The sequence below is a fragment of the Aeromicrobium sp. WCS2018Hpa-31 genome (assembly GCF_031843905.1).
GTDB lineage: Bacteria > Actinomycetota > Actinomycetes > Propionibacteriales > Nocardioidaceae > Aeromicrobium.
Window position 1 is genome coordinate 272,816 of the sequence record NZ_JAVTJF010000002.1, and the last position, 55,467, is coordinate 328,282.

The following is a 55,467-nucleotide window of genomic DNA, read 5'->3' on the forward strand; positions in this document are numbered from 1 at the left end:
CTCACGCAGGGCAACGAGGTCGGGGTGTACGGCGCGGTCGCCGGGACCCCGCTCGCCCCGCCGGAGGACACCGGGGAGGCGTTGGGTCTGCCCGCGTCGGGTCTGACCCTCACGATCGGCTTCGGCCCCAGCCTCTTCGAGCGCGACGGGAAGGCCCGGTTCGGTCTCGACGGTCGACGGCCCGCCGAGCTCGTCGACCTGCCGGCCTTCTCCGGCGACCGGCTCGACCCGGCGCTCACCGGTGGCGACATCGCCATCCAGGCGTGCGCCAACGACCCGCAGGTGGCCGTGCACGCGGTCCGCAACCTCGTGCGCATCGCCTTCGGTCGCGCGTCGGTCCGCTACACCCAGCTGGGCTTCGGACGCACGTCGTCCACCTCGGCCGCCCAGGTGACGCCGCGCAACCTCTTCGGGTTCAAGGACGGGACGGCCAACGTCAAGTCCGAGGACCGCGACGTCGACGACGTCGTGTGGGTGCAGCGCTCCGACGGCCCGGACTGGCTGGTGGGCGGGTCCTACCTGGTGGCCCGACGCATCGACATGCGCATCGAGACGTGGGACCGCGAGCCGCTGGCCGGCCAGGAGGCGATCATCGGCCGGGCCAAGGGGTCGGGCGGACCGCTGTCGGGCGGCGACGAGCACGCCGCGATCGACCTGGCCGCCAAGGGCGCCGACGGCGAGCCGGCCATCCCCACCCTCTCGCACGTGCGGATGGCGCACCCCGACTCCAACGGCGGCGCCAAGATCCTGCGCCGCGGCTACAACTTCGTGAACGGGACCGACGGTCTGGGCCAGCTGGCGGCGGGGCTGTTCTTCATCAGCTTCCAGCGCTCGCCCGAGCAGTTCGTGCGCATCCAGCGCACCCTCGCGGGCAGCACCAACGACGCGCTCAACGAGTACATCGTGCACCGCAGCTCCGGGGTGTTCGCGTGCCCGCCCGGACTCGGGGCGAAGGGGTTCTGGGGCGAGGGCCTGCTCGGCTGACGTGTGACGTCCCCGATGTGACACAAGCCCTGTCGCGTTCCACATACCGGCGGTATCCTGAGCAGCATGTCCGCCGCCAGCGTCGTCCCCGCCTCCCGCGTCACGAGCCTCACCGCCCTCATCCGCAGCACGAGCGGCGAGACCCGCACCACCCGCACGCCGCTCACGGGCGAGGCCGTCGCGGAGATCCCCGTCTCCTCGATCGACGACGTCGAGGCCGCGTTCGACGCCGCCCGCACCGCCCAGGAGCGCTGGGCCCGCACGCCGCTCGAGGCCAGGTCGGCCGCGCTGCTGCGCCTGCACGACCTGGTGCTCGCCCACCAGGACGAGCTGCTCGACCTCATCCAGCTGGAGTCCGGCAAGGCGCGTGCGCACGCCTTCGACGAGGTGGCCCACCTGGCGCTCACCGCCCGGTTCTACGCCCGGCGCCTGCGCAGCCAGCTGCGCACGCGTCGGCGCAACGGCGCCCTCCCCGGGCTCACGAGCGTGCACGTGAACCAGGTGCCGAAGGGGGTCGTGGGCATCATCAGCCCCTGGAACTACCCCCTGACCATGGCCATCGCCGACGGTCTGCCCGCCGTCGCCGCCGGCAACGCCGTGGTGCACAAGCCCGACAGCCAGAGCCCGCTCATCGCGCTCGCCGGCGTGGAGCTGCTGCGCCGCGCCGGCATCCCCACCGACGTCTGGCAGGTCGTCAGCGGGGCCGGCTCCGTCGTCGGGACCGCGATCATCGAGCGCGCCGACTACATCTGCTTCACGGGCTCCACCGCCACCGGCACCCTCGTGGCCAAGCAGGCCGCCGAGCGGCTGGTCAGCTGCTCGCTCGAGCTCGGCGGCAAGAACCCGATGATCGTCCTCCCGGGCGCCGATGTCGAGCGCGCCGCGGCCGGCGCCGTCAACGCCGCCTTCTCCTCGGCGGGCCAGCTGTGCGTGTCCATCGAGCGCATCTACGTGCCCGAGGCGCTCTACGACTCCTTCCGCGACGCGTTCGTGCGGCGCGTGCGCGCGCTCAGCCTCGGCGCCAGCTTCGACTGGGACGCCGACATGGGCTCGCTCATCTCCCAGAGCCAGGTCGAGACCGTCACCAAGCACGTCGACGACGCCGTCGCCAACGGCGCGACCGTCCTCGCCGGTGGGCGGGCCCGGCCCGACCTCGGCCCCTACTTCTACGAGCCCACCGTCCTGGAGGGCGTCACCGAGGCGGCCGCCTGCTTCGCCGAGGAGACGTTCGGCCCGCTCGTCTCGCTGTACCGCTACCGCACCGTCGAGGACGCGATCGCGCTCGCCAACGCCGGCGAGTACGGCCTGAACGCGAGCATCTTCGGCCCGGTCCGCCAGGCGCGCCTCGTCGCGCCGCGCATCAAGGCCGGCACGGTCAACATCAACGAGGGCTTCGCCGCCACGTTCGGCAGCATCGACGCCCCCATGGGCGGCATGCGCAGCTCGGGCGTGGGCCGCCGCCAGGGCGCCGAGGGCATCCTGCGCTACACCGAGCCGCAGTCGGTGGCCGTCCAGAGGGCGGTCCCGATGGCCGGCCCTGCGTTCGTCCCCGCCAAGACCTACGCTCGGGCCCTCACGCTCGGCCTCAAGGTGCTGCGACGCACCCGGCGCGCCTGACCCCGCAGCACGACCACGCAGCGCGACGCACCAGCACGACCCCACCCAGCACGACCCCGCAGCACGACGAGAGGTATCCCATGGCATTCGACCACGACGTCATCGTCATCGGCTCAGGCTTCGGCGGCAGCGTGTCCGCGCTCCGCCTGACCGAGAAGGGCTACAAGGTCGCGGTGCTCGAGGCCGGCAAGCGGTTCCGCGACGAGGACTTCGCCAAGACGTCCTGGCGGCTGCGCAAGTTCCTCTGGATGCCACAGCTCGGCTGCTACGGGATCCAGCGCATCGACAAGCTCAAGGACGTCCTCATCCTCTCCGGTGCCGGCGTGGGTGGCGGGTCGCTCGTGTACGCCAACACGCTCTACGAGCCGCTCGACCCGTTCTACAAGGACCCCGCCTGGGGCCACATCGCCGACTGGAAGGCCGAGCTGGCGCCGTACTACGACCAGGCCAAGCGGATGCTCGGCGTGGCCACCTACCCCTTCGAGACCCCGGCCGACCGGATCATCAAGAAGGTCGCGGCCGACATGGGCGTGGAGGGCACGTTCCACCACACCCCCGTCGGCGTGCTGTTCGGCGACGAGCCCGGTGCGAAGGTCGCCGACCCGTACTTCGGCGGCGCCGGACCCGACCGCAACGCCTGCATCAACTGCGGTGAGTGCATGACGGGGTGCCGGCACAACGCCAAGAACACGCTCGTCAAGAACTACCTGCACCTGGCCGAGCAGAACGGCGCCGAGATCCACGCCCTGACGACCGTCGTGTCGGTCACGCCGCTGCCCGGCGGGGGCTACGCCGTCGAGACCCGTGGCACCAACAAGCGCTTCCGCAAGCACAAGGTCATCACCGCCGAGCAGGTGATCTTCGCCGCCAGCTCGATGGGCACCCAGAAGCTCCTGCACCGCATGAAGGACCGCGGCGTCCTGCCGAAGGTCTCCGACCGCCTGGGCCTGCTCACGCGCACCAACTCCGAGGCGCTCCTGGGCTCGATCTCCGACGGCAAGGACATCGACTACTCCGAGGGCGTGGCGATCACCTCCTCGTTCCACCCCGACGAGTACACCCACATCGAGCCGTGCCGCTACGGCCGCGGCTCCAACGCGATGTCGCTGCTGCAGACCGTCCTCACCGACGGCAGCCTGCCGGCCAAGCGCTGGAAGACGTGGCTCAAGGAGATGTGGACCCAGAAGCGCAACCTGTTCAAGCTGTACGACCTGCGGCACTGGTCCGAGCGCACGATCATCGCGCTCGTGATGCAGACGCACGACAACTCGATCACCACGTACACGAAGCGCAACCTGCTCGGTCGCAAGGTGCTCACGTCGCGCCAGGGCCACGGCGCCCCCAACCCGGCGTTCATCGAGCCCGGGCACGTGGCGGTGCAGCGCATGGCCGAGCACATGGGCGGCACCCCGGGCGGCACCATCGGCGAGCCGTTCAACGTGCCGCTCACGGCGCACTTCATGGGCGGCGCCTGCATCGGCGACTCGCCCGACACGGGTGTCATCGACCCGTACCACCGCCTGTACGGGTACGAGGGCCTGCACGTGGTCGACGGCTCCGCCATCAGCGCGAACCTGGGCGTCAACCCGTCGCTGACCATCACGGCCCAGGCCGAGCGGGCCATGGCGTACTGGCCCAACCGCGGCGAGACCGACGTCCGTCCCGCCGTGGGCGAGGGCTTCCGGTCCATGGAGCCGATCGCACCCAAGAGCCCCGTGGTCCCCGACGACGCCCCCGGCGCCCTCCGGCTTCCCATCGTCGGGGTCAGCTGAGCGTCCGGCCGGCGGCTCACGATTCCCATCACCTGATGGGAGTCGTGAGCCCACCATGGTTTCCCCTCACTCACCTGCGGATGCATCCGCAGGTGGGTGGGGGATTCCCATCAGGTGATGGGAATCGTGGGACGGACCTGGCCGGCCAACGGCCTCAGGGCGTGGACGAGGCGCGCCGCGGCACCGCGGTCCGCGTCTCGTCGGATCGGCCGCGGAGCACGGTGCTGCCGTGCGGCGCCCAGTGCGCCGACTCCTCGGACCCGGCCGCCTCGACGGCCTGCAGGTCGGCCAGCACCCCGCCGTCGACGTCCTTCGCCAGCTCGGTGAGGCGCGACGCCGCGTTGACCGCGTCGCCGATGACCGTGAACTCGTAGCGGGACTCGTCACCGACGTAGCCCGCGACGGCGCGGCCGGTGGCCACCCCGATCCCGGCGCGGACGCCGACGAGCTCGGTCTCGAGCCGCTCCCCGATGCGACGAGCGGCCGCGAGGGCCTGCCCGGGGTGGTCGTCGAGCGGGCGCGGTGCGCCGAAGACCGCCAGCACCGCGTCGCCCATGAACTTGTTGACCAGCCCGCCGTGGGCGTCGACCTCGGCGATGATCACGCCGAAGTAGTCGTTGAGCATGCCCACGACCTCGTCGGGGTCGCGCTGCTCGGCGTAGGTGGTGGAGCCGACGAGGTCGGTGAACAGCACCGAGACCTCGCGGGTCTCGCCGCCCAGCCGGATCTCCCCGAGAGCAGCCTCGGCCACGTCGCGTCCCACGTGCCGGCCGAAGGCGTCGCGCAGCCGCTCCCGCTCGAGCAGGCCGGTGGACATCTGGTTGAAGCCGGACTGCAGCATGCCGAGCTCGGAGCCGTCGAACACCTCGATGGTGGTGCCGAACTCGCCGCGCTCCACCTCGCGCATGGCCGCGGTGACTCCCGTGATGGGCTGCACGACGGCGCGCGCCGTCAACCACATGACGAAGAAGCCGAAGCAGAGCACGACGCTGCCGAGCACCAGGGTGACGACGGCCAGCTCGCTGAGGGTCAGCTGGTCGGTGGAGAGCGCGAGGATGCCGACCACGACCAGGCCCACGACGGGTGCGCCCGTGCCGAGCCACCAGAACATGAGGACCCGGGTGGCGGCGCCGAGCCCGCGAGGCTTCTTCATGACCGCGCCGCTGAGGGCGCGTGCCGCCACGGGCCGCATCGCGAACTCCGCGAGCAGGTAGGCGATGGTCGTGACGACGATGGAGGCGATGCCGACCGTGAGACCGGTCGACAGGGCGCGCTCCTCCTGGACGACCAGCGAGAGCACCGTGAACAGGATGGTCGCGAGGATCCAGAGCGCGGCCTGCAGCAGGGTCAGCATGCGGGGGGCGCGCAGCGCGCGACGTCGGTCCTTGGGCCCGGGCTCGCGACCCTCGATGGCCCACCGCTGCGCCTTGAGCGTGGCCGACGTGCCCCACGTGGCGCCGACGAGGACCGCGAGCCCGACGTAGCAGGGCACGGCCACGGCGAGCGCGTACGCCATGTCCCGCGTGGGCGCGGGGCTGGGCACCACGAAGACCGAGAGCACGAAGACGATGCCGGCACCGATGACGTTGGTGCTCACCAGGAAGAGGGTGAGCAGCAGCTGGATGCGGAACCTCAGCCGACTGGGGTCCTGCTCGGCCGGACCGAGCAGCACCGACCCGAAAGCACGCCGGGACCGCGTGGCCGAGCGGGAGGGACGATCGTCCACGTCGGACCTTCCAGGGCTGGCGGTGGGGACGTGCGGCAGCGTACCGTCAGCATGCCGCGGCGTGTCCTCACTCCGCTCGAGTCGTTGGACGAGTTGCGGCGCCCTCCCACCCCGGTGTCGCACGACCGAGAGGAAGCCATGGCACGCAAGGCAGACCGCGAGACCATCGACGCGCTCACCCGCGTCACCGACTTCGACGCCGAGACCGTCGAGAAGCTCGCCGGCGTCGGTCGTCCGGTCAACATCCCCGAGGGCTGGGCGGTGATGATCGAGAACACCCCCGCGGACAAGGCGTACATCATCCTCGAGGGGACGATGGAGGTGCGGCGTCAGAAGCAGCCGATCGCCGAGCTGGAGGCCGGCGACGTGATCGGTGAGATGGCCCTGGTCAACGGCAAGCTGCGCAACGCGACCGTCGTGGCGAAGACGCCCGTCAAGGCGCTGCACCTGACCGACTCCGACGTGGCCGAGCTGCTCGACCACGACCCGAACTTCGCCTCGAAGCTGCAGCAGAAGGCCACCGAGCGCCTCGACTGACCCCCCCCGAGCGGTGAGTTCTCCACCGCATCGGGCGGCCATGCCCCGCGCGGTGCGGATTCCACCGTCTCAGCGCTGAGATGGTGGGATCCGCACCGGCCGAGCGGGTGGCCGAGCGCTCGCGCTCAGACCTTCCAGTCGATGGCGTGGACGACCTGCGTGCCCGGGATCCCCTTGAGGTCGACCTCGCGGCTCTCCAGCACGGCAGGCTTGTCCTCGCCATGGGTCTCCTCCAGCGACTCGAGCGCACCGTCGCTCACGAGCACCTCGCCGCCCTCGGCCTGCGCCGCCACGCGTGCTGCGTAGGCGACGTTGCGGCCGAACAGGTCGCCGTCGCGGTGCACCGCCGAGCCCTGGTGAACGCCGATCCGTACCGCCACCCCGCTCAGGCGTGACCCGGGCCGCGCGCGGGTGATCCGACGCTGCACCTCGGCCGCGGCGGCCACCGCCTGGGCGGCGTCGGTGAACGCCACCATGAAGCCGTCGCCCTGGGTCTTGATGACGTAGCCGCCGTTGCGGCTGACGGCCCGGTTGACGACCGCGTCGTGCCGCGAGAGCAGCTGCACCCAGCCGCGGTCGCCCAGGGCGTGGTTGAGGGCCGTCGAGCCCTCGATGTCGGAGAACAGGATCGCCACGGTCCCGTCGCGCGAGGCCATGCGGGCGAGGTCGGGACGCTCCACGTCGGCCCAGCGGGCGAGGTCGTCGATCGAGCTGCGCAGTGTTCCGCTGAAGCCCTTGTCCTTCAGGCTGATCGCGGTGCCGACGACGGTGCGGACGGCGTCGGACGGCGTGGGCACCAGCCGGATGCGCGGCCGTTCGGTCCGGATCGCCCGCTTCAGCTGCGCGATGCGACGGCGTGCGCCGAGCAACAGGCCCCAGGCCACGACGAGCGACACGGCCAGCGCGGCGCAGGTGACGGAGAGGACGATCTCGAGGACGGACATCGCAGCCAATCTACGGCGCTGGGGCGGGGGAGTGCCGGACAGCACAGGACCCGGCCTGGAGGGAGCTCACGGGCCGGGTCCTGTATGTGCCACGAGGAGCGGGCACGGTGGATCTCACGGGAGGGAGTGTAGTGAGATCCGTCCTGATCAACGACGCTCCCCAGAGGGGGTTACGAGGGTCTGGAGAAATATTTCGACCGATACGATGACGGGGTGACTCCAGACCACGACCTCGTCCTCGTCGTCGACTACGGCGCCCAGTACGCGCAGCTGATCGCGAGGCGGGTCCGCGAGGCGCGCGTCTACTCCGAGATCGTGCCGCACACGATGCCCGTCGAGGAGATCCTCGCCCGCAAGCCGGCCGCGATCATCCTCTCGGGCGGCCCGTCGTCGGTGTACGAGCCGGGCGCCCCCCAGCTCGACCCGACCATGGTCGAGTCCGACGTGCCGGTCTTCGGCATCTGCTACGGCTTCATGGCCATGGCGGCCGCGCTCGGCGGCGACGTCGCCCGCACCGGCCAACGGGAGTACGGACGCACCTCGGTGGAGGTGCTCGACCCCGGGACCCTGCTCCAGGGACTGCCCGGCCCCATCACCTCGTGGATGTCGCACGGCGACGAGGTCGTCGGCGCACCCGACGGCTTCACCGTCAACGCGCGCTCCCCGCGGGCGACGGTGGCGGCGTTCGAGAACACCGACCGCCGACTGGCCGGGGTGCAGTGGCACCCCGAGGTCCTGCACTCCGAGCACGGCCAGCAGGTGCTGGAGCGGTTCCTCGTCGACATCGCCGGCTGCCGTCAGACGTGGACCAGCGTCAACATCGTCGAGGAGCAGGTCGAGAAGATCCGCGCCGAGGTCGGCGACGCCCGGGTCATCTCGGCACTGTCCGGCGGCGTCGACTCGGCCGTCTCGACCGCTCTGGTCCAGCGCGCGGTGGGCGACCGGCTCACCGCCGTCTTCGTCGACCACGGGCTGCTGCGCGAGGGCGAGGCCGAGCAGGTCGAGCGCGACTACGTCGAGGCCACGGGGGTCGACCTCAAGGTCGTCGACGCGCGGGAGCGGTTCCTCGGCCACCTGGCCGGGGTGAGCGACCCCGAGACCAAGCGCAAGATCATCGGCCGCGAGTTCATCCGCGTGTTCGAGGAGGCCGAGCGCGAGGTGCTGGCCACCCCGGGCCCGCCGGTCAAGTTCCTGGTGCAGGGCACGCTCTACCCCGACGTCGTCGAGTCCGGCGGCGGCGAGGGTGCGGCCAACATCAAGAGCCACCACAACGTGGGCGGCCTGCCCGAGGACCTCGAGTTCTCGCTCGTCGAGCCGCTGCGCACCCTGTTCAAGGACGAGGTGCGCGAGGTCGGCCGCCAGCTCGGCATCCCGGAGGCCATCGTCGGCCGGCACCCGTTCCCAGGTCCCGGCCTCGCGATCCGCATCGTCGGCGCGGTCGACGCCGAGCGGCTCGCGATCCTGCGTCGGGCCGACGCGATCGTGCGCGAGGAGACCTCGGCGGCCGGGCTCGACGGTGACATCTGGCAGTTCCCGGTGGTGCTGCTCGCCGACGTCCGCTCGGTGGGCGTGCAGGGCGACGGCCGCACCTACGGCCACCCGATCGTGCTGCGCCCCGTCTCCAGCGAGGACGCGATGACCGCCGACTGGAGCCGCCTGCCCTACGAGGTGCTCGAGCGGATCTCGACCCGCATCACCAACGAGGTGGAGGACGTCAACCGCGTCGTCCTCGACATCACCAGCAAGCCGCCGGGCACCATCGAGTGGGAGTGAGTCGGGCGGGCTGACCTGCGAGCACCCGGCTCGGGGACGGTCGTCCCGTGCGAGAGGCTTGGGGGCATGTCACTCGAGTCCGTCCGCGGTTCGTACGGAGCGAGAGCGGACGAGTACGTCGAGGCGGTCGGCCGGATCGAGCACGTGGCCGCCCCCGACCTGGCACTCGTCGAGAGATGGGCCCGTCGTATCGAGGGGCCTGTGCTCGACGTCGGCTGCGGACCCGGGCAGTGGACGCACCATCTCGCCGGACTCGGCACGGATGTCGAGGGCGTCGATCCGGTGCCTGAGCTCGTCGAGAGGGCGCAGGCCACCTACCCCGTCCAGCGCTACCGGGTCGGGCGAGCCGAGGCCCTGGGCGTCGACGACGGCTCACTCGGCGGGGTGCTCGCGTGGTACTCACTGATCCACACCGCCCCCGAGCAGATCGGCGCAGCCCTGACCGAGCTCGCCCGTTGCATCCGGCCCGGCTGCGGTCTCGCGCTGGGGTTCTTCACCGGCCCGACGCTGGAACCGTTCGAGCACGCGATCACCACGGCCCACTACTGGCCCGTCGACCTCTTGTCGTCCGAGGTCGAGGCGGCCGGCTTCGCCGTCACGCACACCGAGTCGCGAACCGATCGCCCCGCCCGGTCGCACGGAGCGATCCTCGCGACCCGCGCGTGACGTGACCGGGAAGCTCGCGCTGCTCAGGCCGGTCCGGCGCCGCGCTGACGGTCGAAGGCCGCGCGGATCGGGGCGGTGTCGTACACGATGTGCAGCCGCGTGATCCGACCGTCCGCGTCGAGCTCCGCCACGTCGACCACGGTGAAGGGTGCGGGCTCGCCGCTGGCCAGGGTCCAGTCGAAGTCGAACCACAGGCTCACGACGGTGCGGCCGTCGACCTCGCCGGTCATCGTCGTCCGCAGCGTCAGCCGCGACTGGCCGGTGTCCGCGAGCAGGAGCGGGTAGAACTCCGTCGCCGGGAGGGTTCCGTACAGGGGCGAGACCACCGTCGCGTCAGGGGCGAACAGCGCCAGGACGCCGGCGAGGTCGCCGGCCTCGAGCGCCTCGAGGTAGCGGTGGGACAGCTGCGCCGGTTGCATGCCCTGATCCCACCACGGACGCGTCCGACCCCACGTCGCCGGGACGTCTTGCTAGTGTCGAGGGCTGTGCTGGTCGTCGATCACCGACCGGCTGTCGATCCCGGGAGGTGCCGCGCGTGAACCCCAAGCTGAGGCTGGTCCTCGTCGGCCTGGTCCTCGTGGTGCTCGCCGGCCTCGGGGGCTGGGCCCTCATCGGCGGTGGAGGCGACGACGCCGAGCCGCTCGCATCCCCCAGCTCGGAGCCGGAGAGCACGCAGAGCCCCTCGGCCTCGCCGTCGCCGTCGCCGACCGGGACCCCGAGCCCCGCCGAGTCCGCCACCACGAGCTGCGAGGACGCCGACACGCAGGTCAACGTCGAGGGCGTCGAGCAGGACAGCCTGCTGCCCGACTGCGGGACCCGCGTGGTCAACGCGCGCCAGCAGGAGGCGTCGGGACTCGACCTCGGCTGCGGAGGCACCTACCCGGTGATCCTCTACAAGACCACCACCACCGACGGCTCCAAGGCGTCCGTGTGCGGGCGGAACTCCTCGGGCGAGCGGTTCCGTGTGGTCGTGAAGCCCGCGGGCGACGACGTCATCGACATGGCCGGCGACTACGACGCAGGCAACGATGCGTTCGTCGGCGAGAAGGGCTCCACGCTCTACGAGATCGTCGGCCGCAACGGCTCGATCGTCGTGTCCACCGAGAGCGGCAGCCGCACGCTCGAGTCCGACGGTGACTGGAGCTCGCTCGACAACGAGCCCGACGGGGACTGACCACGGTGCTCCTGCCGGTGCGTGCCGCTGACGTGCCGGACCTCGCTCGCTTCCTCCGCGACGCCGACCTGACGGTCGCCGGGCTCGACGCCCCGGGCCTGCGCTGCTGGATCGAGCGCGACGTCGACGGCGCCGTGGTCGGCAGCACCGGCTACGAGGCAGGCGACGACGGGGCGCACGTGCTGGTCCGCAGCGTCGCCGTGGCCCCCGATCGTCGTGCTCGCGGCCACGGGGCCCGACTGGCGCGGTTCGCCCTCGACCGAGCCGCCGAGTCCGGCGCCACCACGGCCTGGCTGTTCAGCCGCCGGTCCGGTCCGTTCTGGCAGGGCCTCGGCTTCGCGCCGGCCGACCTCGCGGACCTGGCCGGGGCACTCGCCACCACGCAGCAGGTGCAGCTGTTCGCCCGCACCGGCCAGCTCGACGTCGAGCGTGCGTGGTCGCGGCCCCTCGTGCCGACGTGCTGACGCCCGCGTCTCAGCCCTGGTAGACGTCGGGGATGCCGTCGGCGTCGTCGTCGCGGGTCTCCCGCTCGTGGATGAGCCGGTACGTGCGGTTGCGCAGGCGCAGCACCACCACGGCGAGCAGGGCCGACGTGAGTGAGCCGAGCAGCACGCCGACCTTCACGTGCTCGTCGGACTCGCTGCCGACACCGAACGCCAGCTCGCCCACGAGCAGCGCGACGGTGAACCCGATGCCCGCGAGCAGCCCGACGCCGACGAGGTCGATCCACTCCAGGTCGTCGTCCAGCTCGGCCTTCGTGAACCGGGCCATGAGCCAGGTGAAGAGGAGGACGCCGAGCGGCTTGCCGATCACGAGCCCGGCGATGATGCCCAGGGTCACCGGGTCCCGCAACGCCTCGACGAACCCGGAGGCGCCCTCGATCGCCACGCCTGCGGAGAAGAACGCGAAGACCGGGACGGCCACGGTCGAGGACAGCGGCCGCACGATCTCCTCGAGGTGCTCGGCGAGGCCCGGGCCCTCCTGGCCGTCGCGACGCAGGACCGGGACGGTGAAGCCGAGCAGCACGCCGGCGACGGTGGCGTGGACCCCGGAGGCGTGGACGAGGGCCCAGGCGGTGACCGCGAGCGGGATCAGCAGCCAGGGCGATCGGATGCGCTGCTGCACGAGGGCGCCGAACGCCGCGATGGGCAGCAGGGCGAGCAGCAGCCAGATCGCGTCGAGGTCGGAGGTGTAGAAGATCGCGATGATCGTGATGGCCAGGAGGTCGTCGACGATCGCCAGCGTGAGCAGGAACAGGCGCAGGCCGGTGGGCAGGAACGAGCCGACGACGGCGAGCACGGCGATGGCGAAGGCGATGTCGGTGGCGGCCGGGATGGCCCAGCCGACCGGTCGCCCGGCGTCGCTGATGCTGTTGATCGCCACGTAGATCAGTGCGGGCATGGCCATGCCGCCGATGGCGGCCACGATGGGGACTGCCGCACGGGAGGGATCGCGCAGGTCGCCCGCGACGAACTCGCGCTTGAGCTCGAGCCCGACCACGAAGAAGAAGATCGCCAGCAGGCCGTCGGCGGCCCACGCACCGATGGACAGGTCCAGGTGCAGCGACGCGGGGCCGATCACCGTGTCGCGGACCTGCTCGTAGGTGTCGGTCGTGTTGGCCGCGATCAGCGCCAGGATCGCCGCGATCATCAGCAGCGCACCACCGAAGGTCTCGGCGCGGACCAGCTCGCCGATGCGTTGCGCCTCCGGCCAGGAGCCGCGGCTGAACAGGCGACGGCGGGGGGTGGTCATGGGGTCACGATCTCCAATGGGGTCGATGAACTGACGCCGACCAGACTTCCCGGCACACCGCCGTCCACTCTACCGGCGACCGCCCCCACGACGCGATTCGACGGAATCGTGACGTCCTCCTCGCCCCCGATCCTCACCGACCCGTCGGATCGCGGGGTCGGGGCGCGGGAGACTAGCCTGCGTCCATGCCTGACGTCGCGCTCGCCGCACCCAACGAGGCGGCGGCCGACGCGGGGGAGCAGGTGGCCCTGGCCGGCGGGAACGCGGTCGACGCCGCCCTCGCCGCCGCGCTCGTGACCATGGTCAACGAGGTCGGCATCGTCTCGCTCAGCTCGGGCGGGTTCGTCACGGTCCAGCCGGCCGACGGGTCCGCGCCGGTCACCGTCGACGGGTGGATGGACATGCCGGGCCGCGGTTCACGCTCCGGCCCCTCGACGCCGGCACGGCCCGACATCGACGCCGATCCCGACACCGGGACCTGGGACGTCCGCACGGACTACGGCGGCGGCGTGACGGTCACGATCGGGCCGGGGTCGGTGGCCGCGCACGGTGCCGTGGCGGCGTTCGAGGAGACGCACGCGCGCTGGGGAACGGTGCCGTGGCGCGAGATCGTGGCGCCGGCCGTCGACGTCGCGCGCGGCGGGTTCCGGCTGGGGTCCGCCTCGCGGTACTACCTGGAGTACGTGCACGACGACATCTTCGGGTGGGACGAGCAGAGCCGGGCCTGCGTGCACGACGCCTCAGGTGCCGTCACGACCGATCTGGTGGTGGTGCCCGACCTGGCCGCGACGCTCGAGGTCATCGCGGCCGACGGTGCCGCAGCGCTGCACACGGGCGACCTGGCCCGACTCGTCTGCGACGACGTGCAGGCCCGCGGTGGACTGCTGGGTGTCGAGGACCTCGCGGCCTACCGACCGGTCGTGCGCCCGGCGCTCCGGGTCGAGCTGGGGGACTGGACGCTCGGCACCAACCCCACGCCGGCGGTGGGTGGCGTGTGCGTCGCGGCGATGCTGCGACTGCTCGACGGCACACCGCACGCCGTGGTCGACGGCCGCTGGTCCGAGGCCGACGTGGCACGCCTCGTCGAGGTGCAGCGCGCCGTGCTGGGCCACCGGCTCGACGTGCTCGACCACAGCCACGACCTGGTGGCCGACGCGCTGGCCTACCTGGCGTCCGTGGACGACGAGGTGCGGTCGGCGGGCTCGACCGCGCACGTCTCGGCGACGGACGGTGACGGTGGCGCCTGCTCGGTGACGGTCTCCTCGGGCTACGGCTCGGGGATGATCGCGCGGGGCACCGGCATCTGGCTCAACAACTGCCTGGGGGAGCAGGAGCTCAACCCCCGCGGCCTGCACGGGCTGGAGCCGGGCACGCGTCTGCTGTCGAACATGGCGCCCACGGTCGCGCACCACCGCGACGGTGCGGCGCTGGCGATCGGCTCGCCCGGCGCGGACAGGATCTCCACGGCCGTCGCCCAGGTGGTCGCGGGCTTCACGAACGGCGGCATGAGTCTGCAGCAGGCGGTGAACCATCCGCGGGTCCACGTGCACCGCGCCGGACGACCGGACGAGGTCGTCAAGGTCGAGACCGACCTGACGATGTACTACGGCGGGGTGGGTGCGACCCTGCTGCGCCGTGACGCGGCCGGCGAGCTGCACCTGGAGGCGGCCGCCGATCCCCGCCGGGACGGGGCCGTCCGGCTCGTGCGGTCCTGACGGACCCTCGCGACGTTGGAGCACGGGTCGGACAACCACGTGACACCGCCACTGTCACGGTCCTACGCTGCGAGCATGAACCTCGTCGGTCTGGCCACCCTGCCCCTGCGCGTGACCATCTCGGCCACGCGCACGACGTTGGCGCTGGGACAGCTGGCCGCACCGGACGGTCCGATCCTGCGCGAGGGCGGCTACGGGACCCGTATCGCGGTGCTGATCGGCGAGGACGGCCTGCTGGAGCAGCTCGCCAAGCTGCTGGCCGACGAGCGCGGGATCATCGCGCTCGGCAACCTCGTCGCCGACATCACGGCCGAGGACCGACCCGTCGGCAAGGCGCTGCAGCGGGACGGGCTCGTGGACCGGATGGCGTCCGAGGAGGGCCCGTTCGTGCGGCTGCTCGAGGCCGACGGCCCGCTCGACCGCGCCCTGGCCGAGGACGGACCGCTCTACCGGTTCCTCGCGCCCGGAGGCTCGCTCGACCGCCTGCTGGCACCGGACGGGCCGCTCGAGCGGCTGACGGCGCCGGGCGGCCCGATCGAGCGGATGCTGGTGCCCGGCGGGCCGCTGGACCGCATCCTCGAGCAGGACGGCACGCTCGAGAACGTGCTGAAGCCCGGCGGCCTGCTCGAGAAGCTGCTCGAGGAGGAGGGCATCCTCGAGAACCTGCTGATGCCGGGCGGGACGCTCGACCAGCTGGTGTCGCTGGGGGCGACGTTCGACGCGATCGTGCCGCGGCTCGAAGCGCTGGGCAACGCCATCCCCAACCTCAACCAGGCGGTCGCGGTGCTGAGCGGGGCCGTGGAGCCCCTGGGCACGCTGGCGCAGCGGCTTCCCGGTGGACGTCGGCGAGGGGTGCTCGCCTCCGCGGCGCCGTCGTCGCCGACGACGGCGACCTCCGACGACCTCTACGGCAGCGAGTGAGCACGCCGGCACGGACCGACGTCGTCGGGCGGTGGCTGCCCGAGGGCGGCCCGCCACGCGCGTTCCTCGAGCTGCGCGACAACGGCGACCTCGCCGGGCACGACGGCTGCAACCGCTTCGGCGGCCAGCAGTGGTCGCTCGACGGCAAGAAGGTCGTCACGAGCGGCGCACGCGTCTCGACGCTGATGGCCTGCCCCGACGTCGACACCTGGCTCGGCCAGGCGACCACCTTCGTGTGGGACGACGGCCACCTGCGTGCCGTCGGACCCGACGGCACCGACCTCGGCGTCCTGCTCACCGACCCGGACTGAGCCCATGGGCCGAGACGATCGCGCCGGTCGCGACAGAACAGACACATGACACCTCGACGCCGTCCAGCCGTGCTGGTGCTCGCGACCGCCCTGGTCCTCGCAGGGTGCACCGGTGCACCCGGACCTGATCGCCGACCCCCGCCCGCGAAGGTCGCGCCGTCGGAACAGGCCGCCGCGATCGAGGGTCGGTGGACGAGCGAGTCGGCCGGTGTCGACGAGCGGCCGTGGATCGAGCTGCACCCGGACGGCACGCTCACCGGGTACGACGGGTGCAACGGCTTCAGTGGGCTGACCTGGGCCGCCGACGGTGACCAGGTCGTCGTGGAGGGCGATGCACTCCGCTCGCTACGCGGGTGCTCGGGGATCGATCAGCGCCTGGCCGACGTCGCCTCGCTCCGACCCGACGCCGGAACCTTGGTCGCAGTCGCCGCGGACGGATCGACGGTCGGTGTCCTGCGCACGGGCGAGGCTGCCCCGAAGGCGCCTACTGGGTGAACGTGGCCGCACCCTTGCGGAGACGCTCGACGGTGTCGCGGGCGAGGCGCTGCGCGAGCTGCTCCGCGGCGTCGGCGTCGCGGCCCGGTGCGGACATGCTGACGAACACGCCGACCACCACGCGGCCCTCGCCCACCAGCAGGCTCACGACGCGCTGGGCCGGGTCGCCGGTCTCGGCCGAGTCGAGCCGGTAGGAGCTCAGGTAGCCGTCGAGCCCCTGCACGGTGACGTCGTCGAGCGACCCCTCGCCCGAGCTCGCCGGGACCACACCGCCGCCGTCCACGGGCTGGTCGGGGATCTCGAACGTGCCGTCGTAGGGCTCCTGGTCCTTGCGCAGACCGGCCATGAAGGTGCGGGCCGCCTCGGCGTCGTCGAGCAGGTTGAGGTTGACGACCGCGACGTCGTTGGGAGCACTCGTGGTGCCGTTGCGCTCGATGTCCACGGGGTTGCCGACGGAGTCGAGGCGTGCGGAGAACGCCCAGAACGGGTGGCCGGCGTCGGACCCGGCGCACTTCTCCTCGTCCTTCGGGCACTGGAAGTCGACCTCCGAGGCGCCCGGCACCTGGTCCAGGGTGGGCAGGGCGCCCTCGATCGTGGCCTCCTCGGTGGGCAGCGGTGCCGGGCTGGACGCGGACGCCGTCGGCTCCGGGTCGGATCCCCCCTGGCCGCATCCGGCGAGGACGGCGAGGACGGCGAGAGCCGTCGTGGCGAGTCGAACCGAGCGGCGCATGAGTCGTTCCCCCCTGGGTGGCGTAGGGGCATCGTGGCACGCCGTGACCCGGGTTGCCGCGGAGACCATCCGTGGCAGGCTCGAAGCATGGACATCGTCATCATCGGGGGCGGCCTCGCCGCGGCCAAGGCGGCCGCCGCCCTGCGCGAGAACGGGCACGACGGAGCACTCACGATCGTGGGCGACGAGGACCGGCTGCCCTACGAACGGCCGCCCCTGTCGAAGGACGTCCTGCTCGGCGAGGCGCCGCTCGACGACGCCACGGTGCAGCCCCAGGAGTGGTACGACGAGCACGACGTCCGCCTGGTCACCGGGGTGGCGGCCGAGCGCCTCGACGTCGAGGCGCACCGCGTGCACCTCGCCGACGGTCAGGTGGTGCCGTACGACAAGGCGGTCCTCGCCACGGGCGCGCGGCCCGCCGTCCCGGACTCCATCGCCGGCGGGGCCGACGCGTACTTCCTGCGCAACGCGGCCGACGTCGAGAGGCTGACGGCCGCGTTCGCGGACGCGTCGTCGGTGATCGTCGTCGGCGGCGGCTGGATCGGTCTCGAGGTCGCCGCCGCCGCGCGGCACCACGACCTGAGCACCACCGTCGTGCTCCGCGGCGACGTGCCGCTGGCGTCGGTCATGGGCGAACGCCTGGGCCGCTACTTCGCGGACGTCCACACGTCGCACGGGGTCACGCTGCGCACCGGAGAGCGGGTCGACGCCGTGACCGCGCGCACCGTCCGCCTCGGCGGTGGTGAGGTGCTCGAGGCCGACGTGGTCGTGCTGGGTGTGGGCGCCACGCCCAACGTCGAGCTGGCGGAGGCGGCCGGCCTGCTCGTCGACGACGGCGTGGTGACCGACGAGCACTTCGCGACCAGCCATCCCGACGTGTATGCCATCGGCGACGTCGCCTCGACGCTCCACACGGGTCGCGGCGAGGCGGTCCGGGTCGAGCACTGGGACGACGCGGTGCGCCAGGGCGAGGCCGTGGCGTCGGTGCTGCTCGGCCAGGACGCGGCGTACGACTGGGAGCCGTACTTCTTCACCGACCAGTACGACCTGGGCATGGAGTACGTCGGCCACGGGTCGGGCGACGACGACGTGGTGGTTCGCGGCGAGCTGGACGACGGCGCCGGGGACGGCGAGTTCATCGTCTTCTGGCAGCGCGACGGCGTCGTGACCGCGGCCATGAACGTCAACATCTGGGACGTCCAGGACGACCTGCGCGCCCTCGTCGGCCAGGAGGTGTCGGCCGAGCGCCTCGCCGACCCGAACGTCGAGCTCGCCGACCTCGCCTGACCCGTCCCCGAGATTCCCAGGTCGACCTGGGAATCTCTCACCAGGCACGGGAATCTCATCGGCGCACGGGTTGCTATCCGTGCGCCGATGAGATTCCTGTGCGCCGCGAAGACGGGCGCGGAGGGTTCCCGGGCCCCTGGCACGGCCCCGCCGCTCTGGCGGCGGAGCGCCAGGCCCCCGCCAGGTGGCTCAGACCTCGGCGACGTGCACGACGGCGTCGCCGCTGTTGACCACGGGGGCCTCGGTGCGGCCGATGACGACGCCGGACCGCTCGGCGTGGACGAGGCGCACCCGCTTGCCGAAGGAGTCGAACAGGCCACCGATGCGCTGGCCCTCGGTCACGTGCTCGCCGAGGGCGACCTCCAGGTGCAGCATGCCGGTGCCGCGAGCCCGCACCCAGCTGCTCCGGTACGACGCCTGGCTGGGGGCGGGCGGATCCTCGTCCGCCGGCTCGGTCATGCCGAGCGCGGCGAGCACCCGACGGACGCCGCGAACGCCGGCGTCGATCGCCCAGGCGTCCATGCGCCACGCCTCGCCCGCCTCGTAGAGCAGCACGGTGGCACCGGCCTCGCGCGCGGCCGCCCGCAGCGACCCGTCACGGATCTTGGCGTGCAGCATCACCGGTGCGGCGAACGCCTCGGCCAGCTCACGGGTGCGGTCGTCCTCCAGGTCGGCGCGGATCTGCGGCAGGTTGGTCCGCCGGTCCGACCCCGTGTGCAGGTCGATGCCGACGTCACACTTGGCCACCACCTCGGTCATCATCAGGTGCGCGATGCGGGAGGCGAGCGACCCGCGGGCCGAGCCCGGGAACGAGCGGTTCAGGTCGCGGCGGTCGGGCAGGTAGCGGTCACCGGTCATGAAGCCGAGCACGTTGACGATGGGGATCGCGATGAGCGTGCCCCGCATCGACTTGGGGTCGAGGTCGGCGAGCACCTGGCGGATCACCTCGACGCCGACCGCCTCGTCGCCGTGGATCGCGGCGTCGACCCACACCGTGGGACCGTCCTCGCGGCCGTGCACCACCCGCACCGGCAGGTCGACGTCGGCGCCGGTCACGAGCCGGGTGATGGGCAGCGACACCGCCTTGGCCTGTCCCGGGCGCACCCGGATCGGCCCGATCTCGAAGGACGGACGCGCCATCATCGACCTCGGTTCCGGCGGCGGACCCGCACGGGTGGTCGGCCACCGAGGTAGGACTCGCTGGAGTCGACGAGGTACCCCTGCGCCAGGGCCTCGCGGCCGACCAGCATGCGGAAGCCCATCTCGTCGCGGCGCGACAGCGTCACCTCGGACGGCACCACCCGGCCGGCGAGCGTGAGGTCGAGGACCACCACGTAGCGCTCCTCCACGTGACCCGACGACGAGCGGACCTCGCGCAGGTCGAGCACGTCGAGCTCCACCTGCACGGGATCCTCGTCGGTGCCCTGCCAGGGGTGGATGCTGAACCGCACCCGGCCGTGGTCGTCGGGCTCGATGTCGAAGGCGTGCAGCGACGACGTCCGGGCGCCGGTGTCGATCTTGGCCTTGATCCACGGGACGCCGAGGTCGGGGAGACGGACCCACTCCCGCCAGCCGACCAGGGTCTGGTCGAGCAGGCCGCCGTCCGGCCCTGCGGCTGGGGCGGGGGTGTAGGAAGGTGGGTGCGTCAATCGTCCGTCCTTCCAGCTCGGGGAGTCCATGAAACTCGCGATCCTGTCACGTGCGCCTCGCTCGTACAGTACGCAGCGCCTGCGCACCGCGGCGCTCGACCGGGGCCACACGGTCAAGGTCCTCAACACGCTGCGCTTCGCGATCGATCTCTCCGGGCCCGAGCCCGACCTGCAGTACCGCGGCAAGCCGCTGTCGCACTACGACGCGGCGCTGCCCCGGATCGGCAACTCCATCACGTACTACGGCACGGCCGTGGTGCGCCAGCTCGAGCAGATGGACGTCTTCACGCCCAACACGTCGTGGGGGATCCAGAACTCGCGCGACAAGCTGCGCGCCAGCCAGATCCTGTCGCGCCACGACATCGGCATGCCGGCCACGACCTTCGTGCGCGACCGGGCCGACGTGATCGCGGCCATCGAGCGGGTCGGTGGGGCGCCGGTCGTCATCAAGCTGCTGGAGGGCACCCAGGGCATCGGCGTGATCCTGGCGCCCGAGATCAAGGTCGCCGAGGCGATCATCGAGACGCTCCAGAGCACGCGGCAGAACGTGCTCATCCAGCGCTTCGTCGCCGAGAGCAAGGGCCGCGACATCCGCGCCCTCGTGGTCGGCGACCGGGTCGTCGCGGCGATGCGCCGCGTGGCCAAGGGCGACGAGTTCCGCTCCAACGTGCACCGGGGTGGCTCGGTGGAGGCGGTCTCGCTCGACCCGGAGTACGAGCGGGTCGCCGTGCGCGCCGCCCAGATCATGGGCCTGCGGGTGGCGGGCGTCGACATGCTCGAGGGCGACGACGGCCCCCTGGTCATGGAGGTCAACTCCTCGCCGGGCCTCGAGGGCATCGAGTCGGCCACGAACCTCGACGTCGCGGGCGCGATCATCGACCACATCGACAACCAGGTCGCGTTCCCCGAGATCGACGTGCGCCAGCGGCTCACCGTCTCCACGGGGTACGGCGTGGCCGAGCTGCTTGTCCAGGCGGCCTCCGACATGGTGGGCAAGCCGCTCGGCGAGAGCGGCCTGCGCGACCGCGACATCTCGGTGCTCACCCTGCAGCGGGGCACCCAGGTGATCCCGAACCCGCGGCGTTCGCACGTCCTGGAGGCGGGCGACCGGCTGCTGTGCTTCGGCAAGCTCGAGGAGATGCGCTCGATGATCCCCAGCCGACGCCGGCGCACCCGCAAGGTCAAGCGTCTGCCCAAGGACCCGATCCACGAGCCCTGGCCGACCGTCGAGCCCTGAGCCCTGAGCCCTGAGCCCTGAGCCCTGAGCCGTGGGGTGCGGGGCGGGGAACATCGGCCGCCCGCGCCGCGTTGGCCACCTGACGTGAGCGCTCTCCTCGAACCCGTCACCCTGCGCGGCGTCACCGCCCGCAACCGCATCTGGCTCGCACCGATGTGCCAGTACTCGTGCTTCGCCCGCGACGGCGTGCCGACCGACTGGCACCTCGTGCACCTGGGCGCCCGCGCGACCGGCGGCTTCGGCCTGCTGGTCACCGAGGCGACCGCCGTGGTGCCCGAGGGTCGGATCAGCCCGGAGGACACGGGGCTGTGGAACGTCGAGCAGCAGGAGGCCTGGGCGCGCATCGTCGAGGCGGTGCACGCGGAGGGCACGCCGATCGGGGTGCAGCTCGCGCACGCCGGCCGCAAGGCCTCCACGTTCGCCCCGTTCGCGCACCCGCGCGCCGCGACCACGGGCGAGGGCAGCGTCGGGCTCGACGAGGGCGGCTGGGAGACGGTCGCCCCGTCCGCGCTCGCCTTCCCCGGCTACGCCACCCCGCGGGCCCTCGACCTCGAGGAGGTGCGGGCGATCCCGGGTCACTTCGCCGACGCGGCCCGTCGGGCCGATGCCGCCGGCTTCGACCTGGTGGAGGTCCACGCCGCCCACGGGTACCTGCTGCACCAGTTCCTGTCGCCGCTGTCGAACCAGCGCGACGACGAGTACGGCGGCTCGTTCGAGGGCCGCACCCGCCTGGTGGTCGAGGTCGTCGACGCCGTGCGCGCCGTGTGGCCCGACGAGAAGGTGCTGACCGTCCGGTTCTCGGCCACCGACTGGCTCGACGACGGCTGGACGGTCGACGAGACGGCTCGGCTGTCGCGGCTGCTGGCCGACCACGGCGTCGACGTCGTGGACGTCTCGAGCGGCGGTCTGCTCCCGGCCGAGATCCCCGTGGGTCCCGGCTACCAGGTGCCGCTGGCCCGCGAGGTGCGCGAGGGCTCCGGGCTGCCCACGGGCGCCGTCGGTCTCATCACCGACCCGCAGCAGGCCGACGACGTGCTCACCCGTGGCGACGCCGACCTCGTCCTGCTGGCCCGCGCGGCGCTGCGCGAGCCCGCCTGGCCGCAGCGCGCCGCCCACGAGCTCGGCGACGCGCCCGACGGCCTCTACCCGCTGCAGTACGAGCGCGGCACCTGGCGCTGACGCCCGTTCCTCGTCCGGTCCTCGGGCGACAGCGCACCGCCGGACGGGTCAGGATGGGGGCGTGGACGACGCGACCTGGACCTTCGAACGCGCACTGTGGCGCGACGGCGCCTGGCACTTCGTCACCGTCCCCGAGGACGTCTCCGACGAGGTCGAGGAGCGCTTCGGCGCCACGGCCGCCGGGTTCGGGTCGGTCCGGGTCGAGGTGACGATCGGCGGCTCCACGTGGCGCACGTCGGTGTTCCCGTCGAAGCAGCACCGCGCCTACGTGCTGCCGGTCAAGAAGGCCGTGCGCATGGCGGAGGACGTGCACGAGGGCGCCGTGGCGTCGCTGACCCTGCGCGTCGTCACGGGCTAGGTTCCCTCCATGGAGAACGAGCACGGCGCGGCGCGGAGCCTGGCCTGGGGCGGGTCGCTGGGCGGTCTGTGCGCCTCGCTGCTGGTCGTGGTCGTCTCCGGCGGTCTGGTGGCCTACGTCTCGCCGCGGTTCGAAGGCGATCCCGCCGCGGTCGTGACGGCCCTCCAGGCCGACGGGCTCACGACCTTCGCCCTCTGGCTCCTGCTGCTGAGCGGGGCCGTGCTGGTCGGGTGCTCCGCGGGGTCGTGGTGGCTGCGTCCGCAGGGCCTCGACGGGGGGCGCGCGGGTGCATCGGTCCTCGGTGCGCTCGTCGGCTTCGCGGCCGTGGTGCTCTTCCCCTTCGCCTTGGCGCTCTACCTGGCGGGCGTTCGCTGAGCCGGTCGCACGGACATGCCCGACGACCGGGGCAGCCCCGCCGATAGGATTCAGTCCGTGACCGACGCCTCGCCCGACAGCACGCGCCAGCTCGACACCGTCGCCCACGCGCAGGAGACGCCCGAGCGTGAGCTCCCGTGGGCCGAGCTGGGGCTCAAGCCCGACGAGTACGACCGCATCGTCGAGATCCTCGGGCGACGTCCCACGGGCGCCGAGCTGGCGATGTACTCGGTCATGTGGAGCGAGCACTGCTCGTACAAGTCCTCCAAGGTGCACCTGAAGAAGTTCGGCGAGCTGCCGCAGGAGACCCCGCTGGGCAAGACGCTCGCCGGCATCGGTGAGAACGCGGGCGTCATCGACATCGGACAGGGCTACGCCGTCACCTTCAAGGTCGAGTCGCACAACCACCCCAGCTACGTCGAGCCGTACCAGGGTGCGGCCACGGGCGTCGGCGGCATCGTCCGCGACATCCTCGCCATGGGCGCGCGCCCCGTCGCGGTCATGGACCCGCTGCGCTTCGGCCCGCTCGACGCCCCCGACACCGCCCGTGTGCTGCCCGGCATCGTGGCCGGCGTCGGTGGCTACGGCAACTGCCTCGGCCTGCCCAACATCGGTGGCGAGGTGGTCTTCGACGAGACCTACCTCGGCAACCCGCTCGTCAACGCGCTCTGCGTGGGGGTGCTGCGCCACGAGGACCTCCACCTCGCGTTCGCCTCCGGCGTCGGCAACAAGGTGGTCCTCTACGGCGCCCGCACCGGTGGCGACGGCATCGGCGGGGTGTCGGTCCTCGCGTCCGAGACGTTCGACGCGGATGGTCCGGCCAAGCGGCCCAGCGTGCAGGTCGGCGACCCGTTCATGGAGAAGCTGCTCATCGAGTGCACCCTCGAGCTGTTCGCGGCCAAGGTCGTCAACGGCATCCAGGACCTCGGCGGGGCCGGTCTGTCGTGCGCCACGAGCGAGCTGGCCAGCGCCGGTGACGGCGGCATGCACGTCGAGCTCGACACCGTGCCCCTGCGCGACCCGTCGCTCTCGCCCGAGGAGATCCTCATGAGCGAGAGCCAGGAGCGCATGATGGCCGTCGTCGAGCCCGAGCACCTCGACGCGTTCATGGCCATCTGCGAGAAGTGGGACGTCGAGGCCGTCGTCGTCGGCGAGGTCACCGACGGCGAGCACCTGGTCATCGACTGGCACGGCGAGACGATCGTCGACGTGCCCCCGCGCTCCGTCGCGCACGACGGACCCACCTACGAGCGCCCGTACGCGCGGCCCGACTGGCAGGACGCCCTGCAGGCCGACACCGCCGAGGCGCTGCCGCGTCCGGCCACCGGCGAGGAGATCGGCGAGCAGCTGGTGCGGGTCGTCACGAGCCCCAACCTGGCCGACCCGTCGTGGGTCACCGACCAGTACGACCGCTACGTGCAGGGCAACACGGTCCTGGCTCAGCCCGAGGACGCCGGCATGGTCCGCGTCGACGAGCGGAGCAACCTCGGCGTGGCCGTCTCGACCGACTGCAACGGCCGCTTCGCCAAGCTCGACCCGTACGCGGGCGCCCAGCTGGCCCTCGCGGAGTCGTTCCGCAACGTCGCGGTCACCGGCGCCCTGCCGCTGGCCGTCACGGACTGCCTGAACTTCGGCTCCCCCGAGGACCCGGCGGTCATGTGGCAGTTCGAGCAGGCCACGCACGGGCTGAAGGACGGCTGCGCCGAGCTGGGGATCCCCGTCACGGGCGGCAACGTGAGCTTCTACAACCAGACCGGCGAGACGGCCATCCTGCCGACCCCCGTCGTGGGCGTGCTGGGTGTCATCGAGGACGTGCGCCAGCGCGTCCGCCAGGGCTTCACCCGCGACGACGACCACCTGCTGGTGCTCGGCGAGACGCGGGAGGAGCTGTCCGGCTCGTCGTGGGCCGACGTCGTGCACGGTCACCTCGGCGGGCTGCCCCCCACGGTCGACCTCGCCGCCGAGCAGGCGCTCGCCGCCGTCGTGCGCGAGGCCGGTCGGCGCGGGCTGCTCACGTCGGCGCACGACCTGTCCGACGGCGGTCTCGCCATGGCGCTGGCCGAGGGTGCGTTCGCGCACGGTGTCGGCGTGCGGGTCGTGCTCGACGACGATCCGTTCGTGCAGCTGTTCAGCGAGTCCGCCGCGCGTGCCCTGCTGGCCGTCCCCGAGCACCACCACGACGAGGTCGCGGAGATCGCGGCCGAGCACGGGGTCGAGCTCACGTCGATCGGTCGCACGGGCGGCTCGGCCTACGAGGTGGCCGGTCAGTTCACGATCGACCTCGCGGACCTGCGCGACGCGTGGAGCGCCACGCTGCCCGCGGTGCTCGGTCCCGTCCTCGGCGGCTGAGCCGCGTGGCGCGCCCGTCCACCCTGCTCACGCCGGAGGTCGTCGACGGCCTGCTGGCCCGGCTCGACGACGGTGACGACGCCCGCGACGTGGTCAAGCCCCTGGTCAAGCACTACCTGGGTGCGCTGGCCCAGCGGGCGCCCGGTCGCAGCGTGGAGGTGCGCGTCCCGCCCTTCGCGGCAGTCCAGTGCATCGAGGGCTCCACGCACACCCGCGGCACGCCGCCGGCCGTCGTGGAGATGGACGCAGCCACCTGGATCGCCCTGGCCCGCGGGTCACTGGCCTGGAGCGAGGCGTCGGCCGACCGGACGCGGGTGCGGGCCTCGGGGCAGCGCTCGGACCTCTCGCCCCACCTGCCGCTCGACGACGCGTAGCCGCCCCGTCGGAGGGTCGGGGTCGGACGGGCCGGCGCGGACCGGGACCCGACCCGCTGCCGTCAGAGGTTGCCGCGGCGCAGCAGCGACCACTGCGACGAGGTCACCGTCTGCAGTGCGGCCTGCTTGTTGTCGCGGCGCAGCTGCTGGGCGGCCCTGACCGTGGCGGTGTCGAGCACGCCCTTCACCGACGGCGCGTAGCCGGCGGCGCGCAGCGAGCGCTGCAGCCTCCAGACGGCCGAGCCCGTCGAGCCGTACTTCAGGACCTTCGGGGTCGAGCCCTCGGCGAGGAGTGCGGTCCACACCGGACGACTGACGACGCCGTTGCGGCTCCAGCCCTTGCTCGCGCGGTACGCGTTGATGCCCGAGACGGTGCCGGACCCGACCTCGCCCGTCACGGACTTCTTGAGGCCGCGCTCCTGGAGCAGGCACTGCAGGGCCTCGACGGCCTTGCCCTTCGAGCCCGCGCGCAGCGTCGGGTAGGACGCGAGCGTGAGGTCGACACCGCAGGACCGCGGTTCCGTGGTGGCCACGGACCCCGTGCCCACGCGCATCAGGTTGCGGTCGATGGTGAGGCGGTGCCCGCCGTACGTCTCGTTCACGTTGTTGTGGAACTGGTGGATGCGGGCGTTCTTCCAGCCGGTGTCGGACAGGTACGGACCGCCGTCCACGTTCGCCTTCTTGTTCGTCCACGCGAACCACACCTGGTCGAACTGCGTGAAGCCCGAGAACTTCTTGGCGCCGGAGCGGACGTCGTCGACGAGCTTGATGGCGGCCGAGCCGCTGGAGTAGATCCCGGAGCGGAACTTCGACGCCTTCAGGGTCTCGGTCCAGGCGTCGGAGAACGCGAGCACGGCGTTGTCGCACGTGGTGGTGCGGGCGTACCACTCGATGTCGAGGTAGGCGACCGAACCCGCGCCGAAGCCGTACTTCTTGAGCGCGGCGATGGCCTCGCGCGCGTCGGCGGCACCCTGCTTGCGGGCCGTCGTCTGCGACGTCGACATCCTCTTCTTCTGCACGCGGCTCTGCGGGTTGTTCTTGAAGCAGGGCGACTGGTAGCCCACGTGGATCGGCATGAAGCCCCACCCGGCGTCGGCGTTGTGCTGGACCCACGACTTGGAGAGGTTCGGCTGGTAGCGGTCCCCGCAGTAGCGGGAGTTGCCGGACACGTAGATGCCGACGGCCGAGTAGGGCGAGTCGCGCATCCACGCGTCCATGACCTTGGTGCTCGGCGCGACGCACGCGTCGAAGGCGTAGGCGGTCCGGTCACCGGGCGCCGCCGGGGTGGCCGCCGAGGCGGGCCCGGGCAGAGCGAGCGTGACGAGGACGGACGCGAGGAGCGCGCAGGCGAGGGTGAAGGCCTGCCGCCCTGCGCCGAGGTGAGACGGGGGGGAAGTCACCGTAGGCATGGTCCGAAGGCTACGGAACGTGTGGCGTCCTGTCAGGTGCACGAGGGATTCTCGCCGCGGCGTCCGAGCGGCAGGTTCGTGGCGTAAAACATTCGTAACCAGAGTTCATCCGACCGCGAGGGAGACGAAAGCCGCTCGGGCATGTATCCTTGAGGTACACGGTCCCGGCCCACACCCCTGGAGGGTCGGGACCGTCTTAATGTCCTCTCCCGTGTGGTGTCCGGGATCGTGTCAGACCTGGCGGCCGTCGCTCGGCCAGTAGCCCTTGCGCAGGTCCCGCTTGAGGATCTTGCCCGAGGGGTTGCGGGGCAGGGCCTCGACGACGTCGACCGTGCGAGGGGCCTTGTAGTGGGCCAGCCGCTCACGGGCGAAGTCGATGAGCTCCTGCGGGTCCACGGTGTGCTCGGGCCGGAACGCCACGACGGCCTTGACCGTCTCGCCCCACCGGTCGTCCGGGACGCCGATGACCGCGGTCTCCAGCACGGCCGGGTGCTCGGCGAGCACGCGCTCGACCTCGGGGGAGTACACGTTCTCCCCGCCCGTGATGATCATGTCCTTCACGCGGTCCTCGATGAACACGAACCCGCCGTCGTCGACCCGACCGATGTCACCCGAGCGCAGCCAGGGGCCGCCTCCGTCGTCGGCCGCGACGAGCAGCTCGGCGGTGGCCTCGGGGCGGCCGAGGTAGCCCACGGTGTTCTGCTCGGTCCGCCACCACAGCTCACCCGATCCGCCCGGCTCGACGTCCTGGAGGGTGGTGACGTCGACGACGCGCAGCTCGACCCCGGGGATGGGTCGACCGGCCGAGACGAGGCGCTCCGGGTGCTCGGCGTCGCGGTGTGCCGCGTCGTCGAGGATCGTGACGACGCCGCCCATCTCCGTCATCCCGTAGACCTGCATGAACGCGGTGTCGGGCCAGTGCTCGATGGCACCGCGCAGCACCGGCAGGGGCATGGGGGCCGCGCCGTAGGAGAACGCCTTCAGCCGGCTGAACAACGCCATGGCCTGGGGCCCGGCCTGCAGCAGCGCCGCCACGACGGCGGGAACGAGGAACGCGTGGGTGGCCCCGGCCATCATCGCGCCGGCCAGCAGCTGAGGATCGACCTCGCGGATGATGTAGCCGTGGGTGCCGGTCGCGGGACCGAACAGGGCGTACGACGAACCGCCCACGTGGAACATCGGCATCGCGACCAGCATGGTGTCGTCGGGTCCGTACTCGATGTCGCCCATGGCGCTGAGCGTGTGCACGACCATGTTGTGCTGGGTGAGCATGACGCCCTTGGGCCGGCCCGTGGTGCCCGAGCTGTACATGACCAGGCACACGTCGTCGGGGTCGACTCCGGGCTGGCGCTCGACGGGGGTCGCCGCTGCGAGCCACGCCTCGAGCTCGTCGTCGTCGCCCCCGACCACGACGATGCGCTCGACGCCGACCAGGCGGTCGCGGATCAGGTCGATCGACGGTGCCAGCTCGTGGCCGACGAAGAGGATGCGGGCCCCGGCGTCGTTGATGACGTAGTCGAGCTCGTCGCCGGCCAGCCGCCAGTTGACGATCGCGTTGGCCGAGCCGAGCAGGCAGCACGCCTGGGTCGCCGTGAGGATGGCCGGGTTGTTCTTGTCGAGGAAGGCGATCCGGTCGCCGCGCACGATGCCCTCGGCCTGCAGCGCCCCGGCGAAGCGTCGGACGTCGTCCCAGGCCTCGCCCCAGGTCCACGTGCGCTCGAGGTAGGTCCAGCAACGGCCGTCCGGGTCGTGCTCGGCGCGGTACGCGTGGAAGTCGGTCAGGTACGTGGCGTCGGGCAGGTCGGGCACGGCGTCTCCTCTGTGGCGTGGGTCACGCCAGCCTAGGGGCTCCCGGCCCCACGGTGAAGCAGCTTCCCGGTACCGGATTCGGCTCGTCGTGAGTACTGGGACAGCCGTTCAGGAGCCTTCGACGACCGTGGCGATCCGCTCGAGCGTGCGCTCGATGTTGCGCTTCGTGGAGCGTGGCATGTTGCCGCGCCGCAGGGCGACGCGCTGGCGGTCGCGGCTGATGTCCCACGTCTCGCGGACGATCGTGCTGCTGCCCTGGTCGACGAGCTCGTAGCGCCAGACCCGGCCGCCGATGAGGCCGAACAGGCCGGTGGTGCGCCACGCGATGCGTCGGTTCGGCTCGTACTCGACGACCTCGTTCTTCGTCGAGTACGGCAGACCCATCTTCATCGACATGCCGAACACCGAGCCCATGTGCAGCGGCTCGCTCTCGTTGCTCGTGCCCTGGACCGTTCCGGAGCCGTCGATCTCACGGTGCCGTGCGGCGTCGGACAGCAGGGCGAAGATGCGCTCGGCGGGGGCGGCGACGAGGCGCTCGGCCGTGACCTGGTCGGTGGACATGGGCTCATCGTGGCGGAGGTGGGGCGTGCCCGCACGCCAAGCAGGGGTGCGCGGGTCAGCCGAGCACGAACGCGAGCCAGAAGCCGAGGGCGGTGGCGATCCCGACCCACCACCCGCCCTCGCGGTAGGCCTCGGGGAGGAGCGTGTCGGAGAGCACGGCCAGCGTCGCGCCGCCGGCCACGGCCTGGGCCACCGCGACGGCGGCCGGGGAGACCGCGCCGCCTGCGGCGTGCGCACCGACGGTGACGAGGGTCAGCAGCACGCCGACGGCCGCCCACAGCGCCAGTCCGCGGCGAGGGCCGAGTCGCTCGTCGTCGCGCAGGGCCGCAGCACTCGCGATGGCCTCAGGCGTGTTGCCGACGGCGATCGCGACCAGCAGGGCCAGACCGCCCTCGCCCAGGGAGACCCCGAGCGCGGTGTTCTCCGGCACGCCGTCGAGGAACGCCCCGAGCAGCAGGCCCATGCCGACGGCCGAGGTGCCCGCCCGACGGTCCAGGAGGTGGCTGAGGACCACGTAGAGCCCGGCGCCGCCGAGGAGGGCGATCCCGGCCCGGACGGCGTCGAGGGCCTCGAAGGCCGGCCCGAACAGCTCCTGGGAGGCTGCGGCGATCATGGTGCCCGCCCCGAACGCCATGAGGGCGGCGAGGGCTGCCTGGGGGATCCGCCACCGCAGGCCCGCCGCGGCGCCGACGACCAGGGGCACGGCCGTGGCGGCGCCGTACAGAGCAGCGGTGAGCACTCGTCCACGCTAGGACCGGTGGCGCGGTCGTGCCCGTCGGTGGCCCGGTCCTGACGTTCCGCGGGTGCGCTGGTGTGGGAGGTCCGAACCCGCTGCGGCGCTGTCTCGGCTCGCGCCGGGGGTGGCCTCCGAAAGGCCTCGACCGAGCGGCTGGAGGCGTCCTCGGGTCGGGTTCTCGGGCTGCGGCTCGGCTGGGGGTAGGGCTCGTACCTCATCTCGACGCTTTGAGGTTCGCCATCTACCTCTGACGGCCTGGTTCGGTGCGCCACCTACCTCCCACTGCCGACCACGTCACGCCCAGGACGGTTCCGGGGCCTCGCGCAGGCCCCTACACTGGAGCGGTGGCACGCGGAGACGGTCGGCTGACGCACGACATCGATCCCCAGGACGTCGGACCCCAGGACGCCTGTGGCGTGTTCGGGGTGTGGGCCCCCGGTGAGGAGGTCGCCAAGCTCAGCTACTTCGGCCTCTACGCCTTGCAGCACCGCGGCCAGGAGTCCGCCGGCATCGCGGTCAGCAACCAGCGCCAGATCCTGGTCTACAAGGACATGGGCCTGGTCTCCCAGGTGTTCGACGAGTCGACGCTCGAGTCCCTCAAGGGGTCGGTCGCGATCGGCCACGCGCGCTACAGCACCACGGGCGCCAGCGTCTGGCAGAACGCCCAGCCGACGTTCCGCCCCACGGCGCAGGGATCGGTCGCCCTCGCCCACAACGGCAACCTCACCAACACCGCCGAGCTCGTGACGATGCTCGAGGAGCGGACCGCCCAGCAGGCTCCGGACCGCCGCGGCAAGGGCGAGACCGCCACCACCGACACGTCGGTCATGGCCAGCCTGCTCGCCTCCTACCGCGACCGCTCGGTCGAGGAGGCGGCCATCGAGGTGCTGCCGAAGCTGCGCGGCGCGTTCTCGCTGGTGTTCATGGACGAGACCACGCTGTACGCCGCACGCGACCCGCAGGGGATCCGACCGCTCGTGCTGGGACGTCTCGAGCGCGGCTGGGTGGTCGCCAGCGAGACGGCGGCCCTCGACATCGTCGGCGCGTCCTTCATCCGCGAGATCGAGCCCGGCGAGTTCATCGCGATCGACGAGAACGGGCTGCGCACCGAGCGGTTCTCGCCCGCCGCACCCAAGGGCTGCATCTTCGAGTACGTCTACCTCGCGCGTCCGGACACGACGATCTCCGACCAGCGGGTCTTCTCCGTCCGCGCCGAGATCGGACGCCGCCTCGCCCGCGAGCACCCCGTCGACGCCGACCTGGTCATCCCCGTGCCGGAGTCGGGCACCCCTGCGGCCATCGGCTTCGCCGAGGAGAGCGGCATCCCCTTCGGCCACGGGCTGGTCAAGAACTCCTACGTGGGCCGCACGTTCATCCAGCCGTCGCAGACGATCCGCCAGCTCGGCATCCGGCTCAAGCTGAACCCGCTGCGCGACGTCATCGCCGGCAAGCGCCTCGTGGTGGTCGACGACTCGATCGTGCGTGGCAACACGCAGCGCGCCCTCGTGCGGATGCTGCGCGAGTCCGGCGCCGCCGAGGTGCACGTGCGCATCTCGAGCCCGCCGGTCAAGTGGCCGTGCTTCTACGGCATCGACTTCGCCTCGCGCGCCGAGCTCATCGCCAACGGCATCAGCGTCGACGAGATCTGCCGCTCCATCGACGCCGACTCGCTCGCCTACGTCGAGCTCGACCAGTTGGTCGAGGCGACGAACGTCCCCAAGGACAAGCTGTGCCGGGCCTGCTTCGACGGGATCTACCCCGTGCCGCTGCCCGAGGACGACCTGATCGGCAAGCACCTGCTCGAGTCCGACGTCACGCCGTTGAAGGTGATCCAGTGACCAGTGCCGCCGATCCCACGACCACGGAGCCGAGCGCGTACGCCGCGTCCGGAGTCTCGATCGAGGCGGGCGACCGCGCCGTCGAGCTGATGAAGGAGTGGGTCGACAAGGCCCGACGCCCCGAGGTGGTCGGCGGCATCGGCGGGTTCGCGGGCCTGTTCGACGCCTCGGCCCTGAAGGACTACCGCCGGCCGCTCCTCGCGACGTCGGCCGACGGCGTGGGCACGAAGGTGCAGATCGCCCAGCGCATGGACGTGCACGACACCATCGGCTTCGACCTGGTCGGGATGCTCGTCGACGACCTCGTGGTCTGCGGTGCCGAGCCGCTGTTCATGACCGACTACATCGCGTGCGGCAAGGTCGTGCCCGAGCGCATCGCCGACATCGTGAAGGGCATCGCCCAGGCGTGCGCCGAGTCCGGCACCGCGCTGCTCGGTGGCGAGACCGCCGAGCACCCCGGACTGCTGCACCCCGACGAGTACGACGTGGCGGGCTCCACCACCGGTGTGGTCGAGGCGGACGCGCTGATCGGCGCCGAGCTCGTCCGCCCGGGCGACGTCGTCGTCGCGATGGCGTCCTCCGGCCTGCACTCCAACGGGTACTCGCTCGCGCGCCACGTGTTCTTCGGGACGGCGCAGTGGTCCCTCGACCGCGACGTGCCCGAGCTGGGTGCCACGCTCGGCGAGGCCCTGCTGACGCCCACGCGCCTGTACACGCTGCCGTGCCTCGACCTCGTGCGGCGCACGCAGACGCACGCCATGTCGCACGTGACCGGCGGTGGGCTCGCGGCCAACCTCGAGCGAGTGGTCCCCGAGGCCGTCTCGGTGCGCGTCGACCGGGGCACCTGGGCGCGGCCGGCGATCTTCGACCTGGTGGCCGACCTGGGTGGCGTCTCGCAGGGCGACCTCGAGGAGGCGCTCAACATCGGCGTGGGGATGGTCGCCCTGGTCGCGCCCGACGACGCTGACGCGGCCGTGCGCCTGCTGGGCGAGCACGGCGTGGAGGCCTGGATCGCCGGCGACGTCGCCGAGGCGGGCGTGCACGGACCGGGCGGCAGCGTCACGCTGGCCGGGACACACGCCTGACTCTTCGACCCGGTGCCAGCGACGTTGGCAGGGTTTGGGTAGGGTGGACCCCACGACATACTGACGATTTCTTTCTGCGAGGGGGTCGGACCCATGGGGCGCGGCCGTGCAAAGGCAAAGCAGACCAAGGTCGCACGCGACCTGAAGTACCGGACCTTTGATCCGGACTTCGACGATCTGCAACAGGAACTCCACCACGACTCCGGTGACCCGATCCCGGACCAGTACGCCGATCTCGCCCAGAAGTACGGGGACGAAGCCGCCAGCTGACGCGGTTCGGCCGTGGTTCGGCGGCCGTCGCAGTGGGGTGGCCGTGGGCTGACGTCTGCCCGCTGGGCGGGTCGAGAGGTGCACCCCGTCGACCCGACGTGTACTGCGGATGTGTCTGCGCGGCTGGGTCCTGTCCTGAGGCTGCGCTGCCTCGGCTCCGCGTCGACCTGCGCTCCGAGAGGAGCCTCGACCGGCAGCCGGGTGCACGTTCGGTCCTGGCTCTCGGACCACCGGCGCGCAGGTTGGATGCGTCCTGGCTGTCCTGCCGCATCGTCGGCTGTCCATCGGGCAGTCAGAGGTAGGTGACGCACCTGAAACGCGTCGTTTCAGGTACGAGGCCTACCCCCAGCGGCCTGGTCCGGTGCGACACCTACCTCTGACGGCCAGGTCGGGTGCGAGAACTACCTCCCACCCACGTGGCTAGTGGGTGGGGGAGCCGGCGCCCCGCGGGGTCAGGCCGGGCGCGACAGCCGGCTCGGCCACCAGAAGCGGCGGCCGCACCAGGCGACCAGGGCCGGCGTGACCAGGCCACGCACCACCACGGTGTCGAGCAGCACGCCGAAGCCGACCAGCACGCCCAGCTGGGCCAGCAGCACCAGCGGCAGGACCCCGAGGACGGCGAACACGGCAGCCAGCAGGATCCCGGCACTCGTGATCACGCCACCGGTGACGGCCAGGGCCGTGACGATCGACCCGGTCGCGTCCCCCGTCCGACGCATCTCCTCCCGTGCCCGCGCGGTGAGGAAGATGTTGTAGTCCACGCCGAGCGCCACCAGGAAGACGAACGCCAGCAGCGGGGTGCCCACGTCCATCGCCGACCAGCCGAGCACGTGGTCGAACACGAGCCACCCCACGCCGAGGGCCGACAGGTAGGACAGCACCGTCGTCGACGCCAGCAGCAGGGCCGCGACCACGGAGCGCAGCAGCAGGAGCAGCATGCCGAGCACGACGGCCAGGACGACCGGGATGATGACGCCGCGGTCACGGGCTGCGGTGTCGGCCTCGTCGAGGGCCTCGGCGTCCTGGCCACCGACCAGGGCGTCGGGGTCGACGTCCTGCACGGCGGTGCGCAGCAGCCCGACCGTCCGCAGGGCCGCTTCGCTGGACGGCTCGTCGCTCAGCACCACGCTGACCTCGGCGATCCCGTCGCCCTCGCGGCCCACCTCGGCCGAGCGGACGTCGGGCACGCCGCCCGCGGCACGGGCCACCTGCTCGGCCCGCTCGGGTGTGGTGACGATGCTCGTCGGCGCCGACGAGCCGGCCGGGAAGGCCGACGACAGCGTCTTCTGCGCGGTGATCGACTCCGGGGTGTCGAGGAACTGCTCGTCCTGGCCGAGGCCGGTGCGCAGCCCGAGCGTGCCGAGGGCCATCAGGACCAGGATCACGAGGCCGCTGACGGTCACGACGACGGGTCGACTGGTCACGGTCGTGCCGACCCGACGCCAGAGCCCACGCTCGGACGGGTCGGGATCGCCGACGCGGGGCACGAACGGCCAGAACAGCCAGCGCCCGGGCAGCGTCATGGCGGCGGGGAGGACGACCAGCGCGAAGAAGACGGCCACGACGATGCCCGCGGCACCGGACAGGCCGATCCGGCTGACGAACGGTGCGTCGGCCAGGAGGAGCGCCAGCAGACCGATCACGACCGTGCCGGAGCTCGACAGGATGGCCGGTGCGGCCGCGCCGACGGCCTGACGCATGGCCTCGCGGCGGTCCTCGTGGCGGCGCAGCTCCTCGCGGTAGCGCGCGATGAGCAGGAGTGCGTAGTTGGTGCCGGCGCCGAACACGAGCACCGACGTGATGCCGGTGGTCGAGCCGTCGATCGGGATGTCGGTCAGGCCCGAGATGGCCTCGACGACCTTCGCAGCCACGCGGTCGCCGAGCCCGATGACGATCAACGGGACGAGCCAGAGCCACGGACTCCTGTACGTGACGATGAGCAGCAGGGCCACCACGATCGCGGTCGCGGCGAGCAGGCGGAAGTCGGCGCCCTCGAAGACGGCGCCGAGGTCGGCCTGGACGGCCGGGGCGCCCGTCACCTCCGCGGTCAGGCCGTCGGGCAGGGCCTCGCGGACGTCGGCCCGCAGGTCCTCGATCCGCTCGGAGTTCTCGTCGGTGCCGACGCCGCCGGGCAGGGGGACGGTGAGCAGGGCGACCGTGCCGTCCTGCGACGGGACGGGTCCGGCGACCTCGCTGTCGAACGACGATCCCAGGTCCTGCGAGAGCCGGCCCAGCGCGGCCAGCTGCGTGCGGTCGATGCGCTCGCCGCCGTTGGAGACCACGACGATCGCGGGAGCGTCCTGGCCTCCGGGCAGGTCGGCGAGCCGGTCGCGCGCGATCGCGGACTCGGCGTTGTCGGGCAGGTTCACGGAGGCGTCGGTGCTCTCCGTGGGCCCGGGGGCCAGAATGAGAACGGCTGCCGAGAGCACGAGCCCGAGCAGCAGGACGACGACGGACCGCCTCGGACCGACGAGTCGGGCGAGGGGGAAGGTTCGATGATCGAAAGTTTCCACGATGGAAGGATAGGATGGGCCGCATGAGTGCGCAACACGGACCCCCCGAGGGCGATCGGGCCGACGTCGTGCGCCAGCTCCGCGACCTGTCCGAGCGGTCCACGCGCTACGCCGAGCGCGCCGGCGCCGCCCACGGACTGCACCGGTCCGACCTCACGGCGCTGTCGGTGCTGGCTCGCGCGCACGAGGACGGGCAGGCGCCGCTGACCCCCGGCGTGCTCGCCCGCGCCCTCGCGCTGAGCCCGTCGGCCACGACCACGCTGCTCGACCGCCTGGAGCGTTCCGGCCACGTGGAGCGCTCCCACGACGCGGTCGACCGCCGTCGGGTCAGCCTGGCCATGACGCGTTCGGCCGGCGAGGCGGCCCGCGCGATGTTCGGACCCATGGCCGCGTCGATGGACGCGGCCATGGACCAGTTCGACGACGAGGAGCTCGCCGTCGTGCGCCGGTTCCTGGGCGCGATGATCGACGTCATCGACGCCCAGGAACCGCGCGCGCAGGACCCCTGATCGACGGCGCTGAGGGTCAGCGCGGCAGGTGGATCTGGCCGAGACGGCCCACGTCGCGCATGCGCTGCTCCGCCTGGCGGTCCGCGGCCTCGGCGGTCGTGATGCTCTCGGAGGAGGCCCGGTCGAGCACGGCGAGGGTCGTGTCGAAGATGCCCGTGGCGCGGGCCTTCGCGCGCTCGAAGCTGAACCCCTGCGGGTCGAGCTCGTCGGCCACCTGGATGACGCCGCCGGCGTTCACGCAGTAGTCGGGGGCGTAGACGACGCCCTTCTCGGTGAGCAGCTTGGCGGTGCCGTCGTGCGCGAGCTGGTTGTTGGCGCCGCCGCAGACCACGCGGGCCGACAGGACGTCGACCACGTCGTCGGACAGGGCCCGCCCGAGCGCGCACGGCGCGTAGACGTCGAGCGGCTCGGCCACGAGGGCCTCGGTGGAGGCGACGACGCGCACCTGCGGGAAGCGCGCGGTGAGCAGCTCGATCGCGGCGGTGTCCACGTCGGTGACGACGACGGAGGCGTCCTCGGCCACGAGGTGCTCCACGAGGTGCTTGCCGACCTTGCCGACGCCGGCCACGCCCACGGTCCGACCGGCGAGGGACGGGCTGCCCCACGCGTGCTGGGCGCTGGCGCGCATGCCCTGGTAGACGCCGAAGGCGGTGAGCACGGAGGAGTCGCCGGCGCCACCGTGCTCGACGGTGCGACCGGTCACGTAGGAGGTCTCGCGGGCGATGACGTCCATGTCGGGGCTGAAGGTGCCCACGTCGCACGCGGTGTAGTAGCGACCGTTGAGCGACTCGACCATGCGACCGTAGGCGCGCAGCAGGGCCTCGGTCTTCTGGGTGCGCGGGTCGCCGATGATGACGGCCTTGCCGCCGCCGAGGTCGAGCCCGGCGAGCGCGTTCTTGTAGGCCATGCCCTGGCTGAGCGCGAGCACGTCGGCGAGGGCGTCGGCCTCGCTCGCGTAGGGGTGGAAGCGGGTGCCGCCGAGGCCGGGGCCGAGGGCGGTCGAGTGCAGGCCGATGATGGCCCGCAGGCCGCTGGCCTCGTCGTGGCAGAAGACGACCTGCTCGTGCGGATGGGCGAAGACGCCGGGGGTCGTGGGCAGAGTGGTCACGGAGTGCTCCTGGTGTGCTGGGCCCCGGTGTGGGTGGACGGGGCGCTGGACGGGCCCGCAGGGGTGGTGGGGCCTCGCGACGATGCTACGCCGAGCGGGCATCGTGTGGCGACTTCTCCTATGGTGTAGGTCACATCCGGACCGGAGGGGGCACGATGTCGCAGACCGAACCCGTGACCGAGCAGGCCGAGGGCCTGAGGGTGGAGCCGGAGTCGCGCAGCTCGGCGCGACGCAAGCGGATCGGGCTGGTGGTCGGCCCCGTGGCCGCGGTGGCGCTCTACGCCGTCCTGCCCGACGACCTCGAGCGGGCCGGGGCGCTGACGGCGGGCGTCGCCGTGCTGATGGCCGTGTGGTGGATGACCGAGGCGATCCCGATCCCGGCCACGGCGTTGGTCCCGCTCGTGGTCTTCCCCGTGCTGGGCGACGTCACGGTCGACGAGGTCGGCGCCTCGTACGGCAACAACATCATCTTCCTGTTCATGGGCGGGTTCATGCTGGCCCTGGCCATGCAGCGCTGGAACCTGCACCGCCGGGTCGCGCTCGTCACCGTCAGGGCGATGGGGACCAAGCCCTCGATGATCATCGCCGGCTTCATGCTCGCCACCGGGTTCATCAGCATGTGGGTCTCGAACACGGCGACGGCCGTCATGATGCTCCCCATCGGGCTCTCCGTCCTCATGCTCGTCGGTCGCCTCGACGGTGGCGTGGAGGAGGACGGCGACGGACCGGTCACCTCGAACTTCGGCACGGCGCTGATGCTGGGGATCGCGTACGCGGCGTCCATCGGGTCGCTCGCGACCATCATCGGCACGCCGCCGAACACGCTGCTCGTCGGCTACCTGGCCGACACCCACGACGTGCAGATCGGGTTCGGCGAGTGGATGCTGCTCGGACTGCCGCTGGCGGCGGTGCTGCTCGTCGTGTGCTGGTGGATCCTGACACGCTGGGTCTTCCCGCCCGAGATGGACGACCTGCCGGGTGGTCGCGAGCTGCTCGACACCGAGGTGGAGAAGCTCGGTCCGGTCACCCGGCCGGAGCTGATGGTCCTCGGAGTGTTCGTTCTCGCCGCAGTCAGCTGGGTCGGCTTCCCGCTGCTCCAGGACGAGCCCGTCATCTCCGACGCGGGCATCGCGGTGGCGGTCGCGGTGCTGCTCTTCCTGCTGCCGTCGGGCACGGCTCGTGGGGTCCGGCTGCTCGACTGGGACTCCGCGGTGCAGCTGCCGTGGGGCGTCCTGCTGCTCTTCGGCGGCGGACTCGCGCTGAGCGCGCAGTTCGGCTCGAGCGGCCTCACCGAGTGGATCGGCGAGAAGGCGGAGGCGTTCGGGGGCATCCCGGTGGTGCTCGTCGTGGTGCTGGTGGCCGCCGGCGTGCTGATGCTCACCGAGCTGACCAGCAACACCGCCACGGCGGCCACCTTCCTGCCGCTCGCGGGCGGCCTGGCGCTCGGCCTGGGGCTGGACCCGATGCTGCTGGCCATCCCCGTGGCCCTGGCCGCGTCCTGCGCGTTCATGCTGCCCGTGGCGACGCCGCCGAACGCGATCGCCTTCGGGTCGGGGCACGTGACCGTCGGCCAGATGATGCGCGGCGGGGTCTGGGTGAACCTCGCCGCCCTGGTGCTCATCACGCTGGCCACCACGACGTTGGCGGTGTGGGTCTTCGACCTCGCTCTGTAGCGGGGTCAGTCGCGCGTGCGGCGCGCGAGGCGCTTGTCCATCCGGCGGATGCTGGGGGTGATCACCTTGGTGAGCGCCCCGGGCAGCACCGACATGCCGGCCTCGGTGACGGCGCCGCCGAGGCTGGTGACCCGCGTGGGCCGCTCGGTGGCGGCCTTGACCAGCCAGCGAGCCGCCTTGTCGGGCGTCATCATCGGCATGGCGGCGTAGATGCTCGTGGCCCCGGACATCTCCGTTCGCACCATCGGGAAGTAGACGACGGTGGTGGTCACGCCCTCGTGGCCGTGCTCGGCGAGCAGGGACCGCGCGAACGACTCGAGGGCGGCCTTGCTGCCGAGGTAGGCCGAGAAGAGCGGGATCGGCAGCTGGGACGACATGGTCGAGGAGAACACGACGTGGCCGCGTGACCCGTCGATGCGGTCCTGCTCGAGGAAGCGGGGCAGCAGGGCCAGCGTGAGCCGCACCGCGCCGAGGTAGTTGATCGCCACGGTGCGCTCGTAGTCGTGCAGGCGGTCCGTGGAGTCGCGGATCGAGCGTCGGATGGACCGGGCGGCGTTGTTGACGAGCACGTCGATGCGTGGGTGCTCGGCCAGCAGCTGCTCGACGACCCGGGCGGTGTCGGCGTCGTCGGTGAGGTCGACGGGGTAGGTGCGAGCCGTGCCGCCGGCCTCTCGCACGCGAGCCGCGACGGTGTCGAGCTCGTCGGCGCGACGGGCCAGCAGGCACACGGTCCAGCCGCGCTCGGCGAGCTGCAGCGCCGCCTCGGCGCCGATGCCGCTCGAGGAGCCGGTGACGATCGCGACCTTGGTCCGTCGGATCCGCGGACTCATCGCGTGGCCCCGGCGGACGCGTCGACGAACAGGGCGCCGATGAGCCGGCCCACGCGGTCGACCATGTCGGCGGCCGTCTGCTCGGGGTGGTCGACCCACCAGTCCATGAGGGAGTCGACGATGCCGAGCCAGGTGGCGGTCATGGCCGACACGTCGAGCTCGTCGGTGACGCCTCCCAGGGCGAGCAGCTCGCTCACGCCCTCGTGGGCCAGCTTGTCGAGACGCTCGGTGTGTGCGCTGACCACGCCCACGACCTCGCTCGCGGTGGGCGCGGTGCGGTCGTGCAGGAGCCGCCAGACGTGGCGGCGGTCCTCCAGCACGGCGAACATCCCCGCGAGCGTGCGGACGCCGCGCTCGATGCCCACGACGTCCTCCCGCGCGATGCGCTCGATCTCGTCGCCGAGGAGGGTCCCGGCGCGGTCGAGGCACGCGGCGTAGAGGCCCTCCTTGGAGCCGAAGTAGTTGTAGACGAGCGGCTTGGAGATCCCGGCGGCGCGCGCGACGTCGGCGATGTTGGTGGCCGCGAAGCCGTCGGTCCCGAAGGCCACGGAGGCGACGTCGAGGATCTGCTCCTCGCGCTCGGCGCGGGGGACCCCCTTGGTGCCGGCGTTGGGTCGGACAGCCATGCCCGAACTCTAGCGGACGAGTATGAACCCGTGGTAACTTACCCAAAAGTCATATACCCGGACGGTGACGCCCGGGGTCGACGACGACGTCGGAGGACGCATGGACGACCTGCTGGACCCGCTGAAGAACCCGGTGACCTACGCCGCGCCGTTCTTCGTGCTGACCATCCTCATCGAGTTCGCGGCCCTCAAGTGGCTCGACCACGACGACAGCACGACCGGCTACGCCCTCAAGGACGCCCGCACGTCGATCTCCATGGGCGTCCTCTCGCTGGTCTTCCTGACGGCGTTCAAGGTCGTGACGTTCTTCGGCTTCGTGGCCGTCTACGCCTACGTCGCGCCGTTCCAGCTGCCCACGGACACGTGGTGGTACTGGGTCCTGGTGATCCTGGGCGTGGACCTCGGCTACTACTGGCACCACCGGTTCAGCCACCGGGTCCGCATCGCGTGGGCCGGGCACCAGGCGCACCACTCCAGCGAGTTCATGAACTTCGGCACCGCGTTGCGGCAGAAGTGGAACCCCTGGTTCGAGTTCTTCTTCTGGCTGCCGCTGCCGCTGCTCGGCTTCGCGCCGTGGACGCTCTACGTGGCGTTCGGCTTCAACCTGATCTACCAGTTCTACGTGCACACCGAGCTGGTCACGAAGCTGCCGAGGCCCGTCGAGTACGTGTTCAACACGCCGTCGCACCACCGGGTGCACCACGGCAGCGACCCCGAGTACCTCGACAAGAACTACGGCGGCATCCTCATCGTGTGGGACCGGCTGTTCGGCTCGTTCACCGAGGAGCGGCAGCGCCCCACCTACGGCCTGACCAAGAAGGTCGAGACGTACAACCTGCTGAAGCTGCAGTACGGCGACTACGTCGAGATCGTGCGCGACGTGCGTTCGGCCCACCGGTTCCGCGACAAGCTCGGCTACCTGTTCGGCCCGCCCGGCTGGACGCCCGCCGACCACTCGGCACCCGAGCAGACGGTCCTGCCCCGGCGCTGAGCCGCAGGATGCGACCTCCGTGCGGCCTGCCTAGCGTGGAGGGATGGACGTCGCGACGCTGCTCGACCGGCACGGGACCACGTACGCCGAGGAGGCGGGCATCACGCTGAGGGACCGCCCCTCCCCGCTCTGGCAGCTGCTGGTGCTGTCGCTCCTGCTGTCGGCACGCATCGACGCCGGGATCGCCACTGGGTCGGCGCGGGAGCTCTTCCGTGCCGGGTCGCGCACCCCGCAGCGCATGCGGGACAGCACGTGGCAGCAGCGCGTGGAGGCCCTGGGTCGCGGTGGCTACCGACGCTACGACGAGCGCACCGCGACGCAGCTCGCCGAGGCGGCGGACCTCGTCACGGACCGCTGGCGCGGGGACCTTCGACGTCTGCGGGACGCGGCGGACGGGGACGTCGACGCGATGGCCTCGTCGTTGCAGGAGGTGAAGGGCATCGGGCCCGCGGGGGCCTCGATCTTCCTGCGCGAGGTCCAGGGCGTGTGGCCGAGCGTCGCTCCCTACGTCGACGAGCTCGCGGCGCGGGGTGCCGAGCGCGCGGGCCTGCCGCACACCGGTGGGGGACTTGCGCGCCACGTCGGGCTGGAGGATCTGCCGCGGGTGGTCGCGGTGTGCGTCCGCGTGGCGCTGGAGCGATGAGCTCGAGAGCCCTGGTGGCTGGAGCGCTGCGTCAGAGACCGCGCGACAGGCCGCCGTCGACCGGGAGCATGACGCCGGTCAGGTAGCCCGACGCGGGGGAGAGCAGGAAGGCCGCGGCGCGACCGAACTCCTCGGGCCGGCCGTAGCGGCGCAGCGGGATGGCGGCGGCGGCGCGCTCGCGCGAGCCCGAGGCGTCGCCGGACAGTGCGTCCAGCTCCTGCACGCGCTCGGTGTCCACGCGCCCGGGCAGCAGTGCGTTCACGCGCACGTCGCGGGGGCCCAGCTCGTCGGACAGGTCCTTCGCCGCCATGGCCAGCCCGGGTCGGAGGCCGTTGGAGATGCCCAGCCCGGTGACGGGCATCTTCGCCGATGTCGACAGGACGAGCGCGATGGAGCCGCCCCGTCCCGGCTCGATCGCCTCGGCGACGGTGGTGGCGATGCGCAGGCCGCCGAGGAAGACGCTCTCGAAGGCGCCGCGCCACTCCGCGTCGGTGCGTCCCAGCACGGTGCCCGGAGGCGGGCCGCCCACGCTCACCAGGGCTCCGTGCAGACCGCCGAAGTGCTCCTGCGCGACGGCGACCAGTGCGGTGGCGGTGTCCTCGTGGGCGTTGTCGGCGGCGATGCCGACGGCCCCGCCGGGCCCGGCCGAGCCCAGCTCCCGCACGGCGGCGTCGACCGACTCCTGTGAGCGGGAGGAGAGCACGACGTTCGCGCCCTCGGCCACGAGCACCTCCGCCGTCGCGCGGCCCAGTCCGCGAGTTCCACCGGTGACGACGTACGTCCTGCCTGCCAGTCCGAGGTCCATGTCGTCAGCCTACGGCGGGCTCCGGTGACCGGCGTCTGGCGCGCCACCTAGCCTGTCCGGATGAGCTTCCAGAGGTACGTGGCCCTCGGCGACTCCTTCACCGAGGGCGTCGGCGACCCCGACCCGACCCGCCCCAACGGAGTGCGCGGGTGGGCCGACAGGGTGGCCGAGGTGCTCGACCGCAGTGCGGTCGACGGGGGAGGCGACGGCTTCGGCTACGTGAACCTCGCGATCCGCGGCCGCAAGCTGGCCGCCGTGCTCGACGAGCAGCTGGAGCCCGCCGTGGCGACCCGACCCGACCTCGTCTCGCTGTACGCAGGTGGCAACGACATCATGCGCCCGAAGGTCGACATCGACGCGCTCGTGTCCCGGTACGACGACGCGGTCGGGACGTTGGCGGGCACAGGGGCGACGGTCGTGCTGTTCACCGCGTTCGACCCTGCGGGCTTCCCCATCTTCTCCGCCGGCCGCGGCCGCTTCGCGATCTACAACGAGCTGGTGCGCGAGGTGGCCGACCGGCACGGCACGCGACTCGTCGACTTCTGGCGCATGCGTGAGTACCGCGACCCGCGGATGTGGGCCGTCGACCGGCTGCACATGTCGTCGGCCGGCCACCAGCGGATGGCCATCGCGGTGCTCGACGAGCTGGGCGTGCCGCACGACCTCGAGCCGCTGCGCCTCGTGGACCCGCCGGCACGGACGCCCCGAGAGGCCCGGGCCGACCACCTCGACTGGGCGCGCACACACGCCGCCCCGTGGGTGAAGCGCCGTCTCACGGGCACCTCGTCGGGCGACACCCTGTCGGCGCGCTACCCCGACCCCTCGCGACTCGGAGCACCGTCGTCCGAGTGACGGCGGGCCTCGGCCGATGACGCTCCGAGACGCGGGGACTCAGGAGTGGGCGGCGCGCTGCTCGTAGGCGTCGCGGGCGTCGTCGTCGGCGTCGGCCAGCACGCCGTCGGTTCCCAGGGCCCGACCGAGTGCGTCCTTCGCGCGACGCGGCAGCAGGTTGGCGCCGTAGTAGATCGCCTTGGCGTGCCGCGGCACCCAGGTCTCGAAGCGCGGCTTCTGCGCCACCGCCACCACGGTGTCGGCGACCTCCTCGGGGCGGCACGGACGCATGCCGCGCGTCGCCTGGATGCCGGAGCCCAGCTCGGTGGCGACCACGGTGGGCAGGATCGCCGAGACGTCGACGCCCTGGGGTGCGAGCTCGGTGCGCATCGCCTCGGTGAAGCCGACGACGGCGTACTTGCTCGCGCTGTAGGTGGCGCCGTGCGGCAGGGCGATGCGGCCGACGCCGGACGCCACGTTGACCACGTGGCCGCGACCTCGCGCGATCATCCCCGGCACGACGAGCTTGGTGCCGGTGATGACGCCGCGCAGGTTCACGTCGAGGATCCGGTCGGTGGCGTCGTCGGTCTCGTCCACGAGCGGGGAGATCGGCATGATGCCCGCGTTGTTGACGAGCACGTCCACCGGCCCGACCTCGGCCTCGGCGAACGCGACGAACGCGGCGAAGGACGCGCGGTCGCTCACGTCGAGGCGGTGGCCGACGGCGCCGCGACCGACGGAGCGCGCCGCCTTGTCGACCAGGTCGTCGTCGAGGTCGCCGAGGACCACGCGGGCCCCGGCCGCTGCGAACCGCTCGGCGGTGGCCAGACCGATGCCGCGCGCGGCGCCGGTGACGAGGACGGTGCTGCCGGTCAGCTGGTGCGTGCGTGCCATGTCGCTCCTTGGGGGAGGGGTGAGAGGTGGACGGGCTGTCCGTCCTTCGGGAACGGGAGGGAGAGGTAGCTCAGCGGAGCCCGGTAGTCGGGGTCGACGCTCCAGCGGTGGTGCCGCAGCAGGTGCACGAGGATCGAGCTCACCTCGGCGCCGGCGAAGAACAGGCCGAGGCACTTGTGCACCCCGCCGCCGAACGGGTCCCACGCGTGTCGGTGCGCCTTGTCCTCGCGGCGGTGCTCGGCGAAGCGCTCGGGGTCGAAGCGCTCCGGGTCCGGCCACAGCTCGGGCAGGTGGTGCGACAGGTGCATCATCACGACGACGAGCCGGTCGGCCGGGATGCGTCGGCCGAGCACCTCGGTCTCCTTCACGGTGCGCCGGGCGACCACGGGGACGGGCGGGACCAGCCGCAGCGCCTCCTTCATCACCAGCGGGATGTCGACGAGCGTGTCGAGGTCGTCGAGGGTCGGGTGCTCCGGGAGGGCCATCGCCTCGGCTCGGCAGCGCTCCTGCCACTCGGGGTGCTGGCCGAGCAGCTGGACCATGGTCGAGCTGGTGATGGTCGACGTGTCGTGCGCGGCCATGAGCAGGAAGATCATGTGGTTGACGACGTCGTCGTCGCTGAACGTGCTGCCGTCCTCGTCGCGCAGGCGGCACAGCACCGAGAACAGGTCGGTGCCGTCACCGTCGCGGCGGCCGGGCAGGTGGCGGGCGAAGAAGTCCTCGAGGAGTCGTCGTCCGCGCAGCGCCCGGCCCCAGCGGGTGAAGGGCACGTCGAGACGCACGAGGGCGGTCGCGGCCTGGACGCAGTCGATGAAGGCGGCGTTCACGCGGTCGAGCTCGCCGGGGTCGGTGGGCTCCACACCGCCCATGAACACCTCGGTGGCGACGTCGAGGGTGAGCGACTTGAGCGCCGGGTAGACCTGGACGTCAGGTCCGTGCTCCCAGGCGGCGATCGTCCGCCGGACCGGCTCCTGGAGGGCGGCGGTGTAGCCGGCGAGGTGGTCGCGCGTGAAGGCGGCCTGCATGATCCGGCGGTGGCGGTGGTGCTCCTCGAAGTCGAGCAGCATGAGCCCGCGGTCGAAGAACGGCCCCACCAGCCGTCCCCACCCGGGTCCGCTGGCGAAGGCCTTGTCGGCGTTGCGGAACGCTGCCTCGCAGGCGTCGGGGCCGAGCAGCACGGTCCACCGGTCGCCGATGAAGTCCATCTCGCTGACGGGGCCGTAGCGGTCGTGCTGGTCGCGCATCATCGCGAGCGGGTCGCGCACGTAGCGCAGCGTCTGCCCGACCCACGGGAGCCCGCGTCGGTACGGGGCGTCCATCGGCTGTGTCATGGGACCTCCAGGAGTGACCTGCATCACGGGTCATCCTGATTCAGGAAGGGCGTCCTGTCAATATCCGCGTATGATGTCGACATGGCGGTGAAGGCAGGGGTCTACGGCGGACGGACGCACGAGGAGCGACGGCGGGAGCGGCGCGAACGGCTGCTCGAGGCTGCCCTCGAGGTGTGGGGCACCGAGGCGGCCGGACCGGTGACGATGACCCGGGTGTGCACGACCGCCGGACTCTCCGAGCGCTACTTCTACGAGCAGTTCACGAACCTCGAGGCGGCGCTCACGGCGGTGCTCGAGGCGGTGGCCGCCGAGATCGCGTCCGCGTCGGTCTCGGCGCTCGAGCAGGCCGAGGGCGACGCCGAGCAGCGGGTGCGCGCCGGTCTCGCGGCCTTCGTGCGCATCCTGACCGACGACCCCCGCAAGGGACGCGTGGCGATGATCGAGTCGGTCGCGCTGCCGGCGCTGCGGGCACGCCGCGCCGAGCTGCTGCGCGACTTCGTGGCGCTCACCGCCCAGGAGTCGCGGTCGCTGCACGGGCCGAGCGCCTGGGACGAGCCCGAGGGCCGACTGGCCGCCACGATGTTCATCGGCGGGATCGCCCAGCTGGTGACCGACTGGCTCGAGGGTGCCGTCGAGGCGGAGCCCGACGACATCGTCGACGCGGCGGTGCACCTCTTCGAGGCCACCGCTCACCGCTGAGGGCGCACTCGTGCCTCCGGACGGGAGGACGAGGGAGTCGTGCTGGTGGTCAGGAGCGGGGTCGAACCGCTGACCTTCCGCTTTTCAGGCGGACGCTCTACCAACTGAGCTACCTGACCGTCGCCCGCGAACGGGCGACCGCCACCTTATCGCACCGGATCGGCGGACCTGAAACCGGTTTGGGTGGGTGCAGCAAGGGGGCCGGACGTCAGACGACGCGCACCGCGTCGTCGAACTCGATGCGCGGGAGGCGCTCCTGCCAGGCGTCCGGGCCGGGGTGGCCGAGGTTCACCACGAGCTGCGACCGCCAGCTCGTGCCGCCCAGGAAGTCACGGTCGACGCCGCCGCGGTCGAAGCCCGCCATGGGTCCGGCGGCCAGGCCGGTCGCGCGCACCCCCATGAGGAAGTAGGCGATCTGCAGGGCGGCGTTGAACTCGGCCTGCTGGAAGCGCATGGCCTCGTCGGCGTCGTACATGTCGCGGGCGCCGGGGAAGGGCGGGAAGAACTCCGGCAGGTGGTCGTGGAAGTCCGTGTCGGCCGCCAGGATCGCGACGAGTGGGGCTGTGGAGGTCTTGGCCTTGTTGCTGCCGCTCATGTGCTCGACGAGACGGGCGCGGGCGTCGGGGCTCTGCACGAGGACGATCCGCAGGGGCTGGTTGTTCATGGCCGTGGGGCCGAACTTGGTCAGCGCGTGGACGGCGCGGATCTCCTCGACCGTCACGGGCTCGTCGGTGAAGGTGTTCGCCGTGCGTGCCTCGCGGAACAGCGTGTCGAGGGCCGTGTCGTCGAGGACGTACTCACTCGTGGTCGTGGAAGTCATGGAACGTTCAACCATCGTGACTCCGCCGAGCATTCCGTCTGTGACGCACCGGACACCGGATCCGGAGCACGAAGAGGGCCCGCGCCTGATGGCGCGGGCCCTCTTCTCGTTCCTCTGCGACCCCGACCGGACTCGAACCGGCGACCTCCGCCGTGACAGGGCGGCGCGCTAACCAACTGCGCCACGGGGCCTTGCAGTGCGGCGTAACCGCGACGGTCACTCTATCCCATGGGGTCGGGCGACCACAAAACGGGGGCTCGCCTACCACCGCACGTCGGCACGCAGCGGGGCGTCCGCATGGCGGGACCGCGCCCGCCAACGGTCGCGGCGCGGTTCGATCGACCCATGAAGCCTCGCCGTCACCGCCGCGCACTGCCCCTCGCCCAGCTGGTCGAGCGCGCGACGTGTGCGGCCGACGAGGTCCGCGCCGAGCTGCACTCCGTGCACGCCGACCCCGACGAGCGCTGGCACGTGCGCCTGCACCACGACGACGACGTCGACGTGTGGCTGATCTCCTGGACCCAGGAGCAGGGCACCCAGCTGCACGGGCACGGCGGGTCGAGCGGTGCCTTCACCGTCGTCTCCGGTGAGCTCGAGGAGACGGTGTGGGACCCCGCCGTCCGCGAGGCCGACGGCGCCACCCGTTCGCGCGGGGACGTCGTCGCCTTCGGCCCCGGGTACGTGCACGACGTGCGCAACGTCCTCCCCGGCACGGCGGTCAGCGTCCACGTCTACTCCCCTCCGCTGGAACGGATGGACTTCTTCGACGTCGAGCCCGACGGCGACGGATCGGCTCGACTCGTCCGGCTCGCCCACGTCTGGACCGACGACCCGGAGATCGAGGCGCCCGCGCGGGATTCCCGGCAGGCCGCCTCGTGAGCGCGCTCGCGTCCGAGCCGCCCCGCCGGGCAGCACGCTTCGCCTCGGTCGACGCGCTGCTCGCCGACGCCCGCAGCCGGCTGGTCCGGGTGAGTCCTCACCAGGCGGCGCACCGCACGAGGGCCGGCGCCCGGCTCGTCGACATCCGCCCGCAGTGGCAGCGTGAGGCCGACGGCGTCGTGCCCGGCGCCCTCCACGTGGAGCGCAACCACCTCGAGTGGCGCCTGCACCCGGAGTCCGGGGCCAGCCTGGCCGAGGCCACGTGGGACGCCGAGTGGATCGTGCTCTGCACGGAGGGCTACACGTCCTCGCTCGCCGCCGCGGCGCTGCGATCGCTGGGCCTGGACGCCACCGACGTGGTCGGTGGGATCCACGCGTGGCGTTTGGCCGGGCTGCCCATGGGTACGGTTCCGATTGCCGATGTCGGTGCGGCCGGGAAGACTGTCGTCCCATGATCGAGTACCGGTCCGTCGGCAAGACCTTCCCCGACGGGACCCAGGCCGTCGCCTCCTTCGACCTCACCATCCCGTCGCGCACGACGACCGTGTTCGTCGGCTCGTCGGGGTGTGGCAAGACCACGCTGCTGCGCATGGTCAACCGCATGGTCGACCCGAGTGCCGGGCAGGTGCTCATCGACGACGTCGACGTCGCGACCTCCGAGCCGGTGCAGCTGCGCCGCAGCATCGGCTACGTCATGCAGCACGCCGGCCTCCTGCCGCACCGCAAGGTCGTCGACAACGTCGCCACCGTGCTGCGGCTCAACGGTGTCGGCAAGGTGGCCGCGCGCGAGCGGGCGCTGGAGGTGCTGCGCACGGTCGGTCTCGACGAGTCCCAGGCGCGCAAGTATCCCGGGCAGCTGTCCGGCGGGCAGCAGCAGCGCGTCGGCGTGGCGCGTGGGCTCGCGGCCGACCCCAACATCCTGCTCATGGACGAGCCGTTCGGTGCCGTCGATCCCATCGTCCGGCTCGAGCTTCAGGGTGAGCTGCGCCGACTGCAGCGCGACCTCGACAAGACCATCGTCTTCGTCACCCACGACATCGACGAGGCGTTCGCACTCGGCGACCAGGTCGTGATCCTCAAGAAGGGCGGCGAGATCGCGCAGGTCGGCGCACCGGCCGACATCCTCGCCGCGCCGGCCGACGACTTCGTCGCCAGCTTCGTCGGCCTCGACAAGGGGGGCCGGTCCCTGCGCGTGGAGGATCGTGACGGCCGCCGTGTCGTCGTCGACGCCTCGGGGCGCCCCGCCGGCGTGCTGGAGGACTGAGCCGTGGAGTGGGCGTGGCAGAACCGCGACATGGTGCTCGAGCTCTTCTGGGCCCACACCTGGCTGAGCCTGGTGCCGATCGTCATCGGCTTCGTCCTGGCCGTGCCCATCGGCTGGTACGCCAGCCGGCACCCGAGGCTGCGCGGCACGCTGCTCGGGGCGGGCAGCGTGCTCTACACGATCCCGTCGCTGGCCCTGTTCGTCACGCTGCCGGGCATCATCGGCACCGGCTTCCTCGACCCGCTCAACGTGGTCGTCGCGCTCAGCCTCTACGCCGTGGCCATCATGGTCCGCACGGCTGCCGACGCCTTCGAGTCGGTCTCCCCGGCGGTGCTCGACTCCGCCACCGCCACCGGCTACTCGTCGCGACAGCGGGGCTTCGGGGTGGAGCTGCCGCTCGCCGGTCCGGTGCTGCTGGCCGGGCTGCGCGTCGTGAGCGTCTCCACGATCAGCCTGGTGAGCGTCGGCGCGCTCATCGGTGTCTCCAACCTCGGGTCGCTGTTCACCAACGGCTACCGGCGTGACTTCCTCACCGAGATCATGGTCGGCCTGGTCGGCATCGTGGTGCTGGCGCTGGTCATCGACGCCCTCCTGGTGCTGGCCGGACGGGTGCTCATGCCGTGGGACCGTGGCAGCAACCGCCCGCAGGGCGGGTTCTGGCGGAGGCTCGCCAGCTCGCGGGCCGAGGCGCTGGCAGGAGGCAACGGATGAGTGTCGTCACCGACGCCGTCGACTGGCTCACCGACGGCGCGAACTGGTCCGGCGAGCGCGGCATCCCGAACCGGGTGGTCGAGCACCTCGGGTACACGAGCCTCACGATCGCGGTCGCCGCGGCGATCGCGGTCCCGCTGGGTCTCTACATCGGCCACACGGGCCGTTTCCGCGGGCTCGCGATCAGCGTCACCGGCGCCCTGCGCGCTCTGCCGACGCTGGGCGTGCTGACCGTCTTCACCCTGCTGCTCGGCATCGGCCTCGGCGCACCGATCCTGGCCCTCGTGGTCCTCGCCGTTCCGCCGCTGCTGGCCGGCGCCTACTCCGGTGTCGAGTCGGTCGATCCCCAGACGGTCGACGCCGCACGCGCTCAGGGCATGACGGAGTGGCAGATCCTCACCAAGGTCGAGGTCCCGCTGGGCCTGCCGCTCGTCGTCGGAGGCTTCCGGGCCGCCACGCTGCAGGTGGTGGCCACGGCCACGGTCGCCGCCTACGTCTCGCTCGGCGGGCTCGGCCGCTTCATCTTTGACGGCCAGGCCGTCCGCGACTACCCCCAGATGGTGGGCGGGTCCGTGGTGGTCGTCGTCCTGGCGCTCCTGCTCGACGGCCTGTTCGCCGGTGCGCAGGGTGCTGCCGCCCGAAGCGCCCGCCCGACGCGGGGCGCCGGCTCCTCGCACGATGACACCATCGAGACAGCCACCGCCCAGACCTCCACCACCCAGACTCCCACCACCTGAGCACGACCACCCCCTAGGAGAGACATGTCCGTGCACAAGATCGGGATCGGCGCCGCCCTCGCGGCTGCCGCCCTCACCCTCACCGCCTGCGGCGGTGACCCCACGGAGGCCGGCGCGTCCGACTCCGACACGATCGTCGTCGGCTCGGCCGACTTCACCGAGGCCGAGATCGTCGCCGAGATCTACGCCCAGGCCCTCGAGGCCAAGGACGTCAAGGTCGAGAAGAAGCTGCGCATCGGTGCGCGCGAGGCCTACATCCCCGCGCTCGAGGGTGGCGAGATCGACCTCATCCCCGAGTACACCGGCAACCTGCTGCTCTACTTCGACAAGGACGCCACGGCCACCGAGCCAGGTGCGGTCGAGGACGCGCTCGACGACGCGCTGCCGGACGAGCTCGAGACGCTCGAGCCCGCCCCGGCCGAGGACAAGGACTCCTACAACGTCACCCGGGAGCTCTCCGAGTCCGAGGGCATCACCTCGATCGGCGACCTCGCCAAGCTCGGCACGGTCAAGGTCGGCGCGAACCCCGAGTTCGAGACCCGGCCCTACGGCGTCCCCGGCCTGAAGAAGGTCTACGGCGCCAAGGACGTGGAGTTCACGCCCATCAGCGACGCCGGTGGACCGGCCACGATCAAGGCGCTCAAGGACGGTGACGTCGACGTCGCGAACATCTACTCGACGACGCCCTCGATCAAGGCCAACGACCTCGTGACCCTCGAGGACCCGGAGAACCTGATCGCGGCACAGAACATCATCCCGCTGATCAACGACGCGAAGTCCAGCGACGTGGTCGAGGACGCTCTCGACGCGGTCTCGGCCGAGCTGACGACCGAGGACCTCATCGAGCTCAACGGCCGTGTCGACGGCGACGAGAAGGCCTCGGCCGCCACCGTCGCCAAGGAGTGGTTGGAGGAGAAGGGCCTCATCTGATCGATCGGACCCGTGTCACGGCCCGGCACCCGCGTGGGTGCGGGGCCGTGGTGCGTCCGGCCTCGGTTCGGTGCGCCCCGGACGCGCCAGGGAGTGTGGCACCCTGTGACCCGTGCCACATGCTCACGTCAACGGGATCTCGTTCCACTACACCGACTCCGGCGAGCCGTCGCCCGGTGCGCCGACGCTGGTGATGGGCCACGGCCTGCTGTTCAGCGGCTGGATGTTCCACCCGCAGGTGGCGGCGCTGAGGGACCGCTACCGCTGCATCACGGTGGACTGGCGCGGACAGGGGGACACCCCGGCCGCAGCGGACCGCGCTGCCGACATGGACTCGCTCACGGGGGACCTGGTGTCGCTGCTCGACCACCTGGGCCTCGACGCGGTGCACTACGCCGGTCTGTCGATGGGCGGGTTCGTGGGCATGAGGCTCGCGGCCCGGCACCCGGACCGGGTGCTCTCGCTCGTGCTCCTCGACACCAGCGCCGGTCCCGAGGACCCCGAGAAGGTCGCCCAGTACCGCACCCTGGCGCGGGTCTACCGCTGGCTCGGCATGGGGCCGGTGCGCTCGAAGGTCGAGCCGATCATGTTCGGCCCGGACCTGCTGGGCTCGTCGCGGCGCGACGAGGTCGTCGGCCCGTGGATGGCGAAGCTGGCCACGGTCGACCGCCGAGGCATGCGCGCGGCGATCCTCGGGGTGACCGATCGCGACCCGATCGCTCCGGAGCTGGGCCGGATCGAGGCGCCGACCCTGGTGATCGTGGGGGAGGACGACGTGGCCACGCCGGTGGCCAAGGCCGAGGCGATCGTGGCCGGCATCGCCGCTGCTCGCCTCGAGGTCGTGCCGAAGGCGGGGCACTCGAGCACCATCGAGCAGCCCGAGGCCGTGACGGCGCTGATCGAGTCGTTCCTGGCCGACCAGGTCTGACGTCGGCGTCAGCCGGCTCGGGCGATGCGGATGTGTCGTCCGGTGCGGTGGGTGCGCAGGGTGCGGCCGATGTCGTGGGTGGTGGGGTCGATGGTGAAGTACCCCTGGTGCACGAGGGCATGGCACCGGGGACACAATCCGATCAGGTTGGCCAGGTCGGTGGTGCCGCCGTGGGACCAGTACTCGACGTGATGCACGTGCACGATGGGTCCCCAGCACCCGAGCCCGCCGCAGCGTCCGCCTTGGCGGGCGACGACGGCCTTGCGCTGGGCGGGGGTCGCGAGCCGTGCGGTGCGGCCGACATCCAGCACGGAGTGCTTGCCGGCGGTCAGGATCGGGGTGAGCGCGCTGTCGCAGAGCATCTGCTGGAGCTGGGCCGGGCCGATGGTCCCGAACCCGGCGAGGTCAGCGGTCGTGGTGTCGACGTCGTCGGCCAGGTCAGCCAGGTCGAGCGTCATGGAGACGTGGGGTCGGACTCCCTTGTCCTGCGGAAGTCCGGACTCGAGGATGCTGCTGAGCATCTGGTCGAGTGCGGTGACGCGGCGTTCGTTGACGGGTCGGTCGTCCTCGGCGCAGGTGGGTGCAGACAGGGACTGCAGGACGGTCTTGAGCTTGGCACCGGTGTCGAACGGCAGGAAACCGGTGACATGAAACCCCTCGCCGACGGCCGAGAGCTTGATGTCGTGCTTGGCCATGCCCTTGATCCAGGCCTCGTCGAGGTCGTCCGGGTGCGCAGCGTCGCGGAGCTTCTTGACCGCCTGGCGCATCTTCTTGGGCTCGGCCTTCGCCGCGAGGTCCAGCATCCAGTCCATCGAGACCTCCACGACCGCCGGGTCGATGTGACGACTCGCGTAGGTGAACGCATCCACATGATCGAGTGACACGGCGCCCGCGCTGGCCAGATCGGCGAGCTCGGGCATGTCGTTCAGCGTCCGCGCGGAGCGAGTGAGCTGGGCGGCGTCCTTGGTGTCGAGGTGCAGCTGGTCGCGCAGCCAGTTCTTCACGTTCGAGCAGCCCTCGGCCTCGTGGTCGCCGTGCTCGGCCATCTCGGCGACTAGCTCGACCTTCGCCGCATCGATCGAGTTCTGCACGACCTGCAGCAGCCGCAGCGCATCAGTGGTCGTGGGGTACTCACGCAACACACGCGCAGCAGTGGCGAGCTGCTCGGCGACGTGCTGCGTGGTCATGAGTCCAGGTTACCGAACACGTGAGCGATACTACAGGGTCGAAAGTCCCGAAAAGTCCTGCAATGGCAGCATTCTTCCTCTGTGCGCGATGTCGCGCACATGAGCCATCCGACCCGTCGCTGAGCCTCAGCCGACGACGGTCCAGGGCTGGCGTGGGAGGGACGCGGGGTCGAAGGACGCGAGCAGGTCGGACGGGGTGTCACCGCTCAGGCCGAGCGACGCCGTGATCATGGCCCAGGCCTGGTCGCGGCCGAGCTCGCGGAGCGTGACCGCCCCGTCGCGCTTGGCCAGGCGGACGCCCTGGGTGTTCACGGCGAGCGGGACGTGCGCGTACGTCGGCTGGGCGTGGCCGAGCAGCGAGGCGAGGTAGGCCTGGCGCGGCGCCGACGTCAGCAGGTCGTCGCCGCGCACCACCTGGTCCACGTCCTGTGCCGCGTCGTCGACCACGACGGCCAGGTTGTAGGCCGGTACGCCGTCGTTGCGACGCAGGACGAAGTCGTCCAGGGCGCCCTCGACGTCGCCGTGGAGCTCGTCGTGCACGGTCCACGTGGGCGCCGCGGACCGCAGCCTCAGGGCCGCCGGCCGCTCGGCGGCGCGAGCGGTGCGTTCGTCGGCGGTCAGGTCGCGGCAGGTCCCCGGGTAGGCACCGGGTGGCAGGTGGGGTGCGCTCGCCGCCTCCTGCACCTCGCGACGGGTGCAGAAGCACGGATAGGTCAGGCCCGCCGACTCGAGGGTGGCGATGGCGGCGTCGACGACGTCGCGTCGTTCGCTCTGGCGCACGGCGGGTCCGTCCCAGTCGATCCCGAGGGCGCGCAGGTCGGCCAGCTGCTGCTCCTCGGAGCCGGCGCGGACGCGGTCGAGGTCCTCGACGCGCATCAGGAAGCTGCGCCCGGTGGAGCGGGCGAACAGCCAGGCGAGGAGCGCG

The 55,467-nt window shown here is 71.9% G+C and carries 56 protein-coding genes, 2 tRNA genes and 1 pseudogene (2 of these 59 only partly in view); 36 read left to right on the forward strand and 23 right to left on the reverse strand.

What is annotated here, in order from left to right; all coding sequences use genetic code 11:
- The 3 genes from efeB to RQG84_RS03495 all read left to right on the forward strand — a co-directional run.
- Positions 1-984, forward strand: partial view of an iron uptake transporter deferrochelatase/peroxidase subunit gene (gene efeB, locus RQG84_RS03485; protein ID WP_311208875.1) — the 3' portion only. It extends 291 nt beyond the left edge of the window; 984 of the gene's 1,275 nt are visible here — the last part of the coding sequence; its start codon lies off the left edge, out of view; it ends in the stop codon at positions 982-984.
- A 66-nt stretch (positions 985-1,050) separates the two neighbouring features.
- The gene (locus RQG84_RS03490; protein ID WP_311208876.1) at positions 1,051-2,601 is read left to right on the forward strand and encodes a succinic semialdehyde dehydrogenase; all 1,551 of its coding nucleotides are present in this window, start codon (positions 1,051-1,053) and stop codon (positions 2,599-2,601) included.
- 80 nt (positions 2,602-2,681) lie between these two features.
- Positions 2,682-4,373, forward strand: a complete 1,692-nt coding sequence (locus tag RQG84_RS03495; RefSeq protein WP_311208877.1) for a GMC family oxidoreductase — start codon at positions 2,682-2,684, stop codon at positions 4,371-4,373.
- 154 nt (positions 4,374-4,527) lie between these two features.
- On the opposite strand, the gene RQG84_RS03500 is transcribed toward RQG84_RS03495, so the two are convergent.
- Positions 4,528-6,099 (reverse strand): adenylate/guanylate cyclase domain-containing protein, encoded by a 1,572-nt coding sequence (locus RQG84_RS03500; protein WP_311208878.1) that lies wholly within the window; start codon positions 6,097-6,099, stop codon positions 4,528-4,530.
- A gap of 138 nt (positions 6,100-6,237) precedes the next feature.
- Between RQG84_RS03500 and RQG84_RS03505 the strand changes: the two genes are divergently transcribed.
- Positions 6,238-6,636 (forward strand): cyclic nucleotide-binding domain-containing protein, encoded by a 399-nt coding sequence (locus tag RQG84_RS03505; protein WP_055963666.1) that lies wholly within the window; start codon positions 6,238-6,240, stop codon positions 6,634-6,636.
- A gap of 125 nt (positions 6,637-6,761) precedes the next feature.
- Here RQG84_RS03505 and RQG84_RS03510 read toward each other — a convergent pair whose 3' ends face one another.
- The gene (locus tag RQG84_RS03510) at positions 6,762-7,580 is read right to left on the reverse strand and encodes an adenylate/guanylate cyclase domain-containing protein (RefSeq protein ID WP_056556168.1); all 819 of its coding nucleotides are present in this window, start codon (positions 7,578-7,580) and stop codon (positions 6,762-6,764) included.
- A 213-nt stretch (positions 7,581-7,793) separates the two neighbouring features.
- On the opposite strand from RQG84_RS03510, the gene guaA reads away from it, so the two are divergent.
- Complete coding sequence (gene guaA / locus RQG84_RS03515; protein ID WP_257728781.1) at positions 7,794-9,353, forward strand: glutamine-hydrolyzing GMP synthase; 1,560 nt, start codon at positions 7,794-7,796, stop codon at positions 9,351-9,353.
- 66 nt (positions 9,354-9,419) lie between these two features.
- Positions 9,420-10,019, forward strand: coding sequence for a class I SAM-dependent methyltransferase (locus RQG84_RS03520; RefSeq protein WP_311208879.1), 600 nt, complete (start codon positions 9,420-9,422; stop codon positions 10,017-10,019).
- 23 nt (positions 10,020-10,042) lie between these two features.
- Here the strand turns inward: RQG84_RS03520 and RQG84_RS03525 are convergent, their stop codons facing one another.
- Positions 10,043-10,438, reverse strand: coding sequence for a nuclear transport factor 2 family protein (locus RQG84_RS03525; protein WP_311208880.1), 396 nt, complete (start codon positions 10,436-10,438; stop codon positions 10,043-10,045).
- A gap of 116 nt (positions 10,439-10,554) precedes the next feature.
- Between RQG84_RS03525 and RQG84_RS03530 the strand changes: the two genes are divergently transcribed.
- Positions 10,555-11,193 (forward strand): hypothetical protein, encoded by a 639-nt coding sequence (locus RQG84_RS03530; RefSeq protein ID WP_311208881.1) that lies wholly within the window; start codon positions 10,555-10,557, stop codon positions 11,191-11,193.
- Between the two features lie 17 nt (positions 11,194-11,210).
- Positions 11,211-11,657: a GNAT family N-acetyltransferase gene (locus RQG84_RS03535; protein WP_311208882.1), complete on the forward strand. Its 447-nt coding sequence runs from the start codon at positions 11,211-11,213 to the stop codon at positions 11,655-11,657.
- A 10-nt stretch (positions 11,658-11,667) separates the two neighbouring features.
- Here RQG84_RS03535 and nhaA read toward each other — a convergent pair whose 3' ends face one another.
- Positions 11,668-12,945 (reverse strand): Na+/H+ antiporter NhaA, encoded by a 1,278-nt coding sequence (nhaA, locus tag RQG84_RS03540; RefSeq protein WP_311208883.1) that lies wholly within the window; start codon positions 12,943-12,945, stop codon positions 11,668-11,670.
- A gap of 185 nt (positions 12,946-13,130) precedes the next feature.
- Here nhaA and RQG84_RS03545 point away from each other — a divergent pair, with 185 nt between their 5' ends.
- From RQG84_RS03545 to RQG84_RS03560, 4 genes are all read left to right on the forward strand, one after another.
- Complete coding sequence (locus tag RQG84_RS03545) at positions 13,131-14,660, forward strand: gamma-glutamyltransferase (RefSeq protein ID WP_311208884.1); 1,530 nt, start codon at positions 13,131-13,133, stop codon at positions 14,658-14,660.
- A gap of 75 nt (positions 14,661-14,735) precedes the next feature.
- Positions 14,736-15,581 carry a hypothetical protein gene (locus tag RQG84_RS03550; protein WP_311208885.1) on the forward strand — a complete coding sequence of 282 codons (846 nt, stop codon included), beginning with the start codon at positions 14,736-14,738 and terminating at the stop codon, positions 15,579-15,581.
- Complete coding sequence (locus tag RQG84_RS03555) at positions 15,578-15,892, forward strand: META domain-containing protein (protein WP_055963695.1); 315 nt, start codon at positions 15,578-15,580, stop codon at positions 15,890-15,892. Before RQG84_RS03550 ends, RQG84_RS03555 begins: the two co-directional genes overlap by 4 nt.
- A 45-nt stretch (positions 15,893-15,937) precedes the next feature.
- On the forward strand, positions 15,938-16,387 hold the full coding sequence (locus tag RQG84_RS03560; RefSeq protein ID WP_311208886.1) for a hypothetical protein: 450 nt from the start codon (positions 15,938-15,940) through the stop codon (positions 16,385-16,387).
- Here RQG84_RS03560 and RQG84_RS03565 read toward each other — a convergent pair.
- Positions 16,377-17,117 (reverse strand): hypothetical protein, encoded by a 741-nt coding sequence (locus RQG84_RS03565; protein WP_311208887.1) that lies wholly within the window; start codon positions 17,115-17,117, stop codon positions 16,377-16,379. The genes RQG84_RS03560 and RQG84_RS03565 overlap by 11 nt on opposite strands.
- An 87-nt stretch (positions 17,118-17,204) precedes the next feature.
- Between RQG84_RS03565 and RQG84_RS03570 the strand changes: the two genes are divergently transcribed.
- The gene (locus RQG84_RS03570) at positions 17,205-18,404 is read left to right on the forward strand and encodes an FAD-dependent oxidoreductase (RefSeq protein ID WP_311208888.1); all 1,200 of its coding nucleotides are present in this window, start codon (positions 17,205-17,207) and stop codon (positions 18,402-18,404) included.
- A 189-nt stretch (positions 18,405-18,593) separates the two neighbouring features.
- On the opposite strand, the gene RQG84_RS03575 is transcribed toward RQG84_RS03570, so the two are convergent.
- Complete coding sequence (locus RQG84_RS03575) at positions 18,594-19,544, reverse strand: succinylglutamate desuccinylase/aspartoacylase family protein (RefSeq protein WP_311208889.1); 951 nt, start codon at positions 19,542-19,544, stop codon at positions 18,594-18,596.
- Entirely contained in the window at positions 19,544-20,083 is a 540-nt protein-coding gene (locus tag RQG84_RS03580; RefSeq protein ID WP_082480286.1) for a RimK/LysX family protein, read from the reverse strand. Before RQG84_RS03580 ends, RQG84_RS03575 begins: the two co-directional genes overlap by 1 nt.
- On the opposite strand from RQG84_RS03580, the pseudogene RQG84_RS03585 reads away from it, so the two are divergent.
- From RQG84_RS03585 to RQG84_RS03610, 7 genes and pseudogenes are all read left to right on the forward strand, one after another.
- Positions 20,082-20,942: pseudogene (locus RQG84_RS03585) on the forward strand (RimK family alpha-L-glutamate ligase); the annotation flags it as partial. The gene RQG84_RS03580 and the pseudogene RQG84_RS03585 overlap by 2 nt on opposite strands.
- Before the next feature lie 63 nt (positions 20,943-21,005).
- Positions 21,006-21,290 carry a cation:proton antiporter regulatory subunit gene (locus tag RQG84_RS18095; protein WP_369797004.1) on the forward strand — a complete coding sequence of 95 codons (285 nt, stop codon included), beginning with the start codon at positions 21,006-21,008 and terminating at the stop codon, positions 21,288-21,290.
- Positions 21,291-21,374: 84 nt separating this feature from the next.
- Positions 21,375-22,469 carry an NADH:flavin oxidoreductase/NADH oxidase gene (locus RQG84_RS03590; RefSeq protein WP_311208890.1) on the forward strand — a complete coding sequence of 365 codons (1,095 nt, stop codon included), beginning with the start codon at positions 21,375-21,377 and terminating at the stop codon, positions 22,467-22,469.
- A gap of 61 nt (positions 22,470-22,530) precedes the next feature.
- Positions 22,531-22,827 (forward strand): DUF1905 domain-containing protein, encoded by a 297-nt coding sequence (locus RQG84_RS03595; RefSeq protein ID WP_311208891.1) that lies wholly within the window; start codon positions 22,531-22,533, stop codon positions 22,825-22,827.
- 9 nt (positions 22,828-22,836) lie between these two features.
- Positions 22,837-23,202 (forward strand): hypothetical protein, encoded by a 366-nt coding sequence (locus RQG84_RS03600; protein WP_311208892.1) that lies wholly within the window; start codon positions 22,837-22,839, stop codon positions 23,200-23,202.
- Between the two features lie 57 nt (positions 23,203-23,259).
- On the forward strand, positions 23,260-25,551 hold the full coding sequence (gene purL / locus RQG84_RS03605) for a phosphoribosylformylglycinamidine synthase subunit PurL (protein WP_311208893.1): 2,292 nt from the start codon (positions 23,260-23,262) through the stop codon (positions 25,549-25,551).
- A 5-nt stretch (positions 25,552-25,556) separates the two neighbouring features.
- A complete protein-coding gene (locus tag RQG84_RS03610) occupies positions 25,557-25,925 on the forward strand; it encodes a sterol carrier family protein (protein WP_311208894.1) in 369 nt (122 codons plus the stop codon).
- 62 nt (positions 25,926-25,987) lie between these two features.
- Here the strand turns inward: RQG84_RS03610 and RQG84_RS03615 are convergent, their stop codons facing one another.
- From RQG84_RS03615 to RQG84_RS03630, 4 genes are all read right to left on the reverse strand, one after another.
- Positions 25,988-27,325, reverse strand: coding sequence for a glycoside hydrolase domain-containing protein (locus RQG84_RS03615; RefSeq protein WP_311208895.1), 1,338 nt, complete (start codon positions 27,323-27,325; stop codon positions 25,988-25,990).
- Between the two features lie 240 nt (positions 27,326-27,565).
- The gene (locus RQG84_RS03620; RefSeq protein ID WP_055963725.1) at positions 27,566-29,143 is read right to left on the reverse strand and encodes an AMP-binding protein; all 1,578 of its coding nucleotides are present in this window, start codon (positions 29,141-29,143) and stop codon (positions 27,566-27,568) included.
- A gap of 108 nt (positions 29,144-29,251) precedes the next feature.
- Positions 29,252-29,704, reverse strand: a complete 453-nt coding sequence (locus RQG84_RS03625; RefSeq protein WP_056573462.1) for an SRPBCC family protein — start codon at positions 29,702-29,704, stop codon at positions 29,252-29,254.
- A gap of 55 nt (positions 29,705-29,759) precedes the next feature.
- Positions 29,760-30,443, reverse strand: coding sequence for a hypothetical protein (locus RQG84_RS03630; RefSeq protein WP_311208896.1), 684 nt, complete (start codon positions 30,441-30,443; stop codon positions 29,760-29,762).
- A 341-nt stretch (positions 30,444-30,784) separates the two neighbouring features.
- Here RQG84_RS03630 and purF point away from each other — a divergent pair, with 341 nt between their 5' ends.
- The 3 genes from purF (at position 30,785) to RQG84_RS03645 (ending at position 33,633) form a co-directional block, all read left to right on the forward strand.
- Complete coding sequence (gene purF / locus RQG84_RS03635) at positions 30,785-32,278, forward strand: amidophosphoribosyltransferase (RefSeq protein WP_311208897.1); 1,494 nt, start codon at positions 30,785-30,787, stop codon at positions 32,276-32,278.
- On the forward strand, positions 32,275-33,363 hold the full coding sequence (gene purM / locus RQG84_RS03640) for a phosphoribosylformylglycinamidine cyclo-ligase (RefSeq protein WP_055963738.1): 1,089 nt from the start codon (positions 32,275-32,277) through the stop codon (positions 33,361-33,363). The genes purF and purM overlap by 4 nt, the downstream gene beginning before the upstream one ends.
- A gap of 93 nt (positions 33,364-33,456) precedes the next feature.
- Positions 33,457-33,633 (forward strand): DUF3073 domain-containing protein, encoded by a 177-nt coding sequence (locus tag RQG84_RS03645; protein WP_082480278.1) that lies wholly within the window; start codon positions 33,457-33,459, stop codon positions 33,631-33,633.
- Between the two features lie 452 nt (positions 33,634-34,085).
- Here the strand turns inward: RQG84_RS03645 and RQG84_RS03650 are convergent, their stop codons facing one another.
- Complete coding sequence (locus tag RQG84_RS03650; RefSeq protein WP_311208898.1) at positions 34,086-36,146, reverse strand: MMPL family transporter; 2,061 nt, start codon at positions 36,144-36,146, stop codon at positions 34,086-34,088.
- Positions 36,147-36,169: 23 nt separating this feature from the next.
- Between RQG84_RS03650 and RQG84_RS03655 the strand changes: the two genes are divergently transcribed.
- A complete protein-coding gene (locus RQG84_RS03655) occupies positions 36,170-36,655 on the forward strand; it encodes a MarR family transcriptional regulator (protein ID WP_311208899.1) in 486 nt (161 codons plus the stop codon).
- A 16-nt stretch (positions 36,656-36,671) separates the two neighbouring features.
- Here the strand turns inward: RQG84_RS03655 and RQG84_RS03660 are convergent, their stop codons facing one another.
- Positions 36,672-37,763, reverse strand: coding sequence for a Glu/Leu/Phe/Val dehydrogenase dimerization domain-containing protein (locus RQG84_RS03660; RefSeq protein ID WP_311208900.1), 1,092 nt, complete (start codon positions 37,761-37,763; stop codon positions 36,672-36,674).
- A gap of 155 nt (positions 37,764-37,918) precedes the next feature.
- Between RQG84_RS03660 and RQG84_RS03665 the strand changes: the two genes are divergently transcribed.
- The gene (locus tag RQG84_RS03665) at positions 37,919-39,436 is read left to right on the forward strand and encodes a DASS family sodium-coupled anion symporter (protein WP_311208901.1); all 1,518 of its coding nucleotides are present in this window, start codon (positions 37,919-37,921) and stop codon (positions 39,434-39,436) included.
- Between the two features lie 5 nt (positions 39,437-39,441).
- Here RQG84_RS03665 and RQG84_RS03670 read toward each other — a convergent pair whose 3' ends face one another.
- Complete coding sequence (locus RQG84_RS03670; protein ID WP_311208902.1) at positions 39,442-40,266, reverse strand: SDR family NAD(P)-dependent oxidoreductase; 825 nt, start codon at positions 40,264-40,266, stop codon at positions 39,442-39,444.
- Positions 40,263-40,892, reverse strand: coding sequence for a TetR/AcrR family transcriptional regulator (locus RQG84_RS03675; RefSeq protein WP_056573441.1), 630 nt, complete (start codon positions 40,890-40,892; stop codon positions 40,263-40,265). Before RQG84_RS03675 ends, RQG84_RS03670 begins: the two co-directional genes overlap by 4 nt.
- Before the next feature lie 64 nt (positions 40,893-40,956).
- Here RQG84_RS03675 and RQG84_RS03680 point away from each other — a divergent pair, with 64 nt between their 5' ends.
- Entirely contained in the window at positions 40,957-41,883 is a 927-nt protein-coding gene (locus tag RQG84_RS03680; RefSeq protein ID WP_311208903.1) for a sterol desaturase family protein, read from the forward strand.
- Positions 41,884-41,926: 43 nt separating this feature from the next.
- Entirely contained in the window at positions 41,927-42,526 is a 600-nt protein-coding gene (locus tag RQG84_RS03685) for an endonuclease (RefSeq protein ID WP_311208904.1), read from the forward strand.
- 31 nt (positions 42,527-42,557) lie between these two features.
- Here the strand turns inward: RQG84_RS03685 and RQG84_RS03690 are convergent, their stop codons facing one another.
- Positions 42,558-43,331: an SDR family oxidoreductase gene (locus RQG84_RS03690; RefSeq protein WP_311208905.1), complete on the reverse strand. Its 774-nt coding sequence runs from the start codon at positions 43,329-43,331 to the stop codon at positions 42,558-42,560.
- A gap of 60 nt (positions 43,332-43,391) precedes the next feature.
- Between RQG84_RS03690 and RQG84_RS03695 the strand changes: the two genes are divergently transcribed.
- On the forward strand, positions 43,392-44,183 hold the full coding sequence (locus RQG84_RS03695) for an SGNH/GDSL hydrolase family protein (RefSeq protein WP_311208906.1): 792 nt from the start codon (positions 43,392-43,394) through the stop codon (positions 44,181-44,183).
- 39 nt (positions 44,184-44,222) lie between these two features.
- On the opposite strand, the gene RQG84_RS03700 is transcribed toward RQG84_RS03695, so the two are convergent.
- Positions 44,223-45,056: an SDR family oxidoreductase gene (locus RQG84_RS03700; protein ID WP_311208907.1), complete on the reverse strand. Its 834-nt coding sequence runs from the start codon at positions 45,054-45,056 to the stop codon at positions 44,223-44,225.
- The gene (locus RQG84_RS03705; protein ID WP_311208908.1) at positions 45,035-46,387 is read right to left on the reverse strand and encodes a cytochrome P450; all 1,353 of its coding nucleotides are present in this window, start codon (positions 46,385-46,387) and stop codon (positions 45,035-45,037) included. Before RQG84_RS03705 ends, RQG84_RS03700 begins: the two co-directional genes overlap by 22 nt.
- Positions 46,388-46,468: 81 nt before the next feature.
- On the opposite strand from RQG84_RS03705, the gene RQG84_RS03710 reads away from it, so the two are divergent.
- Positions 46,469-47,086, forward strand: coding sequence for a TetR/AcrR family transcriptional regulator (locus tag RQG84_RS03710; protein WP_055963777.1), 618 nt, complete (start codon positions 46,469-46,471; stop codon positions 47,084-47,086).
- 43 nt (positions 47,087-47,129) lie between these two features.
- Here RQG84_RS03710 and RQG84_RS03715 read toward each other — a convergent pair.
- The 3 genes from RQG84_RS03715 to RQG84_RS03725 form a co-directional block, all read right to left on the reverse strand.
- Positions 47,130-47,205: transfer RNA gene (locus RQG84_RS03715), tRNA-Phe, on the reverse strand.
- 89 nt (positions 47,206-47,294) lie between these two features.
- Entirely contained in the window at positions 47,295-47,906 is a 612-nt protein-coding gene (locus RQG84_RS03720; protein WP_311208909.1) for a malonic semialdehyde reductase, read from the reverse strand.
- A 117-nt stretch (positions 47,907-48,023) separates the two neighbouring features.
- Positions 48,024-48,097 (reverse strand) — tRNA-Asp (locus RQG84_RS03725).
- Positions 48,098-48,251: 154 nt separating this feature from the next.
- Here RQG84_RS03725 and RQG84_RS03730 point away from each other — a divergent pair.
- From RQG84_RS03730 to RQG84_RS03760, 7 genes are all read left to right on the forward strand, one after another.
- Positions 48,252-48,785 (forward strand): cysteine dioxygenase family protein, encoded by a 534-nt coding sequence (locus RQG84_RS03730; protein WP_311208910.1) that lies wholly within the window; start codon positions 48,252-48,254, stop codon positions 48,783-48,785.
- Positions 48,782-49,240 carry a rhodanese-like domain-containing protein gene (locus RQG84_RS03735; RefSeq protein WP_311208911.1) on the forward strand — a complete coding sequence of 153 codons (459 nt, stop codon included), beginning with the start codon at positions 48,782-48,784 and terminating at the stop codon, positions 49,238-49,240. Before RQG84_RS03730 ends, RQG84_RS03735 begins: the two co-directional genes overlap by 4 nt.
- Positions 49,237-50,049, forward strand: coding sequence for an ATP-binding cassette domain-containing protein (locus RQG84_RS03740; protein ID WP_311208912.1), 813 nt, complete (start codon positions 49,237-49,239; stop codon positions 50,047-50,049). Before RQG84_RS03735 ends, RQG84_RS03740 begins: the two co-directional genes overlap by 4 nt.
- Before the next feature lie 30 nt (positions 50,050-50,079).
- Entirely contained in the window at positions 50,080-50,760 is a 681-nt protein-coding gene (locus tag RQG84_RS03745; protein ID WP_396135220.1) for an ABC transporter permease, read from the forward strand.
- Positions 50,757-51,497 (forward strand): ABC transporter permease, encoded by a 741-nt coding sequence (locus RQG84_RS03750; RefSeq protein WP_311208914.1) that lies wholly within the window; start codon positions 50,757-50,759, stop codon positions 51,495-51,497. The genes RQG84_RS03745 and RQG84_RS03750 overlap by 4 nt, the downstream gene beginning before the upstream one ends.
- A 24-nt stretch (positions 51,498-51,521) precedes the next feature.
- Positions 51,522-52,427, forward strand: a complete 906-nt coding sequence (locus RQG84_RS03755) for an ABC transporter substrate-binding protein (protein WP_311208915.1) — start codon at positions 51,522-51,524, stop codon at positions 52,425-52,427.
- A 112-nt stretch (positions 52,428-52,539) separates the two neighbouring features.
- The gene (locus RQG84_RS03760) at positions 52,540-53,355 is read left to right on the forward strand and encodes an alpha/beta fold hydrolase (RefSeq protein ID WP_311208916.1); all 816 of its coding nucleotides are present in this window, start codon (positions 52,540-52,542) and stop codon (positions 53,353-53,355) included.
- An 8-nt stretch (positions 53,356-53,363) separates the two neighbouring features.
- On the opposite strand, the gene RQG84_RS03765 is transcribed toward RQG84_RS03760, so the two are convergent.
- Together RQG84_RS03765 and gluQRS are read right to left on the reverse strand one after the other, a co-directional pair.
- On the reverse strand, positions 53,364-54,542 hold the full coding sequence (locus tag RQG84_RS03765; protein ID WP_311208917.1) for a DUF222 domain-containing protein: 1,179 nt from the start codon (positions 54,540-54,542) through the stop codon (positions 53,364-53,366).
- A 126-nt stretch (positions 54,543-54,668) separates the two neighbouring features.
- Positions 54,669-55,467: the 3' portion of a tRNA glutamyl-Q(34) synthetase GluQRS gene (gene gluQRS, locus RQG84_RS03770; protein ID WP_311208918.1), read on the reverse strand. The gene runs 62 nt beyond the window's last position; the window shows 799 of its 861 coding nt (coding positions 63-861); the start codon falls outside the window, past its right edge; its stop codon occupies positions 54,669-54,671.

Bases quoted from the DNA above. Each gene is read 5' to 3' on its own strand.
- RQG84_RS03490 (WP_311208876.1), top strand. From the start codon at position 1,051: ATGTCCGCCGCCAGCGTCGTCCCCGCCTCCCGCGTCACGAGCCTCACC.
- RQG84_RS03495 (WP_311208877.1), top strand. From the start codon at position 2,682: ATGGCATTCGACCACGACGTCATCGTCATCGGCTCAGGCTTCGGCGGC.
- RQG84_RS03505 (WP_055963666.1), top strand. From the start codon at position 6,238: ATGGCACGCAAGGCAGACCGCGAGACCATCGACGCGCTCACCCGCGTC.
- RQG84_RS03510 (WP_056556168.1), bottom strand. From the start codon at position 7,580: ATGTCCGTCCTCGAGATCGTCCTCTCCGTCACCTGCGCCGCGCTGGCC.
- RQG84_RS03520 (WP_311208879.1), top strand. From the start codon at position 9,420: ATGTCACTCGAGTCCGTCCGCGGTTCGTACGGAGCGAGAGCGGACGAG.
- RQG84_RS03525 (WP_311208880.1), bottom strand. From the start codon at position 10,438: ATGCAACCGGCGCAGCTGTCCCACCGCTACCTCGAGGCGCTCGAGGCC.
- nhaA (WP_311208883.1), bottom strand. From the start codon at position 12,945: ATGACCACCCCCCGCCGTCGCCTGTTCAGCCGCGGCTCCTGGCCGGAG.
- RQG84_RS03545 (WP_311208884.1), top strand. From the start codon at position 13,131: ATGCCTGACGTCGCGCTCGCCGCACCCAACGAGGCGGCGGCCGACGCG.
- RQG84_RS03550 (WP_311208885.1), top strand. From the start codon at position 14,736: ATGAACCTCGTCGGTCTGGCCACCCTGCCCCTGCGCGTGACCATCTCG.
- RQG84_RS03560 (WP_311208886.1), top strand. From the start codon at position 15,938: ATGACACCTCGACGCCGTCCAGCCGTGCTGGTGCTCGCGACCGCCCTG.
- RQG84_RS03565 (WP_311208887.1), bottom strand. From the start codon at position 17,117: ATGCGCCGCTCGGTTCGACTCGCCACGACGGCTCTCGCCGTCCTCGCC.
- RQG84_RS03570 (WP_311208888.1), top strand. From the start codon at position 17,205: ATGGACATCGTCATCATCGGGGGCGGCCTCGCCGCGGCCAAGGCGGCC.
- RQG84_RS03575 (WP_311208889.1), bottom strand. From the start codon at position 19,544: ATGGCGCGTCCGTCCTTCGAGATCGGGCCGATCCGGGTGCGCCCGGGA.
- RQG84_RS03580 (WP_082480286.1), bottom strand. From the start codon at position 20,083: ATGGACTCCCCGAGCTGGAAGGACGGACGATTGACGCACCCACCTTCC.
- RQG84_RS03600 (WP_311208892.1), top strand. From the start codon at position 22,837: ATGGAGAACGAGCACGGCGCGGCGCGGAGCCTGGCCTGGGGCGGGTCG.
- RQG84_RS03625 (WP_056573462.1), bottom strand. From the start codon at position 29,704: ATGTCCACCGACCAGGTCACGGCCGAGCGCCTCGTCGCCGCCCCCGCC.
- RQG84_RS03645 (WP_082480278.1), top strand. From the start codon at position 33,457: ATGGGGCGCGGCCGTGCAAAGGCAAAGCAGACCAAGGTCGCACGCGAC.
- RQG84_RS03655 (WP_311208899.1), top strand. From the start codon at position 36,170: ATGAGTGCGCAACACGGACCCCCCGAGGGCGATCGGGCCGACGTCGTG.
- RQG84_RS03665 (WP_311208901.1), top strand. From the start codon at position 37,919: ATGTCGCAGACCGAACCCGTGACCGAGCAGGCCGAGGGCCTGAGGGTG.
- RQG84_RS03670 (WP_311208902.1), bottom strand. From the start codon at position 40,266: ATGAGTCCGCGGATCCGACGGACCAAGGTCGCGATCGTCACCGGCTCC.
- RQG84_RS03675 (WP_056573441.1), bottom strand. From the start codon at position 40,892: ATGGCTGTCCGACCCAACGCCGGCACCAAGGGGGTCCCCCGCGCCGAG.
- RQG84_RS03685 (WP_311208904.1), top strand. From the start codon at position 41,927: ATGGACGTCGCGACGCTGCTCGACCGGCACGGGACCACGTACGCCGAG.
- RQG84_RS03690 (WP_311208905.1), bottom strand. From the start codon at position 43,331: ATGGACCTCGGACTGGCAGGCAGGACGTACGTCGTCACCGGTGGAACT.
- RQG84_RS03695 (WP_311208906.1), top strand. From the start codon at position 43,392: ATGAGCTTCCAGAGGTACGTGGCCCTCGGCGACTCCTTCACCGAGGGC.
- RQG84_RS03700 (WP_311208907.1), bottom strand. From the start codon at position 45,056: ATGGCACGCACGCACCAGCTGACCGGCAGCACCGTCCTCGTCACCGGC.
- RQG84_RS03705 (WP_311208908.1), bottom strand. From the start codon at position 46,387: ATGACACAGCCGATGGACGCCCCGTACCGACGCGGGCTCCCGTGGGTC.
- RQG84_RS03710 (WP_055963777.1), top strand. From the start codon at position 46,469: ATGGCGGTGAAGGCAGGGGTCTACGGCGGACGGACGCACGAGGAGCGA.
- RQG84_RS03720 (WP_311208909.1), bottom strand. From the start codon at position 47,906: ATGACTTCCACGACCACGAGTGAGTACGTCCTCGACGACACGGCCCTC.
- RQG84_RS03730 (WP_311208910.1), top strand. From the start codon at position 48,252: ATGAAGCCTCGCCGTCACCGCCGCGCACTGCCCCTCGCCCAGCTGGTC.
- RQG84_RS03740 (WP_311208912.1), top strand. From the start codon at position 49,237: ATGATCGAGTACCGGTCCGTCGGCAAGACCTTCCCCGACGGGACCCAG.
- RQG84_RS03745 (WP_396135220.1), top strand. From the start codon at position 50,080: ATGGTGCTCGAGCTCTTCTGGGCCCACACCTGGCTGAGCCTGGTGCCG.
- RQG84_RS03750 (WP_311208914.1), top strand. From the start codon at position 50,757: ATGAGTGTCGTCACCGACGCCGTCGACTGGCTCACCGACGGCGCGAAC.
- RQG84_RS03755 (WP_311208915.1), top strand. From the start codon at position 51,522: ATGTCCGTGCACAAGATCGGGATCGGCGCCGCCCTCGCGGCTGCCGCC.
- RQG84_RS03765 (WP_311208917.1), bottom strand. From the start codon at position 54,542: ATGACCACGCAGCACGTCGCCGAGCAGCTCGCCACTGCTGCGCGTGTG.